The sequence below is a fragment of the Magnetovibrio blakemorei genome (assembly GCF_001746755.1).
In the GTDB taxonomy this organism is placed as follows: domain Bacteria; phylum Pseudomonadota; class Alphaproteobacteria; order Rhodospirillales; family Magnetovibrionaceae; genus Magnetovibrio; species Magnetovibrio blakemorei.
Window position 1 is genome coordinate 1 of sequence record NZ_MCGG01000006.1, and the last position, 46,634, is coordinate 46,634.

Annotated in this window: 41 protein-coding genes; 29 read left to right on the top strand and 12 right to left on the bottom strand. The window is 54.7% G+C overall.

Annotated elements, in window-relative coordinates; translation table 11 throughout:
* Positions 1-294 precede the first annotated feature (294 nt).
* Entirely contained in the window at positions 295-786 is a 492-nt protein-coding gene (locus BEN30_RS01080; protein WP_069956494.1) for a TspO/MBR family protein, read from the top strand.
* Positions 787-859: 73 nt separating this feature from the next.
* On the opposite strand, the gene BEN30_RS01085 is transcribed toward BEN30_RS01080, so the two are convergent.
* Positions 860-1,318, bottom strand: coding sequence for a bacteriohemerythrin (locus BEN30_RS01085; RefSeq protein ID WP_170826921.1), 459 nt, complete (start codon positions 1,316-1,318; stop codon positions 860-862).
* Between the two features lie 81 nt (positions 1,319-1,399).
* Between BEN30_RS01085 and BEN30_RS01090 the strand changes: the two genes are divergently transcribed.
* Both BEN30_RS01090 and BEN30_RS01095 read left to right on the top strand, forming a co-directional pair.
* Complete coding sequence (locus tag BEN30_RS01090; RefSeq protein WP_069956496.1) at positions 1,400-3,637, top strand: ATP-binding protein; 2,238 nt, start codon at positions 1,400-1,402, stop codon at positions 3,635-3,637.
* Between the two features lie 92 nt (positions 3,638-3,729).
* The gene (locus BEN30_RS01095; protein WP_069956497.1) at positions 3,730-4,863 is read left to right on the top strand and encodes a THUMP domain-containing class I SAM-dependent RNA methyltransferase; all 1,134 of its coding nucleotides are present in this window, start codon (positions 3,730-3,732) and stop codon (positions 4,861-4,863) included.
* Here the strand turns inward: BEN30_RS01095 and BEN30_RS01100 are convergent.
* Together BEN30_RS01100 and BEN30_RS01105 are read right to left on the bottom strand one after the other, a co-directional pair.
* A complete protein-coding gene (locus BEN30_RS01100) occupies positions 4,814-7,960 on the bottom strand; it encodes an efflux RND transporter permease subunit (protein WP_069956498.1) in 3,147 nt (1,048 codons plus the stop codon). The genes BEN30_RS01095 and BEN30_RS01100 overlap by 50 nt on opposite strands.
* A gap of 6 nt (positions 7,961-7,966) precedes the next feature.
* Positions 7,967-9,142 (bottom strand): efflux RND transporter periplasmic adaptor subunit, encoded by a 1,176-nt coding sequence (locus BEN30_RS01105; RefSeq protein WP_069956499.1) that lies wholly within the window; start codon positions 9,140-9,142, stop codon positions 7,967-7,969.
* 731 nt (positions 9,143-9,873) lie between these two features.
* Between BEN30_RS01105 and urtA the strand changes: the two genes are divergently transcribed.
* The 15 genes from urtA (at position 9,874) to trxA (ending at position 24,352) form a co-directional block, all read left to right on the top strand.
* Positions 9,874-11,157 carry an urea ABC transporter substrate-binding protein gene (gene urtA, locus BEN30_RS01110; protein WP_069956500.1) on the top strand — a complete coding sequence of 428 codons (1,284 nt, stop codon included), beginning with the start codon at positions 9,874-9,876 and terminating at the stop codon, positions 11,155-11,157.
* A gap of 149 nt (positions 11,158-11,306) precedes the next feature.
* Positions 11,307-12,941 (top strand): urea ABC transporter permease subunit UrtB, encoded by a 1,635-nt coding sequence (urtB, locus tag BEN30_RS01115; RefSeq protein WP_245648952.1) that lies wholly within the window; start codon positions 11,307-11,309, stop codon positions 12,939-12,941.
* A gap of 3 nt (positions 12,942-12,944) precedes the next feature.
* Positions 12,945-14,108 (top strand): urea ABC transporter permease subunit UrtC, encoded by a 1,164-nt coding sequence (gene urtC / locus BEN30_RS01120; protein WP_069956502.1) that lies wholly within the window; start codon positions 12,945-12,947, stop codon positions 14,106-14,108.
* The gene (urtD, locus tag BEN30_RS01125; protein ID WP_069956503.1) at positions 14,105-14,860 is read left to right on the top strand and encodes an urea ABC transporter ATP-binding protein UrtD; all 756 of its coding nucleotides are present in this window, start codon (positions 14,105-14,107) and stop codon (positions 14,858-14,860) included. Before urtC ends, urtD begins: the two co-directional genes overlap by 4 nt.
* A 16-nt stretch (positions 14,861-14,876) precedes the next feature.
* Positions 14,877-15,572 carry an urea ABC transporter ATP-binding subunit UrtE gene (gene urtE, locus BEN30_RS01130; protein ID WP_069956504.1) on the top strand — a complete coding sequence of 232 codons (696 nt, stop codon included), beginning with the start codon at positions 14,877-14,879 and terminating at the stop codon, positions 15,570-15,572.
* The gene (locus tag BEN30_RS01135) at positions 15,547-16,452 is read left to right on the top strand and encodes an urease accessory protein UreD (RefSeq protein WP_139134787.1); all 906 of its coding nucleotides are present in this window, start codon (positions 15,547-15,549) and stop codon (positions 16,450-16,452) included. The genes urtE and BEN30_RS01135 overlap by 26 nt, the downstream gene beginning before the upstream one ends.
* 16 nt (positions 16,453-16,468) lie before the next feature.
* A complete protein-coding gene (locus BEN30_RS01140; protein WP_069956505.1) occupies positions 16,469-16,771 on the top strand; it encodes an urease subunit gamma in 303 nt (100 codons plus the stop codon).
* Positions 16,772-16,782: 11 nt separating this feature from the next.
* Positions 16,783-17,106, top strand: coding sequence for an urease subunit beta (locus tag BEN30_RS01145; protein WP_069956506.1), 324 nt, complete (start codon positions 16,783-16,785; stop codon positions 17,104-17,106).
* Positions 17,107-17,109: 3 nt separating this feature from the next.
* Positions 17,110-18,819 (top strand): urease subunit alpha, encoded by a 1,710-nt coding sequence (gene ureC / locus BEN30_RS01150; protein WP_069956507.1) that lies wholly within the window; start codon positions 17,110-17,112, stop codon positions 18,817-18,819.
* 9 nt (positions 18,820-18,828) lie between these two features.
* Positions 18,829-19,341, top strand: coding sequence for an urease accessory protein UreE (locus tag BEN30_RS01155; protein ID WP_069956508.1), 513 nt, complete (start codon positions 18,829-18,831; stop codon positions 19,339-19,341).
* Positions 19,295-20,020: an urease accessory protein UreF gene (locus BEN30_RS01160; RefSeq protein ID WP_069956509.1), complete on the top strand. Its 726-nt coding sequence runs from the start codon at positions 19,295-19,297 to the stop codon at positions 20,018-20,020. The genes BEN30_RS01155 and BEN30_RS01160 overlap by 47 nt, the downstream gene beginning before the upstream one ends.
* Positions 20,017-20,676, top strand: coding sequence for an urease accessory protein UreG (gene ureG, locus BEN30_RS01165; protein ID WP_069956510.1), 660 nt, complete (start codon positions 20,017-20,019; stop codon positions 20,674-20,676). The genes BEN30_RS01160 and ureG overlap by 4 nt, the downstream gene beginning before the upstream one ends.
* A 146-nt stretch (positions 20,677-20,822) precedes the next feature.
* Positions 20,823-21,152 (top strand): hypothetical protein, encoded by a 330-nt coding sequence (locus BEN30_RS01170; RefSeq protein WP_069956511.1) that lies wholly within the window; start codon positions 20,823-20,825, stop codon positions 21,150-21,152.
* A 338-nt stretch (positions 21,153-21,490) separates the two neighbouring features.
* Positions 21,491-23,812, top strand: coding sequence for a PAS domain-containing sensor histidine kinase (locus BEN30_RS01175; protein ID WP_069956512.1), 2,322 nt, complete (start codon positions 21,491-21,493; stop codon positions 23,810-23,812).
* 153 nt (positions 23,813-23,965) lie between these two features.
* A complete protein-coding gene (gene trxA / locus BEN30_RS01180) occupies positions 23,966-24,352 on the top strand; it encodes a thioredoxin (RefSeq protein WP_069956513.1) in 387 nt (128 codons plus the stop codon).
* Between the two features lie 26 nt (positions 24,353-24,378).
* Here the strand turns inward: trxA and BEN30_RS01185 are convergent, their stop codons facing one another.
* Positions 24,379-25,518, bottom strand: a complete 1,140-nt coding sequence (locus BEN30_RS01185) for an OmpA family protein (RefSeq protein ID WP_170826922.1) — start codon at positions 25,516-25,518, stop codon at positions 24,379-24,381.
* A 168-nt stretch (positions 25,519-25,686) separates the two neighbouring features.
* Here BEN30_RS01185 and BEN30_RS01190 point away from each other — a divergent pair, with 168 nt between their 5' ends.
* Positions 25,687-26,922, top strand: a complete 1,236-nt coding sequence (locus BEN30_RS01190) for an NnrS family protein (protein WP_069956531.1) — start codon at positions 25,687-25,689, stop codon at positions 26,920-26,922.
* Between the two features lie 19 nt (positions 26,923-26,941).
* Positions 26,942-27,211 (top strand): hypothetical protein, encoded by a 270-nt coding sequence (locus BEN30_RS01195; protein ID WP_069956515.1) that lies wholly within the window; start codon positions 26,942-26,944, stop codon positions 27,209-27,211.
* Positions 27,212-27,271: 60 nt separating this feature from the next.
* On the opposite strand, the gene BEN30_RS01200 is transcribed toward BEN30_RS01195, so the two are convergent.
* Positions 27,272-27,637: a response regulator gene (locus tag BEN30_RS01200; protein ID WP_069956516.1), complete on the bottom strand. Its 366-nt coding sequence runs from the start codon at positions 27,635-27,637 to the stop codon at positions 27,272-27,274.
* Between the two features lie 79 nt (positions 27,638-27,716).
* On the opposite strand from BEN30_RS01200, the gene BEN30_RS01205 reads away from it, so the two are divergent.
* The 3 genes from BEN30_RS01205 (at position 27,717) to arfB (ending at position 28,899) form a co-directional block, all read left to right on the top strand.
* The gene (locus BEN30_RS01205; protein WP_069956517.1) at positions 27,717-28,148 is read left to right on the top strand and encodes a hypothetical protein; all 432 of its coding nucleotides are present in this window, start codon (positions 27,717-27,719) and stop codon (positions 28,146-28,148) included.
* A gap of 67 nt (positions 28,149-28,215) precedes the next feature.
* Positions 28,216-28,440, top strand: coding sequence for a DUF3126 family protein (locus tag BEN30_RS01210; protein ID WP_069956518.1), 225 nt, complete (start codon positions 28,216-28,218; stop codon positions 28,438-28,440).
* Between the two features lie 33 nt (positions 28,441-28,473).
* On the top strand, positions 28,474-28,899 hold the full coding sequence (gene arfB, locus BEN30_RS01215) for an alternative ribosome rescue aminoacyl-tRNA hydrolase ArfB (protein WP_069956519.1): 426 nt from the start codon (positions 28,474-28,476) through the stop codon (positions 28,897-28,899).
* Positions 28,900-28,946: 47 nt separating this feature from the next.
* Here arfB and BEN30_RS01220 read toward each other — a convergent pair whose 3' ends face one another.
* On the bottom strand, positions 28,947-29,294 hold the full coding sequence (locus BEN30_RS01220) for a DUF6489 family protein (protein WP_069956520.1): 348 nt from the start codon (positions 29,292-29,294) through the stop codon (positions 28,947-28,949).
* Positions 29,295-29,504: 210 nt separating this feature from the next.
* Between BEN30_RS01220 and BEN30_RS01225 the strand changes: the two genes are divergently transcribed.
* On the top strand, positions 29,505-30,314 hold the full coding sequence (locus tag BEN30_RS01225; RefSeq protein WP_084004889.1) for an EipB family protein: 810 nt from the start codon (positions 29,505-29,507) through the stop codon (positions 30,312-30,314).
* Between the two features lie 23 nt (positions 30,315-30,337).
* Here the strand turns inward: BEN30_RS01225 and BEN30_RS01230 are convergent, their stop codons facing one another.
* The 3 genes from BEN30_RS01230 to BEN30_RS01240 all read right to left on the bottom strand — a co-directional run bounded on the left by BEN30_RS01230 (position 30,338) and on the right by BEN30_RS01240 (position 33,306).
* Complete coding sequence (locus BEN30_RS01230; protein ID WP_170826923.1) at positions 30,338-31,084, bottom strand: DsbA family protein; 747 nt, start codon at positions 31,082-31,084, stop codon at positions 30,338-30,340.
* A gap of 72 nt (positions 31,085-31,156) precedes the next feature.
* Complete coding sequence (locus BEN30_RS01235; protein ID WP_069956523.1) at positions 31,157-31,873, bottom strand: DUF3047 domain-containing protein; 717 nt, start codon at positions 31,871-31,873, stop codon at positions 31,157-31,159.
* Between the two features lie 35 nt (positions 31,874-31,908).
* Entirely contained in the window at positions 31,909-33,306 is a 1,398-nt protein-coding gene (locus BEN30_RS01240; RefSeq protein WP_170826924.1) for a M48 family metalloprotease, read from the bottom strand.
* Between BEN30_RS01240 and BEN30_RS01245 the strand changes: the two genes are divergently transcribed.
* Together BEN30_RS01245 and BEN30_RS01250 are read left to right on the top strand one after the other, a co-directional pair.
* Positions 33,287-34,996, top strand: a complete 1,710-nt coding sequence (locus BEN30_RS01245; RefSeq protein ID WP_139134788.1) for a gamma-glutamyltransferase — start codon at positions 33,287-33,289, stop codon at positions 34,994-34,996. The two genes, BEN30_RS01240 and BEN30_RS01245, sit on opposite strands and share 20 nt — an antisense overlap.
* Before the next feature lie 23 nt (positions 34,997-35,019).
* On the top strand, positions 35,020-36,174 hold the full coding sequence (locus BEN30_RS01250; RefSeq protein WP_069956526.1) for a pyridoxal phosphate-dependent aminotransferase: 1,155 nt from the start codon (positions 35,020-35,022) through the stop codon (positions 36,172-36,174).
* Between the two features lie 68 nt (positions 36,175-36,242).
* Here BEN30_RS01250 and BEN30_RS01255 read toward each other — a convergent pair whose 3' ends face one another.
* Positions 36,243-38,930 carry an Rne/Rng family ribonuclease gene (locus tag BEN30_RS01255; RefSeq protein ID WP_069956527.1) on the bottom strand — a complete coding sequence of 896 codons (2,688 nt, stop codon included), beginning with the start codon at positions 38,928-38,930 and terminating at the stop codon, positions 36,243-36,245.
* 524 nt (positions 38,931-39,454) lie between these two features.
* Between BEN30_RS01255 and BEN30_RS01260 the strand changes: the two genes are divergently transcribed.
* From BEN30_RS01260 to BEN30_RS01270, 3 genes are all read left to right on the top strand, one after another.
* Complete coding sequence (locus tag BEN30_RS01260; protein WP_139134789.1) at positions 39,455-40,822, top strand: N-acetylmuramoyl-L-alanine amidase; 1,368 nt, start codon at positions 39,455-39,457, stop codon at positions 40,820-40,822.
* A gap of 137 nt (positions 40,823-40,959) precedes the next feature.
* Positions 40,960-43,476: a penicillin-binding protein 1A gene (locus BEN30_RS01265; protein ID WP_139134790.1), complete on the top strand. Its 2,517-nt coding sequence runs from the start codon at positions 40,960-40,962 to the stop codon at positions 43,474-43,476.
* Between the two features lie 357 nt (positions 43,477-43,833).
* Positions 43,834-44,469: a response regulator gene (locus BEN30_RS01270; RefSeq protein ID WP_069956528.1), complete on the top strand. Its 636-nt coding sequence runs from the start codon at positions 43,834-43,836 to the stop codon at positions 44,467-44,469.
* 26 nt (positions 44,470-44,495) lie between these two features.
* On the opposite strand, the gene BEN30_RS01275 is transcribed toward BEN30_RS01270, so the two are convergent.
* Positions 44,496-45,332 carry an ATP-binding protein gene (locus BEN30_RS01275; RefSeq protein ID WP_069956529.1) on the bottom strand — a complete coding sequence of 279 codons (837 nt, stop codon included), beginning with the start codon at positions 45,330-45,332 and terminating at the stop codon, positions 44,496-44,498.
* Positions 45,333-45,507: 175 nt separating this feature from the next.
* Entirely contained in the window at positions 45,508-46,551 is a 1,044-nt protein-coding gene (locus tag BEN30_RS01280) for an IS5 family transposase (RefSeq protein ID WP_069956534.1), read from the bottom strand.
* Positions 46,552-46,634: the final 83 nt, after the last annotated feature.

The following is a 46,634-nucleotide window of genomic DNA, read 5'->3' on the forward strand; positions in this document are numbered from 1 at the left end:
TGACAATGTTCTTCGTGGTCGTTATTCCGGCCGTGACATGACTGCGTTTTTCGCCCGCCATGGCCGTATCGATGAGGCGGAGATTAACTTTTTCATCCAGCTGTTTATGCGGCTTTCGCCGATGGCCGACAAACGCTGATCTCTTGTCCACAAATTTATGCAGGGGTGTCGACCAGGCCTATGAAGCGGAAGCGGCATGTGCCCGGCGACTTTGGCGTTAAAAGAAAACCTGACCTGAAGGGGTAATGCATCTAAAGTGCATATCCAAACCTCTCCCCAAGAAGGCAAGGGCATATGGAAAACAATCTTAGCCGCCGCCGGGACATTCTTGGTCTCGTTGCATTCATCATCGGGTGCCTCGTGGTCTCGGGCATCGGTGGAATCATCACAGCCACAAGTGTTGGTTCTTGGTATCTGTCGCTTGAAAAGCCCCCTTTCAATCCGCCCAATTGGGTGTTCGCACCGGTGTGGACCACCATTTATGTCTTCATGGCGGTTGCGGGTTGGCGTGTTTGGCGGAGGAACCATGTTACACGGCATCGGGCGCTCATGGTGTTTGGGGTTCAGCTTGGCTTAAACCTGACTTGGTCTTTTTTATTTTTCGGACTTCAACGCATTGATCTGGCTATGATTGAAATTTTCGTACTTCTCATTGCCATTGTCACCTCGACGGTGCTTTTTTGGAGAATAGATCGATTAGCGGGTACTCTTTTTGTGCCCTACGTTCTGTGGGTCTCTTTCGCTACGCTGCTCAATGGATCTCTTTGGGTTTTGAACATCACCTGACCACTGAACCTCTCGATAACGTCGAGAGGAAGGACTGGTCTGTCCTGCAAAGTGATGGAAGAGCGGTTCGGCGTTATTGTGTTCTCCCGCCCGTCAAATATGGTTTGAGTTTCATGTCTTCTTTGACAACATGATCAATGAGCCACGATCTCAGGAAGCTGGAGAGTTCTTCTATATTGATCTTCTCATGGTTCTCAATCTGCTTGTGTTTGGCTTCGACGGCTTGAAGCAGCGCCTTGTGTGCCTCTCGATGAGAATTCCGGTGGGGATAGTGGACAGCTTGTTGGATTTTTTCTTCGCGTTCAAAATGTTCGTGGGCATACTTTTCCAGCGCCGTAAAGGCGAGGCCCAGAACTTTCAAATTGTTTTCTGATACGGCCTTTTCATAGGCATTGATCAATTTGACAAGGTGTTTGTGGTCCTCATCAATCGCTTCATTACCGACAGAAAGTTTGTCGTTCCATTCAATTGTCATTTTGTGTCCCCCAAGTTTGTTTGAACTCAATACCTTGAGCAATTCATGGCCGTCCATTTGTGTGCGCATTTATTTTATGGACGTTTGTTTTACTCAGGTCCAATATTAATATGACAAAACGATTTAAAAGAGAATTATATGCCGGTTGCTCAATTTTTTCGCCAGTGGCTGTTGTTGGTTGGTGCTTTACTGATATTGGGAGGCACCGTTGGGTGGAAGTTGTTTTCAGAGTACGCTTTCATTGGTGAACAGCAGCAAGAACGGTTGATCACCCAGACTCAAGTCATTGATAAAAATCTTGAACTCCAGCTGACAGCGACCAACCATGCGATTGACTCGATTCGCCGCGATTTGCCGACTCTAAAGGCAGAGCAGGATGACCTCATACAGCTCAATCATCGCCTTGAGTTTATGCGGGGCTCCATGCCCACCACGCGGGCTATTACCATTTTCGATGCGGATGGCACCCTGATTGCCAGAAGCCCGCACGGGTTCGTTGGTCAAAACTTTAAGACCCGGGGATATTTTCAGGTCGCGCGCCAGGGCGGTGCCCCAGAACAACTTTACATCGCCCCTCCTTTTCTCGCCAAAACAGGGGAGTATGTTCTGAATGTGTCGAAAGTCTTGCTTGATGAAAGCGGAAAATTTGCTGGCGTCATCTTGGTCAGCTTGGGGCCGGAGTATTTCAAAACCTTGTTGACGTCCGTACTCTACGCGTCAGACATGCGTTCAACGCTGGTTCACGGTGATGGTAAAATAATTTTTAGCGCTCCTGAACGAGAGGGTGTCAGCGGTCAGGATATCAATACGGACCCCGGTCCCTTTTTTGCGCAACACGTGCAGAGCGGGCAAGAAACCAATATCTCAGAAAGTTATGGGCCTTTCTCTAGAGATGGTCACTTGACGGTTTGGCACACGATCCAGCCCGCAACGGTGCCCATGGACAAGTCACTGGTGATCGGTGTTCGTCGTGACGTTTCAATCCTTTTTGCACCTTGGCACAGAGATGTGATGGTCAACGGTGGATTGTTCTTCCTGCTGGTTTTTGTCAGCAGCTTGGGGTTGCTTTTTTCTCAAGGTCGGCAAAGAGCTTACAACCAACTTGTCGTCCTCCGGGAGGCGGAGCGCAGCAAAGCGGAAGCACAGCTGATCAAGGCCAAGGCCGAAGTCGAAGAGGTCAATATCGAACTTAAGTTTCTCAGTGAAGACCTTGAACAGCAGGTCAAAATGCGCACAGCTGAACTGGTCGAAACGTTAAAGGCGAGAAGTCAGTTAAGTCAATGCGTTGAGCAAAGCCCCAGTATGTTGTTCATCACCAATACCGAGGGCAACATCGAATACGCCAATGCAAAATTCTACGAAGTGACAGGGTATACCCCGCAAGAAATCATCGGACAGACCCCCCGTATTCTTAAATCTGGACGTACCCCGCCCTCTGTATATCAAGATTTATGGTCTACCATCCAATTGGGGAGCATCTGGCAGGGCGAACTCGAAGACCGGCGCAAAAATGGGCAGAGTTTTTGGGCCGATGTCACGATTACGCCGATACGTTCCGAAGACGGTACCATTACTCATTATTCCTCTTCGCACATCGATATTACTGAACGAAAAGAAGCTGAATTGAAGATGCGCGAAGCCCGTGATCAGGCAGTGGTCGCTTATCGTGCAAAATCGGACCTTATGGCCAATATGAGCCATGAACTGCGTACACCTCTCAATGCGATCATTGGCTTTTCCTCAACAATTTTGGAAGGCGTATTCGGTCCCATTGGTCATGAAAAATATCGCGAATACCTGGGTGACATCCACCAGTCTGGCGAACATCTGCTTGGTCTCATCAATGATATCCTCGACGTTTCTGCTATGGAAGCAGGGGCTGTTGAATTGTACGAAGAAAATGTCACGCTATCTGACGTCGTTGATACCTCGGTTCGCATCATAGGGCCTCGGGCGAGTACGGGGCAGGTATCTGTCATTTCTACAGTATCGTCAGAACTCCCACAGATTTATGTAGATGAGCGTCGATTGAAACAAATCTTGCTGAACCTGCTGAGCAATGCCGTCAAGTTCACCCACAGTGGCGGGGAAGTTTCGGTGAGTGCCGACTTGAGTGGCGACGGCTCACTCTCTTTTACGGTTACCGACAACGGAATAGGTATGGATGTGCAAGAAACCGAAAAAGCGATGAGTCCGTTCGGTCAGGTTGATAGTGGCCTGAACCGCAAGCACGAAGGCACAGGACTAGGGCTTCCCCTGACGGTTGGTTTGGTGGAACTGCATGGGGGAACGCTTCAGCTTAAGAGTGCCAAAGGTTCAGGCACAGAGGTCGCAATTACGATTCCCAAAGAACGGGTTATTCAGAACCCTCACTAAAGGACAAAGGCCGGCAACGTTTATATCCGCTTTAGACCGTAGACTTGAACAAAACTATCGACGTTCGCAGGCCTTAACGCTATGCATGCGCCATGAATGCAGACAAAAATCTTGAAATATTTCTCGTCACCGCGCCGGGCTTAGAATTGCTTTTGCGCGAAGAGGCGGTGGAGAAGGGGTTTCGCAAGCCCAAGGTTGCCGTGGGCGGCGTGACGGTCCAAGGCGATTGGGCGGCGGCCTTTCGCGCCAACTTAGATCTGCGCGGAGCCAGTAAGGTTCTGGTCCGCATCGCGAGCTTTAAGGTGACGCATTTGGCCCAGTTGGACAAACATTTGCGCGCGTTTGCCTGGGGCGAAATGTTGCGCCCGGATGTATCGGTGAGGGTTGAAGCTGCGTGTAAAAGCTCGCGCATCTATCATTCGGGTGCGGTGGTCGAGCGTCTGTCGAACGCCATCAAAGATCAATTGGGGGTGGAGGTTTCTCCTGACGGGGCGGTTTGCATCAAGGCGCGTATTCTCAACGACATCTGCACCATCAGCGTGGACACGTCGGGCGAACTGCTGCACAGGCGCAGTCACAAAGAAGCCGTCAGCAAAGCGCCCATGCGCGAAAACTTAGCCGCGCTCATGTTGCGCCAATGCGGCTATGGGGGAAAAGAGCCGGTCGTTGATCCCATGTGCGGATCGGGTACTTTCGTCATCGAAGCCGCGGAAATTGCTGCTGCCCTGTATCCCGGACGCTCACGTTCGTTTGCCTTTGAGCAACTGGTCCCTTTTGACGCCGAAAAATGGCAAGCGTTGTGTACGCGCGGAAACAATAAGACGGTCACGGCGCGGTTTTATGGCAGCGATCATGATGCCGGAGCAATCCGTATGAGCCGCGCAAACGCGGAACGCGCGGGGGTTACGCATTTGTGTGAATTTGTTCAGCGTCCCATCAGCGAGTTGGTGCCGCCGGATGGCCCACCTGGTTTGGTCATCGTGAACCCGCCGTACGGAACACGGATTGGTGAGATGAAACAGCTGAACGCCCTGTATCGTTCTCTGGGCCAAGTGCTGAAAGAACACTTCGCCGGTTGGCGTGTCGGTTTGATCACCAACACGCCATCGCTGGCCAAAAATACAGGCCTGCCGTTTGCCCATGAAAGCGATCAGATCGACCACGGCGGTCTGCGGGTTAAGGTGTATTCGACGGATCCTTTGCCGCGTTTTCTGCCGGGGCGTTGAGACTGTCCGTTCGTCTCTGAATCAAGATATACAGCATTGGCACAAAGAAGATCGCCAAGAAGGTTGCGGTGAGCATGCCGCCAATCACCGCGATGCCGATGGCGTTTTGCGCCGCCGACCCGGCGCCGTGGGCAATTGCCAGCGGTGTGACGCCCAGCATAAAGGCCAACGAGGTCATGAGGATGGGACGGAACCGCCGTTTGGCGGCCAGAAGCACGGCCTCCATAAGTCCCGCACCTTCGTCGTGTAGAGATTTGGCAAACTCGACAATCAAAATGGCGTTTTTGGCCGATAGTCCGATGGTGGTGAGCAACGCCACTTGGAAATAAATGTCGTTGTTCAAACCGCTCAACGTTGAAGCCGTTACGGCCCCGATCACGCCCACCGGCACCGCCAAGATGACGGCGAACGGCACCGTCCAGCTTTCGTACAAAGCCGCCAAGCTGAGGAAGACCACCAGCACGGACAGAGCATAGAGGGCAAGCGATTGCCCCCCGGTCGCCTTTTCTTCATAGGAAATGCCGGACCAGCCAAAGTCGAAACTGGGAGACAGGCTTCTGACCATGGATTCCATTTCCGCCATGGCTTCGCCAGAGCTTACACCGGGCGCTGCCGCACCTTGAATGTTCACGGAAGCAGCCCCGTTGAAGCGTTCCAGTTTGGGCGAGCCATAGGACCACTCGGCGGAAGTAAAGCTGCCGAAGGGCACCATTTTTCCGTCTTTGTTGCGCACGTACCAATGGTCCACATCAACCGGATTCATGCGATAGGGCGCGTCCGCTTGTAAAAAGACCTTCTTGATGCGCCCATCGTCCAAGAAGTCGTTGACGTACGATGAGCCCCAGGCCGTTTGCAGGGTTTGATTGATGTCGGCGATGGACAGCCCCATGGTGCTGGCTTTTTCATGATCGATGTTGATTTGGTATTGCGGCTCGTCAGACAGTCCGTTGGGACGCACGCCAACCAGTTTGGGATTTTTGGCGGCCATCCCCAGCAATTCACCGCGCGCCTTCATCAGGGCCTCATGGCCCAAATTCGCCCGGTCAATCAGTTGGAAATCAAAACCCGATGCATTGCCCAGCTCTCGAATGGGCGGGGGGAAGAAGGCAAACACCAGCGCGTCCTTGATGCGCGCAAATGCGCCCGATGCTCGTCCGACAATGGAGAATACGGTTTGATCGGCGCGGGTGCGTTGAGACCAGTCCTTCAAGGCGACAAAGCCCAGCGCAGCATTCTGGCTGCTGCCAGCAAAACTGAATCCCACCACGGTAAAGAGATGCTCAACGTTTTCCTTCTCGTTTTCCAAGAAGTAATCCTCGACCTGTTTGACGCTTTCCAAAGTGCGTTCCGCCGTAGATCCCGGAGGAGCGCTGACCATCAAAAACATGTTGCCCTGATCTTCGTTGGGCAAAAAGGATGTGGGCAAACGCATGAACAAGAAGATCAATCCACCAATCAGCAGACCATAAATCAAGACGAAGCGAAGCGTTCGCTTTGCGATATAACCGACGCCGTTTTGATAGCCGTCTCGGGTCGCATTGAAGTTGCGGTTGAACCATTGAAAAAACCGCCCGACATCATCCGTTTGACCTTTTTTAACGGGCTTCAATATGGTTGCACACAGTGAAGGGGTGAGGATGAACGCGACCAACACCGACAGCGACATGGCCGCCACGATGGTCACGGAAAACTGACGATAGATTGCACCCGATGCGCCACCGAAAAAGGCCATTGGCACAAAAACGGCCGACAGCACCAAGGCGATGCCGACCAGCGCACCGGAGATTTGGTCCATGGATAAGCGCGAAGCCTCTTTCGGCGACAGCCCATCTTCATGCATGACGCGCTCGACGTTTTCGACCACGACAATGGCATCATCAACCAACAACCCGATGGCCAAAACCATGGCGAACATGGTCAAGGTGTTGATGGAATAGTCAAAGGCGAAGAGGACGGCGAAGGTGCCCAAAACCACCACCGGCACGGTGATCGCGGGGATCAACGTGGCGCGGATGTTTTGCAGAAAAAGATACATCACAAGAAAGACCAAAACGGCGGCCTCAATCAGCGTATAGACCACCGATTCAATGGAAAGCTTCACGAACGGGGTGGTGTCGTAAGGATAAATGACGTCAACGCCAGAGGGCAAAAATGGTTTAAGCTCTTCAACTTTGGCCTTCACCCGTTCCGCCGTATCCAGGGCGTTCGCGCCCGATGCCATGCTGACGGCGATACCGGCCGCAGGATGGCGCTTATAGCGCGCAATGCGGTTGTAGCTTTGGGACCCCAACTCCACACGCGAAACGTCTTTTAAGCGCACCTGGGAGCCGTCGGTGTTGACGCGCAAAATGATGTCTTCGAAATCTTTGACGGTGCGCAGGCGCGACTGTGCCGTGATGGTCGAATTCAGCTGCTGTCCGTCGATGGCGGGTAATCCGCCGATTTGACCCGCGGACACATCGGCGTTTTGGGCCTGAATGGCTTGGCGCACATCGGTTGTCGTTAAGTTGAAGCTGTACAATTCATAGGGGTTGAGCCAGATGCGCATGGCGTGTTGTTCGCCAAACACCCGCACGTTGCCAACCCCGGCAATACGCGCGATGGGATCTTGAATTTTTGACGACAAAAAATCGCCCAATTCGCGCTGGCTGACGCTGTCGTCTTTGGAATAGAACCCAACCACCAGCAAGAAGCTGTCATTGGCCTTGGTGACGGTGACGCCCTGGTTTTGCACGTCTTGCGGCAACAGGGGCAGAGCCGCCTGAATTTTGTTTTGCACTTGAACCTGGGCGGTATCAGGGTCGGCATCGGGTTCAAAGGTCACCGTGATTTGCACGTTGCCGGACGACGCACTGTATGAAGAGAAATAGCGCAGATGATCGATCCCCGTCAGCTTTTGTTCGATGATCTGGGTGACGCTGTTTTCCAGCGTTTCAGCCGAAGCCCCTGGATAAGAGGTCTGAATGGAAACCGACGGCGGGGCGATGTTAGGGAATTGCTCGATGGGCAATTCGATAATGGACAGCGCCCCGGCCAGCATGATGACGATGGCGATGACCCAGGCGAAAATTGGCCTATCGATAAAAAAGCGGGGCATGTTCGGTTACTCCGCTTTGTCGGTTTTAGGGGAGGATGGCGATGACGCCATGACCGGTTTGACGGTCGCGCCGGGGCGGGTTTTCTGAAACCCTTTGGTCATGATCATGGTGCCGTCCTCAAGGCCGTTTTGGACCAGCCAGCCATTGTTCGTGGCCTGCTGGGCTTCAATCGGTTGGGCTTGAACCTTGCCGTCGGCGTCGATCACCCACACCGACAAATTGCCATCGGAACCGCGTTGGGCGGCGGCTTGCGGCACAACTATGGCTTGGACGGGCTGTAAGTGGATGCGGGCGCGAATGAACATGCCGGGCAGCAATGTCCGGTCTGGGTTGGGAAACAGCGCGCGCAACAAGACGGTGCCGGTGGTTTGGTCCACGGTGACTTCTGAAAACTGAAGCTCACCTTCTTGGGTGTAAGCAGGCTGGCCTTCTTCGTTATCAAGACTGACCTTCAGCTTTTGCGCATTGTCAAACTGTGGGCGCAAACGGATCAAATCCCGGCTGGGCATGATCAGGTCCACGTATATGGGATCAAGTTGTGTAATGGTCGCCAATGCCGTCGTTTGATTGGCCGTAACCAAAGCGCCCGCCGTTATGGATGACTTGCCAATGCGTCCCGAAATGGGGGCGTTCACTTGGGTGTAATTCAGGCTGACCTCAGCTGCCGACACAGCCGCTTGGGCGACGGCGACATCTGCAACGGCTTGATCACGCGCCGCAACGACATCTTCATAGGCTTGTTGGCTGATGGTTTTCGACTTGACCAGCGAGGTGTAGCGCACCGCTTTGGCTTCAGCCAGTTTGGCATTGGTTTTAGCCCGGTTGAGGTCGGCAATCGTGCGATCAAAATCGGCTTTATAGGGGGCTGGGTCAATTTGATAGAGAAGCTGACCTTGGGTGACCGTGGCCCCTTCTTCAAACAGTCTTTCCGTGATGATGCCGCTCGCCTGGGGGCGAATGTCTGCAACTTTATAGGCCGTCGTGCGGCTGGGCAGCTCCTTGTAGAGCGGAACCTCTTCCCTGTGCAGCGTCACGGCTTCAACTTCCGTCGCAGCCGATGCGCTTGCCTCTGGTGCAGCGTCTGAACGAAATGCGTCGTAGGCCCAATAGGCAATCGCCGCGATGCTGATGAGCAGTGCAGCCTTGAGAAGATATTTCTGGGAAGCCTGTTGGGTCTGCATGACTGGATACGTCCTCATCTGACGGTGAAAGCTGTCGTTCTATATATCTTACCGATATATATCTCGTCGATATATATATCTTAGGATGTCTCAACTTGTTTAGAAAAATGACGCTGGTGCAGCAATTTTTCAATGGTCAGAATTGAAGGGATTTTGAACCTGGGGCGTTTGTATGTCCATTTTCAAAATATAATCCATTGATATTAGATGTATTTTGCTTCTTTAGACCACGCGTGCACATAATTTAATCACCATTGACTTATGTGCTTAAAAATTATGCTTAAATTAACAGCGTGCCACGTTCGCCCGGATTCATCTCCCAAAAAAACTTAATGCGGGTGGCTTCGGGGGTGCGTTTCGGAGCAAAAACGAAGAACCCCCGCAGATTCTCATCTGCGGGGGCGAGGGCTGTTTGGTGCAACAACGCCTCTCAGAAGAGAGATTAAATCTCACACTCTGTGGCTCAAGTATGGCCTCCGCACCGTGTCAGGTCAATTGATCTAGTGCGTTGAAATAAAGAATAAAAATACCATTGTGCTCAAACGGCGGGCAGTTGAGACGGGAGATGGGGTGAACAAAATATCCGCCTTACCCTGAGTGAGAGAACGTCAACTGTCTGAAATCCAACACGAAAAAGTCTCTAAAGTCAGGTTTATGACAATCTGGCCCGGTTCTTGCCTTTGAGAGGGCGGTGCAACAACACAACTCTCATTATGAGGAGGAGCTTTCGAATGAAAAAAACCATGAAAATCCTGGCAGGTGCGGGCGCGATTGCCGCTTCGGTATTGACCGCCACCGCCGCACAGGCTGCCGACACCATCAAGGTTGGTGTTCTGCATTCCCTGTCTGGGACCATGGCCATTTCCGAGACCACGTTGAAGGACACGGTCTTGATGATGATCGATGAACAAAACAAGAAGGGCGGCCTGTTGGGCAAGAAGCTCGAAGCTGTGGTCGTTGATCCGGCATCGAACTGGCCGCTGTTTGCTGAAAAAACCCGTGAGCTGATCGAAAAAAACAACGTTGACGTGATCTTCGGTTGCTGGACTTCGGTTTCGCGCAAATCGGTTCTGCCGGTCATCGAAGAGCTGAATGGCATGCTGTTCTACCCGGTTCAATATGAAGGCGAAGAAAGTTCGCGAAACGTGTTCTACACGGGCGCTGCGCCGAACCAACAAGCCATTCCGGCTGTGGATTATTTGCTCAGCAAAGATGGTGGCGAAGCCAAGCGCATCGTGTTGCTGGGTACCGACTACGTTTACCCGCGCACGACCAACAAAATCCTGCGCTCTTACCTGCATTCCAAAGGCATCATGGATGCCGACATTATGGAGAACTACACACCGTTCGGTCACTCTGACTGGCAGACCATTGTCGCGGACGTAAAGAAATTTGCATCTGCTGGCAAAAAGACCGCCGTTGTGTCCACCATCAACGGTGACGCCAACGTGCCGTTCTACAAAGAACTCGGCAACCAAGGCATCAAAGCGGAAGACATCCCTGTGGTGGCCTTCTCGGTCGGTGAAGAAGAACTCGCCGGTCTGGACACCAAACCGTTGGTCGGCCACTTGGCGGCTTGGAACTACTTCATGAGCGTTGATGCACCGGCGAACGCCAGCTTCATCAAAACCTGGAAGACGTTTATCAAAGACGACAAGCGCGTCACCAACGATCCGATGGAAGCCACCTATATCGGCTTCAAAATGTGGACCCAAGCCGTTGAACAGGCAGGTTCCACCGACGTGGACGCTGTGCGTCAAGCCATGTACGGCCAGACGGTTAAAAACCTGACCGGCGGTACGGCTGTCATGAACACCAACCATCACCTGTCCAAGCCGGTTCTCATCGGCGAAATCCAGGACGATGGTCAGTTCGATATCGTTTGGAAAACGGATGGTGAAGTGGTCGGCGACGCATGGTCCGACTTCTTGCCCGAAAGTGCCAAATTGACCGCCGATTGGACCTTCCCTTGGGTCTGCGGCAACTGCGAAAAGCCTCTTTACGCAGCTCAGTAAATTGAAGATCTCTCTGTCTTAAGACCTTGTGCCGGGGCGGGCTCGCCTGTCAAAACTGACTGCTGTCAAAACTGACTGTCGATCTTGCCCCGGTTCCCTTTTTGAACATGACAATTTGTTATTCAATATTCGGGCGATGTGGGGAACAGATGCTTTCGAAGACATTGGCAATGCGTTGGTTGGTGGTGCTGTCCGTTTTCATCGGGTTGGGTTTTGGGTCTTCAACCCCCGCCCATGCAGATGAATTTTCAGACGCGGTGCAAGCGCTGAACGCCGACAACAACACGGACAAAGCTGCTGCTATTGAAGCGCTCAGCGCCACAGGTGATGAGCGCGCCGCCACCGTGTTGTCAGCCCTGTTGAACGGCACACTTTTTTATCGTCAATCAGACGGTCTTGTGGTGTTGTCCAAGGAGTCAGGCAACGTCACCATTCTCATTGATCCTTCGACGATGAATGAGGTGGCGGATGTGAGCGGTTCTGAAGCCAAAAAAATTCGCATCAACAACAAACTGCGCGGCCAGCTCAAAGGTGTGCTCGGCGCGTTGACGTTGTTGAGCAAAGATGCCGATAAACGTCAAAACGCGGCGGACGAAGTGTTTAAAGCCAACGATCCGTCCATGTTGCCGGTGTTGCAAAAAGCCATTGCCCGTGAATCTGATCCAGACGTCAAGGGGCGCATGCTGCGCGCTCAAGCAGCCATTATTTTAGAATACAGCGAAGACACGGCGGCGCGCCTCAAAGCGGCACAAACGCTGGGTGAATTCACCGATCCCGATATTTCTGCGTTGTTGGGCAAAATAGCCAATACGTCTACAGACCCAGAGGTTAAAAAACTCGCCAAGGACATGCAAGACAGCGTTGAAGGCCGTCTCGCCGCGTGGTCCTTCTTAGGCAATCTGTTTCAAGGCGTGTCGTTGGGGTCCGTGCTGCTGCTGGCCGCCGTGGGGCTGGCCATTACGTTCGGCGTGATGGGCGTGATCAATATGGCGCACGGCGAAATGGTGATGTTGGGCGCGTACACCACGTTCATGGTGCAAGATGTCATTCGCACCCATTTTCCGGCCGCCTTTGACTGGTCCCTGGCCATCGCCGTTCCAGCCGCATTTTTGGTCACGGGTGCGGTTGGCATCTTGGTCGAGCGGGGCATCATTCGCTGGCTCTATGGCCGTCCCTTGGAAACGCTGTTGGCGACCTGGGGGCTGAGTTTGATGTTGCAGCAATTGATCCGCACCCTGTTCGGTCCCACCAACCAAGAAGTCGGCAACCCCAGTTGGATGTCCGGTGCGATTGAGACCTCAACGGGCTTGGTGCTGACCTACAACCGCATTTGGATCATCGTGTTTTCTTTGGCGGTGTTAGGCATGTTGGCGTTGGTCACGCGCAAGACCATGTTCGGCCTGCAAATGCGCGCGGTGACGCAAAACCGCGCCATGGCCAATTCCATGGGCATTCGTTCGGGCTGGGTCGATGCGTTGACCTTCGCTTTGGGTTCCGGCATTGCCGGTATGGCGGGCGTGGCGCTCAGCCAAATCGACAACGTTTCGCCCAACTTGGGCCAAACCTATATCATCGACAGTTTTATGGTGGTGGTGTTCGGCGGCGTCGGCAACTTGTGGGGCACCCTGGTGGGCGCGTTCTCGCTGGGCATCGTCAACAAGTTCTTGGAACCTTATGCAGGCGCCGTGCTGGGCAAAATCTTTGTCTTGGTGGGGATCATCTTGTTCATTCAAAAACGTCCACGGGGGCTGTTCGCCCTCAAAGGCCGCTCGGTGGAGGGTTAAGAAATGACACATCAACCTCTGTTGCTGCGGATTGTCAAAGAACCTATGGCGGTGTCTTTGTTAAGTGTGCTCATCCTGGCGGCCTTTTTGGTGCCGATGCTGAACTTGATGCTTCCCTCAGACAGCGCCTTTCATGTGCCGAGCTATGTGGTGACGTTGTTGGGCAAGTACCTGACCTATGCCCTGTTGGCGCTGAGCGTTGATTTGGTGTGGGGTTACTGTGGTATTTTGAGCCTCGGCCACGGTGCGTTTTTTGCGCTCGGCGGCTACGCCATGGGCATGTACATGATGCGCCAAATCGGTGATCGCGGCGTTTACGGCAATGCCGAGCTGCCCGATTTTATGGTGTTTCTCAATTGGCAGGAACTGCCTTGGTATTGGTATGGCTTTGACAGCTTTGGCTTTGCCATGTTGATGGTGGTGTTGGTGCCGGGGTTGCTGGCGTTTGTGTTTGGCTGGTTTGCGTTTCGCTCTCGGGTGACGGGGGTGTATCTGTCCATTATCACCCAGGCCATGACTTATGCTTTGTTGTTGGCATTTTTCCGCAACGACATGGGTTTTGGCGGCAACAACGGTCTGACGGACTTTAAAGATATTTTGGGCTTTGGTCTGCAAACGGATGGCATGCGCGCAACGCTGTTTTTCTTGTCTGCCATGGCGGTGGTGACGGGCTATTTGGTCTGTCGCTTTATAGTCGACTCACGCCTCGGCCGGGTCATTGTCGCCATTCGCGACGCTGAAAGCCGGACCCGCTTTTTGGGCTACCGGGTTGAATATTACAAGCTGTTCGTGTTCACCGTATCGGCCGTCTTGGCGGGGATTGCCGGTGCGCTTTATGTGCCCCAGGTCGGCATCATCAACCCGTCTGAATTTTCACCGGCCAACTCCATCGAAATCGTGATTTGGGTGGCCTTGGGGGGGCGTGGATCGTTGACCGGGCCGATCATCGGGGCGTTGGTGGTCAACTACGCCAAAAGCTATTTCACGGGCGCGCTGCCGGAAGTGTGGCTGTTCATGTTGGGCGGCCTGTTTATCTTTTCCACGCTGTTTTTGCCCAAAGGCCTCGTTGGCACCAAAGCCATTTCCGACGCGTTTGAAGAACAACGTTTGCGCTTGGCCAAGTTCTTAAGACCCTACGACTACGCAGAGGGGGGAGAAGGACGATGAACAAACCCCATGCCAGCAACACCATTTTGTATCTCGACGGTGTATCGGTCAGCTTTGATGGCTTTAAGGCGCTCAACGACTTAAGCCTCTATGTCGAAGAGGGCGAATTGCGCGCCATCATCGGTCCCAACGGCGCGGGCAAAACCACCATGATGGATGTCATCACCGGAAAAACCCGCCCCGACAAAGGTGATGTTATTTTTAACGGTGGCGTCGATTTGACCCAACTGGACGAAGCCGCCATCGCCAATTTAGGCATTGGGCGCAAGTTTCAAAAACCGACTGTGTTTGAAAACCACACAGTATTTGACAATCTGGAACTGGCGCTCAAAGGCCATCGCCGTCCCCAAAGCAGCTTGTTCTTTCGTTTGAGTGGGGAACAGCAATACCGCATCAACGAGGTGCTGGGTATCATCGCGCTCACCGACGTACATATGATGCAGGCGGGTTCACTTTCGCACGGTCAAAAGCAATGGTTGGAAATCGGTATGCTGTTGATGCAAGACCCGGATCTGTTGTTGGTTGATGAGCCGGTCGCCGGCATGACCGATGCGGAAACCGAAGCGACCGCGGTGTTGCTCAAAGATATTGCAAAAACCCGTTCGGTGGTGGTGGTCGAACACGACATGGTTTTCGTCAAGTCGCTTGATTGTCGCGTCAATGTGTTGCACGAAGGTTCTGTGCTGGCCGAAGGCAGCTTGGACGTGGTGCAACAAAACGAACAAGTCATCGAAGTGTACTTAGGTCGATGAAGGGGAAGGGTTCGCCATGTTAAATGTACAAGACATCGATCTTCACTATGGCGCGTCGCAGGCGTTGCGCGGTGTGGACTTAAGCGCCGCCACCGGCCAAGTCACCTGCGTGATGGGTCGCAATGGCGTCGGTAAGACGTCTTTGATGCGCGCCATTGTCGGTCAACAAGGCACCAGTGCTGGCAAGGTGATGTGGGAAGACGACGACATCACCAAGCTGAGCCCCCATGAACGTGCCCGGCGCGGCATTGCGTTTGTCCCTCAGGGCCGGGAAATTTTTCCGTTGATGAGCGTCGAAGAAAACTTGCGCACCGGATTTGCCGCAGTTCCGCGCAGCCTGCGTCATGTGCAAGACGAAATCTTCGATCTGTTTCCGGTGTTGAAAGATATGCTGCACCGTCGCGGCGGTGATTTGTCGGGCGGTCAGCAACAGCAACTGGCCATCGCCCGTGCGCTGGTCACGCGCCCGCGTTTGTTGGTTCTGGATGAACCGACCGAAGGCATTCAGCCGTCCATCATCAAAGACATCGAACGTGTGATCCGTTTGCTGGCGTCTCGCGGTGACATGGGGGTCTTGCTGGTGGAACAATACTTTGAATTCGCCCGCGATCTGGCCGACACGTTTTGTGTGATGGACCGTGGTGAAGTGGTTCTGGCGGGCACAAAAGCGGAAATGGTGGAGGAAGATGTACGCCGTCACCTCACCGTCTAAGGCTCCCATCGAGGACAAAGTTCAAAGCGATACGTCGCCGTGTCCAGGCATGCACGGGCGTGTCGAAATGTCTTTTCAGGTGAGCGAACGGGGCCCGGGTCTTAAAAAGACGTGTCTTAAAGACCTGTATCAAACCTCTCCGTTTCGGGTGCTGTTCCCAACCTTGCCCAAGGCTGAGCTAACCAGTGCCGTTTTGGTCACCACCTCGGGTGGATTGGTCGGTGGCGATCGTTTGGATGTCAGTGTTGAAATCGAAGCTGGTGCGCGCGTTCAAGTGATGGGCCAAGCGGCGGAAAAGGTTTATCGGTCCAACGGACCCGATACGCATTTTAACGTGGATTTGAGTGTTGAGGCGGACGCTTATCTGGAATGGTTGCCCCAAGAAACCATTGTTTTTGACCAAGCCCGCCTGCGCCGCACGACGATGGTCGATGTCGTGGAGGGCGGTGAATTTTCCGGGGCCGAGATGTTGGTGTTTGGTCGCGTCGCCATGGGCGAAACGGTCTTGAGCGGGTTGATCCGCGACATTTGGGATGTGCGCAAAGACGGCAAACGGGTGTGGGCGGATGCGCTGCATTTGGACGGCGATATTGACGCAAAGGTGTCTCATCCGGCAGGATTTGACGGGGCTAAGGCGGTGGCGACGTTTGTTCATGTTTCGCCGCGTGCAGGGGAACGTTTAGAGATTGCCCGCACGTTGTTGGGCGAAGACCGTGAAGGTCTGCGAACGGGCGCGACCATGGTAAACTCCATTTTGGTGGTGCGCTGGTTGGCCGATGACGCGCAGAAGATGCGCGGGGCCTTTGCTGATTTTTGGGCCGCGTTTCGCGCCCACACACAGAATTTACCGGGCACCATGCCCCGGCTTTGGCATGTCTAAGAGGGAGACCTAAGCGGTGAAACTGACACCCCGGGAAAAAGATAAACTGCTGGTCGCCATGGCGGCCAACGTGGCGCGCCGTCGTTTGGAACGGGGCGTGAAGTTGAACCATCCCGAAGCCATTGCGCTGATCACGGATTTTGTCGTCGAAGGTGCCCGCGATGGCACCTCCGTCGCCCAGCTGATGCAAGACGGCGCCAAGGTCTTGCGGCGCGACCAAGTGATGGATGGTATCGCGGAAATGATCCTCGACATTCAAGTCGAAGCGACCTTTCCCGACGGCACCAAGCTCGTCACCGTCCATGAACCCATTCGTTGAAGGAAGCCGTTATGATCCCCGGAGAAATCATCACCGCGTCGGATGACATCGTTTTGAACGCGGGCCTTGAAACCTTAACCATCAGCGTCGCCAACACCGGCGACCGCCCGGTGCAAGTGGGCAGTCATTATCATTTTTACGAAGTCAACGAAGCCCTGGACTTTGACCGGGAAGCAGCGCGGGGTTTTCGCCTCGACATTCCGGCGGGCACGGCGGTGCGCTTTGAACCCGGTCAAACCCGCGACGTTCAATTGGTGGCCTTGGCCGGCAACCGTATTGCCATTGGGTTCAACGCTAAAGTTGACGGCCCAATAGATGACAAGTTGGAGGTCTAAGAGATGGCTTATACAATCGATCGCACGTCCTATGCCTCCATGTTCGGACCGACCACGGGCGACAAGGTGCGGTTGGCCGATACCGAACTGTTCATCGAAGTGGAAAAGGACTTAACCACCTACGGCGAAGAAGTGAAATTCGGCGGCGGCAAGGTGATCCGCGACGGCATGGGCCAATCGCAAATGTCGCGCGCCGAAGGGGCCGTGGACACCGTCATCACCAACGCCTTGATCGTCGATCACTGGGGCATCATCAAGGCCGATATCGGCATCAGGGGTGGGCGCATCGTCGCCATCGGCAAAGCGGGCAACCCCGATACCCAGCCGAATGTGGACATCATCATCGGGCCGGGTACCGAAGCCATTGCTGGTGAAGGGCGCATTGTGACGCCGGGCGGCATCGACGCGCACATCCATTGGATTTGCCCGCAACAAGTTGAAGACGCGCTTTATTCGGGCATCACCACCATGTTGGGCGGCGGCACCGGACCGGCGGAAGGCACCAACGCCACCACCTGTACGCCGGGGCCGTGGCACATGGAAAAAATGATTCAGGCCGCTGACGCCTTGCCCATGAACTTGGCGTTTTTTGGAAAAGGCAATGCGTCGCGCCCCGAGGCCTTGATGGAACAAGTGCGCGCGGGTGCATGCGGGTTGAAGCTGCACGAAGACTGGGGCACCACGCCCAGCGCCATCGACACGTGTTTGACCGTTGCCGAAGACACCGACGTCGCGGTCGCCATTCACACCGACACGCTGAACGAATCCGGCTTTGTCGAAAACACCATCGCCGCGTTTAAAGGCCGCACCATTCATGCGTTCCATACCGAAGGGGCGGGCGGTGGTCACGCGCCGGACATCATTCGTGTGTGCGGCGAACAAAACGTTTTGCCGTCGTCCACCAACCCGACCCGGCCTTATACCGTCAACACCATTGACGAACATTTGGACATGTTGATGGTATGTCACCACTTGGACAACCGCATTCCCGAAGACGTGGCCTTTGCCGAAAGCCGCATCCGCAAGGAAACCATCGCGGCGGAAGACATCTTGCACGACTTGGGCGCGTTTTCCATGATCGCGTCCGACAGTCAGGCCATGGGCCGGGTCGGTGAAGTCATTATCCGCACCTGGCAGACGGCGGACAAAATGAAGCGCCAGCGCGGTCGCTTAACGGAGGAAACTGGCGACAACGATAACTTCCGGGTTAAACGCTACATCGCCAAATACACCATCAACCCGGCCCTGACTCACGGCATCGCGTCCCATGTGGGTTCCATTGCCGTGGGCAAGCTGGCGGATTTGATTTTGTGGAAGCCTGCGTTTTTTGGCGTGAAGCCCGATATCATTGTGAAGGGCGGAGCGATTGCCGCCGCCGCCATGGGCGATCCCAATGCCTCTATCCCCACCCCACAACCGGTTCACTATCGTCCCATGTTTGGGGCCTTGGGCCGGGCCAGGACGCAAACTTCGGTCACGTTTGTTAGCCAACTGGCGGTGTCTGAAAACATCGCCAAGCTGTATGGCGTCGACAAACCCCTGGTGGCGGTGGAAGGGTGTCGCACCGTCAAAAAGGCCGACATGGTTTTGAACAACTTAACGCCCAACATCGAAGTCGATACGGAAACCTATGAAGTGCGCGCCGATGGGGTGTTGTTGACCTGTGAACCCGCTGACGTGTTGCCCATGGCGCAACGCTACTTCTTGTTTTAGGACCTGCATATGCGCCGCGCCACCCATGTTATCCGCAAATCAGATTGGGCCTCGAGTGAGGCGCTGGGCACCGTGACGCTCAGCTTTGAAGACCGTTTTCGTCGTCGGGTGCGCCTGATGGATGACGCGGGTGAACCGTTCCTTTTGGACTTGGTCCAGGCACAACGGTTTGAAGACGGCGACGGTTTGGTCCTGGATGGCGGGGGCATCCTCTTGGTGAAGGCCGCCTTGGAAGATGTGTTGGATGTGTCGGGGTTAGACACCCAACACAGCGCCCGCTTGGCGTGGCACATCGGCAATCGACACACCCCAGTGGAGGTCTTGCCCAGCGGTCAATTGCGCATTCAATACGACCATGTCTTGATGCATATGCTGGAAGGCTTAGGGGGGGCAATGCAACGCCTGAACGCGCCGTTTGTCCCGGAACCGGGAGCCTATGACACACCCGCAAAAACGCCAGCAGAGGGAGAGGCCCATGATCACACCCATCATCACAGCCACGCCCATACCCCTCACGGATAACGGTCTGCTGCGTCTGATGACGTGGTTGTCGCCGTCCTTTCCGGTCGGTGCATACGCCTATAGCCATGGTGCGGAAGCGGCTGTGGAGATGGGCCGGGTCAAGGACTGGCAGACGGCTGCGGCGTGGGTTGGCTTTGTTTTGGAATTTGGTTCTGGGCGGGTGGACGCAGACCTCTTTGTCGCCGCATATCTGGCGGCAGACGAAAACAATGCGCAGAAATTTGTCCACGTTGCAGGCTCTGCCGACGCCCTCAAAGGCACGGCGGAACTGGGCTTGGAATCGCGTTCTCAGGGCCAAGCCTTTGTGGATGCGGTTGAGGGGGCTTGGCCGGATAAAAAGTTTTCCAAGTTCGTCCAAGCCCTCACCGATGCCGAGGTTTTGCCATCGTATGCGGTTGTCGTTGCCGCTGCGGCCGCATTTGCCCAAGTCGGTCTGCAAGCGGCGCTGGGGGCGTATCTGCACGGTTTTGGTGCCAATATGGCCAGCGCCATTGTGCGCTTGATTCCGTTGGGCCAAACGGACGGGCAAAAAATTATTGCGGCGTTGGAACCTGTCGTACAGCGCGCGATGGGGCACGCGTTGGAGCGTGACCCAAATGACTTGGGCAGTGCCGCGCTGAGTGTGGACTGGTTGTCCATGAAACACGAAACCCAGTATTCGAGGTTGTTCAGATCATGACGCAAAATTCGCCAAGCAATCCCCCAAGCAACCCCCTGCGTGTGGGCATCGGGGGTCCGGTGGGGTCGGGTAAGACCGCGCTGTTGAAATCCTTGTGTCAGCGCATGCGCGATGTCTATGACATCGCCGCCATCACCAACGACATCTACACCCGCGAAGATGCAGAGTTTTTGACCCGCGAAGGGGCGTTGGATGCCGAGCGCATTGCCGGGGTGGAAACTGGCGGTTGTCCGCACACCGCGATCCGCGAAGATGCCTCCATGAATTTGGCGGCGGTGCGCGATATGACGCTGAAATTCAAGGGCCTGGAAGTTGTATTTGTGGAATCGGGCGGCGACAATCTGTCGGCGACGTTCTCCCCGGAGCTGGCGGATATTACGGTCTATGTGATTGACGTGTGCGCGGGTGATAAAATTCCCAGAAAGGGCGGTCCAGGTATCACCCGGTCCGATTTGCTGGTGATCAACAAAATTGAATTAGCTCCCTTGGTCGGGGCGGATTTGGGGGTGATGGATCGCGATGCCAAAAAAATGCGTGGGGAGCGCCCGTTTGTCTTTGCCAACGTGCAAAAAGGCGATGGTGTGACCGAAATTTTGGACTTCATCATCTCGGCAGGTGGGCTTGAATGCCGTGCAATTAAACACCAAATTGCCTGATATGGTTGTTTTTGTTGCTCGCGCCCAAGCTTTATATTACCATATTTTAATGTACTAAACATTGAGGGCGGAGATGGTCTGCGCCCCGATTTGGACCGACTGCCGGACACCTTGGAGCGTTGCCGGCGCGGGAGGGAGTTTTAGACATGAACAAGATTTCAATTGTACTCGCGTCGGCACTGGTCGTTGTTTTTACGCTGGTGGCCATGCCCACAACGTCCGAGGCTTGGTCCTGGCCTTGGAATTGGGGTGATGACAACTGGGGCGGCGGCCCATGGAATAATGGCCCTTGGGGCGGATATGGTTATCCCTATGGCGGCGGCTATCCCGGTGGCTATTATCCCAATGGTGGCTATGGTTACCCCTATGGCGGCTACGGGTATCCGGCTTATGGTTATGGATATGCACCCTATGGTGCGCCATATGCGGCCCAACCCCAGCCCCAGGCCCAGCCTCAGGCACAGCCGACAAGATAGACTGTTGGCATCAATTTTTGTGCAAAACCCCGCTCATTGAAGCGGGGTTTTCTTATGCCAGCACAACATAAAATCGTGTGTTGGTGTCGGACGGTAATATGTTAGAGAAGATGGATGAAAATACCATATGTCTACAGTGGGTGATAAGTGCCCATGCGGGTTGCGCAAAGGGGAAACTGTGTTATTCTGAGCGCTCATTGTCGCACCTAAATAATAGTCTATTAGCAGAAGCTTGGGCCACAACCGGTGTGCAGTATTGGGGATGTAAACGAGGCGTTGACGCCTCGTTTCTTAAATGGGGGGAGCCGATTTTTTTATCGGCTATATCGACTTAAGCAATGTATCGCTTAGTCCGTAATTTTTCACTCGCCAGCGCTTTGTCCATCGCGATTGTGAGCGCGGTGCTCGGGCTCGTCTTGCACGGCAAGATGACGGATGAGATGGTCGTCGACACAGAGAGGCGTAATGCCTCTTTGTCGCGTTCGTTCGTCAACACACTGGGTATGAGCCTGCAGGCTTTTCTGGATCATGCAAAAAGTTGGCCCGTGGATAAACTTGCCGATAGCGAACAATTTGCCAAATTTGACAGCTATTTCCGCAATGCTACGGCCGGTTTAAACATTCTTATGGTTAAGGTTTATGAGCTTGACGGGACGACGGTGTATTCCACCAATCACGCCCAGGTGGGGGAAAGGAAAGACCTCGATCTCGGCTTTCAAACAGCAAAGTCAGGTCATATTGTCAGCAAGTTGTTGTTTCGCTCCCAATTCAATACCTTCGACGGCCTGGTGGCCGATCGCGACTTGGTGTCGAGTTATGTTCCCGTGCGTATTGATGGTGAAATCATTGCGGTGTTGGACGTTTATTCCGATGTGACTCCAACGGTGTTGCGGATCAGGCAGGCCAGTCTGGAATTGGTGGCGCTTTTGGTCGCTTTGTTCGGTGGCTTGTTTTTGATTTTGTATTTTTTTGCCCGTCACGCCGAGGGGATAATCAAAAAGCAATATGACGAAAAACAGCACGAAATTGAAGAACGTCGTCAAGCCGAAGCGGCTTTGATGGCCAGTGAAAATCGCTTGCAGGATTTTTTGGATGCGGCTTCAGAATGGCTTTGGGAAAGTGATGTGGACCATAAGTTGGTTTTTCTCAGCCGCCGCTTTGAAGACGTTCTGGATTTGAAGATTGAAGATTACTTGGGTAAATCACGAATCAATTACAGTGATGAAACCATAGAAACAAATACGCTAAAGTGGCAGCGTCACGTCGAAGATTTGGAAGCTCATCGGTCCTTTCGTGATTTTGTCTATGCCCTGAATGGGCGGGATAAGAAGGTCTTTATACGGATCAACGGGATGCCTGTTTTTGATGCCAACGGAACCTTTAAGGGCTACCGTGGCACAGGCACCAATGTCACCGAACACATTTTGTTGGAACAAGAACGCCAACGTTCCGAACAACAGTCCGCATTGGCGTTTCGGGCCAGTCCGGCACTTGTTGCCGTGTCGGGCCTCAAAAGCGGTATCCATCATGACGTAAACGAAAAATGGTTGACGACGCTTGGTTTCAAACGAGAAGAAGTGATCGGCAAAAGTGCTGTCGAGCTTGGGGTGTGGGCCGAACCAAGTGACCGCCAACGTCTGATCGGTGAAATTACGGATCATGGCCGTATTGATTCTTTCGAAGCGAAATTGAAATTAAAATCCGGGGAAATCAGAGACTTTTTGATCAATGGGGAAGTGATTGCTTTTGACGGTGAAGATCGTTTGATGCTGGTCGCCCAAGATATCACCGCGCGCAAATATGAAGAGCTGATGCTGCAAGCTTCGCACGACATTTTGGAAAACCGCGTCCGCGAACGCACCCAGGCCTTGTATGAAGCAAAGGAAGGTGCGGAGATGGCAAGCCGCGCCAAATCCGAATTTTTAGCCAATATGTCTCATGAATTGCGCACGCCTTTGAACGCAATCATTGGCTTTTCGGACATCATTCAATTGCAAATGTTTGGCGCGGTCGGAGAGTCTCTGTATGTGGATTACGCCGGACACATCAAAGATTCCGGCGAACATTTGCTGACCCTGATTAACGACATCTTGGACGTATCGGCCATTGAAGCGGGTAAGTTTGAACTGCGCGAGGAAGAGGTCAATATCGACGAATGTGTGCAGTCCTGTTTGCGTCTGGTCAATGAGCGGGCGGGGCAAAAAAGTTTGACCATAAAGCGCGATATCGATGCCAACTTGCCCCACATGTTTGGTGACGAGCGGCGCGTGAAACAGATCGTCATCAACCTGCTCTCCAACTCCGTGAAGTTTACGCCTCGGGGTGGGGATATTTTGATCCGGGCTCATGTGGATGGCCGGGGGGGCCTGATTTTGTCCGTTAAGGACAACGGCATTGGGATTGCCAAAGAAGATATCCCCAAGGTCCTCAGCCCCTTTGGTCAGGTCGACAGCTCGTTGGCGCGTGAATACGAAGGGACGGGTTTGGGGCTGCACTTGGTGCGCCAATTTGTCGAATTGCACGGCGGCAAGTTGGTTATTGTCAGCGAAGTCGGTAAAGGCACGGAAGTGAGCGCTCATTTCCCGCCCGGTCGCATGACCTATGAGAGCGCTCCCTTTTCCCCTCATGACCGTAGTAAAACGCGCAACGGTATTGCGTAAGTCCAGCTTCTCCCATTGGAGGGCATAAGGGGTGGTAATTGTGCTCAGGGGTGGGTATATTCGCTAAAGCTTAAGTATGGCGGATCCGGTGTTGGCGCAAAGCCACGGTGGTAAGGCCTAGACGTCACTGTGAATTGTTATAAGGAGCCGGACATGGCCACCATCGCGTTGACCGCCGACAATCTCGAAGCCACAATCGAGAATAATGATATTGTTTTGATCGATTTTTGGGCTGACTGGTGCGGCCCCTGTAAAATGTTTGGTCCGATTTTCGAAGCCGCATCCGAAGTCCACCCCGACGTTACGTTCGCCAAATGCGACACAGAGTCCGAACAGGTCGTCGCGGCGCAATTTGGCATCCAGTCCATCCCCACCGTTGCTGCGTTTCGCGAGCAGATCTTGGTCTTCTCCCAACCCGGTGCGTTACCCGAAGACGCTTTGGCCCAACTGTTGACCCAGCTCAAAGCGTTGGATATGGACGATGTGCGCAAAAAGATCGCCGAAGCGCAGGCCCAGGCCGAACTTCACGGCGACGACTGAGCCACAGTTTTCCGTTTATCATAAAGCTATAGATGATCTAGGCGCGTGACCTGAACGCGGCGATTGACTTCGCCATCGGGATGATCCCAGTCCAAGAGTTGACTTTCGCCAAAGCCCACGGCCTCAAGGCGTGCTGGGTCAATGGCAAATGTCGTGACCAAATAGTTTGATACCGCTTGGGCGCGTTGGCTCGACAATTTCAAGTTATAGTCATCTAAGCCCACCGCATCGGTATGTCCGGCAATTTGAAAACGGTAGTTGTTCAATTCACCATAGGTCAGCGCTTCACCCAACGTGTTCAAAGTGTCCATGGTTTCGGGCTTCAAGGTGGCACTGTCGAATTCAAAATAGACTTTGATGTTGACCGATGGCGGCGGAGCATCTGGCGTGATGGCGGCCAATGTTTCGACCATGGCGGAAGGTGGGATTTGGGGCGTTTGAGGGCCAGAGGTGCACGAGCCTTGTTGGTCTGTAGCGGTGAGACCCGCCGCTAAAATGAGGCTGTCGCCTTGTTTGAGATAATCGGTTGAACACGTTGCACACAAATCACGCGCTCGGGTAAAGAGCCTTAAATTTCGGTTGATAAGGTCCGTGTGCTGACCAAAGTGAAGCGCATCTTTTAGGGTCAGAACGGCTTGATCCAGGCGTCCCGATAGTCCTTGGGAAACCCCCAAGTTGTTCAAAATGCCGGCATCGTTCGGGCAAAGTTCCAAGGCTTTTCGGTAAGCGATCTCAGCATCGCCGTAGCGGTTCATAGTGTCGTTGGCGATGCCGATGGCCGAATACAAGCGCCAGTCGCCGGTTGTGCCTTGGGTGGCGCGTTCCAATTGTGCCAGCCCTTGCAAGCTGTTGCCTTGGAGCAAGGACAACTTGCCCCGTTCTGCCCAAAATTTGGTATCGTTGGCGAAAGCAGTGGGGGGTGTGTCGAGCACCTGGGCGGCGTCTTCAATACGCCCCGCCCAGCGTAAGGTGCGCGCCAAATTCAAGCGGGCTTCACGATCATTGGGCTTGTCACGAAGCCGCTTTTCAGCATCCTCGATGGCCTCATGGAAGGCCGTGCTGTATTCTGGTGATGTCTGCGCCAGGGGCTTTGGCGTTTCAGACGTGATGCACGCGCTGAGCCAGAAGGTTGCGGACAATACCAAAATACGGCGCGGGATGCTCATGTTCATTTCCGTTTCCAATTGTTTTGGGGTAACAAGCGGTATAGCCGCACCCGGGCGTATGCAACAGTGATGGGCGTCACAAAAAAAGTTGAATATCCCTACACATTGGTGGGTGTTACACGCTTTTCCCTGTGTCAGAATGCGTGCCTGGAAACAGGAGCCACTCACATGAGCATTTCACCGTCAATCCGCATTGAAGATCCCACCGCTCAAAAGCCAGAAGTCCCTTCCGGGTTTGCCTTGTTTAATTACGGCTTTCGCCCGTTTTTTTTCTTGGCCGGGCTGTTTGCGGTGGTGAGCGTTTTGGTGTGGGTTGGGCTTTATGCGGGCCATGTTGAATTGAATTTGGTTGCGTCGCCGGCTTTGTGGCATGGCCATGAAATGGTGTTTGGCTACACCACCGCCGCGATTGCCGGATTTTTTCTCACAGTGGTACCCAATTGGACCAAGGTGAAGGCGCGCAAGGGAAACATTTTGATTGTGCTGAGCGCGTTGTGGCTGTTGGGTCGGGTGGCATTTTGGGCGCAGGGCTATATCCCTTATGCGCTGGTGTTTGTCGCAGATATGTTATTTTTGCTCACGTTCACCGCTCAGGTTATTTCGCCCCTGATTGATCCCCAACATCGTCGCCAATTTATGTTCGTGCCTATCCTTGTTGCGATGATTGCGGCCAATGCCATGACCCATTTGGGCATACTGGGTTTTGAGGCCTTTGGTTTGGATTGGGGTACCCACGGCATTACTTTGGGCTTGGACACCGTCATCGTGCTGATCGTCATTATGGGGGGGCGGGTCACGCCAAGTTTTACGTCCAGCTATTTGGGCCACGGCAATCCGGCCATTAAAGTTCACCAACGTCCCAAATTGGATCGCTTCGTTTTGGGGGCGACGTGGGCGTTGCTGGTGGTCGATCAGGTGATGCCCGCCAGTCCCGTTGCGGGCGTGGTGGCGTTGGTGGCGGCGGTATTGCATGGTGCGCGCCTGTCGGGCTGGCAAGGGTTGCGCACACTGTCCAATCCGATTTTATGGGTGTTGCACTTAGGCTATTTGTGGCTGGTGGTGGGCTTGGTATTGCGCGGGCTCAGCGATTTTGGTCTGGTCGTGGCGGTGGATGCCGTACATGCGCTGACCATCGGTGCCATCGGTACCATTACGTTGGGGGTGATGACGCGCGCCGCGTTGGGCCATACGGGGCGCGCTGTGAAAGCGGCTCCATCCATTGTGGGGGCGTACGTGCTGGTCTCTGTCGCGGCGCTCAGTCGTTTGGCGGTGATCGTCTGGCCTGACCTTACGGCGGTCTTGGTGATGGTTTCCGGGGCCGCGTGGAGCGCCGCGTTCATCATTTTTGTCGGTGTCTATCTGCCGATCCTTTTGCGCCCCCGTATTGACGGGCGACCGGGTTAGCGGCGAAGATTGATGCACGATGAGCTTTTTACCCAACGACAGGCCACAAACGTGGTTCGATGAATTTCTGAGCGAAGTGGCGAGCGACCATCGTCAACTGTTGGCGTGCCGTGAAGCACGTCAAGGGCGCAGCGATTGGTCGTTCGAACACGCCGTCAAGCGCACCCAGAGCTTTTATGACGAGCGTTTTAACGGCTATCATAAAGTCGGCTCAATTACGGGCGCGCAATTGGATAGATTGCTGGTGCTGGTTGAGGCTTTGGGGCGCGATGATTTCCCGGAAGTCTGAAGCGCACTTTCTGCTGGCGCCCAGGGCAATTTTGCCCGCTCCGACATGTTCAATCTGTTTTTAAGCGGGCAATAGGGTTTTGACCGTGTTGAGAAAGACTTCAATATCAACCGGCTTGGAGATGTAGGCGTTGCAGCCCAGGCTGTACATGTCATCACGCAAGTCCGAAGTGCCCATGGCCGACAAGGCAATCACAGGGGTTTTTGCCGTTTGTGTCATTTTGCGCAAAGATTTTAAGACAACGGTGCCGTCCATGATGGGCATTTTGATGTCGAGGATGATCAGGTCTGGGTTTGCCGCTTGTGCTTGCTTAAGCCCTTCTTGACCGTCATGAGCCTCCAAGGCTTTATGTCCGCCATGTTTGATATACACCGACAACAGGGCGCAAATATCAAGATCGTCATCGATGATAAGGATAGTGCTCATGGTTGGCTCGTATATTTGTTAAAAAGTCTGTATATCGTATCCGTAATTTTAGACCAAATGATCCAAAGGAAAAGTAAATATGGCCTCATTGAACGCCAACACCACAGGGCTGGGCGCTTTGTTGCGCGGGGAAATGAGCTTAAAACGTGCATTTTGGCTGTGGGGGGGCGTCGGGTGCGTCGGTCAGCTGGTGGCGATTTCAACTGTTATGTTGGCCCTGTCCGATGCCGTTGACGACTTTGTCGGGTGGGCGATTCTCGCCTGGATTGGGTTTCTTTATTTTTATTTCATCGTTGTGCTGGTGGGCATTTGGCGGGTTTCCGGGCGGATTTTGGCCAGCCATAAACAGGCCGAACTTCAGGGCGAACAACAGGGCGAACATCTGGTGGATAGCGCCCCGCGTGAGCAAAAGTCAGCTGCCCGTGCCGCACGCGTGATGGTTCTTCTGGGCGCTTTGACGATGGTGGCGGTAACCGTTCAAGTCTTGTTTATAGGCGGATCGCCTCATTAATTATGACGTCGGACGTGCGGCTGTGCTAAAAGTTGTGACCCTAATTTAAAGAGTTGATGAGAACCCTATGAGAACCACAGAAATTGCCCGCGTGCAGGCCTACCTGCGCCAAGCCTTCAGCAACAACCGCATCACCGTGCCGCCCGTCATGAAAGCGGATGCGCCGATTGAGGTTTATATCGGTGATGAATTTATCGGCGTTTTGCACCGTGACGAAGATGAGGGCGAAGTGTCGTACTCCTTGGTCATGACCATTTTGGATATGGACCTGCCGCCGCTGCCTGAACTTTAGGGCGAAGTGGCCGTCGGGCCGTGAGTGATTCGCATGATCCGCGTCACCAACACCATTGTTCTGTCTGACGACGAAATTGAAGAGCGCTTCGTGCGCGCTCCCGGTCCGGGCGGTCAAAACGTCAACAAGCTCGAAACGGCGGTTCAGCTGCGCTTTGATGCGGCGCGCTCTGATGCGATCAGTGCCGGTGTTTTTGTCCGCCTCAAAGGTTTGGCGGGGCGGCGTATGACCCAGGACGGTGTGGTGGTGATCGCGGCCAGACGCTTTCGCACCCGGGAACGCAATCGTGCCGATGCCTTGGAACGGTTGGTGGCGCTCATTCGTGAAGCGGCTACGCCGCCTCGGCCTCGCCATGCAACGCGTCCAACGCTGGCATCTAAACATCGCCGCCTTGAAGGCAAGCAAAAGCGCGCAAGCGTGAAAAAGGCGCGTGGCCGGGTTCGCGATATCGATGCCTGAGCGCGGAGAACTGAGCGCGGAGAACTGAGCATGGAGAACTGGGCGCGTCAGTCCTTGGTTTTTTTGGATTTCGTTTTTTGCCCTGTCGCCATGTTGGTGGCAGCCGTCATGTTGTCGCTGGCAGCGGCCATGGAATCCCAAAACATTTTTTGAAATTGATCCAGCCCCGGCATGGCGTTTGGCATTGCGCTAGCCATTGCACCGGGCACAGAACCCGTCATCGCGTTGGGGAGCCACATTTTCATCAGGCTTTCCATGTCCATGGACGACATTCCGGCTTCCATGCGCTTTTGCATTTCGGCCATCATCGCTTCTTGAAGTGGCTTCACGTCAGGCAGACCAAAAAAAGCACGGGCTTCTTCGGGGGGGCATTCAACGTTGATGGTGACCTTCATGGCGTTCTCCTTGCGGTATCAGGGCGGTTGTCAGGGCCGTTGTTCGGGCCCGTATCAGCAAACGTCTCCGTAGGGTATTAAAGTAGGCGCGTGCACGGAAATACGCAATCAACGGATTTGCGAGGGATGTTTTTTGCTGGTCGTTAACCTTGTCATTTAGGGTGTCCCCGGCGTAAGCTACAAAATCCCAAACAGTTAGGCCCTTGTCTGATGGCTCTCTTTTCTAAAGTTGTTTTTGTGTCTTTCGCCGTAACTCTGTTCGTGTGTGGATTGGGGGGCATCGCCACCGCTGCGGACATGGTGTCTTACCGTGCCGTGTATGACATTCGTTTGGATTCGGCAAAAAACGGTGCCAACATTTCAGGTGTTACCGGGCAACTGGCTTATGGGACGAAAGACACCTGTACGTCTTGGTTGGTTAACCAATCGGGCACCATGTATTTTGAAACATCATCCGGCGACGTTATTCCGCAACCCCTTGGATTTTCTTCTTGGGAGTCCAGCGACGGTACGCAATTTCGCTTCACCAGTTTAGGCGAAGGCGGCGACAACGCAATCTTGGGCGGGGCGAAAAAAGGAAAAGACGGCGGGGCAGGCGAAGCGCAGTTTTCAAAACCCGAAGCGGCAACGTTTCCCCTTCCCGCAGGCACCTTGTTCCCCGCCGAACACACGGCGTTTATCCTGCAACAAGCCTTGGCGGGAAAGACTCAGTTTGAAAATACGGTGTTCGAAGGCGTTGAAGTCGAAGGCGCAAAGTTGTTGGTGACGTTCGTCAACCCGCTTTCTGAACGTGCCCGTAAATTGGCGGCAGGGTTTAAAATTGAGGCCATGACCAATCCCGGATGGAACTTTCGTTTGGCGTATTTTGATCCCGCCAGCCGCACCGGAGAGCCCATCTTAGAGATTGAGGCCGATTACCTGGATAATGGTATTCCGGTGCGCTGGATCGTGGATTATGGCGATTTTATCGTAGAGATGAGCATGTCGAAAATCGAGATACTCCCCAAGCCGGGTTGTTGACCAAGCAAATTTTTTGAAGAGCTCTATTTTTTGCGGGCAGCCGCGACCAATTGTTTCATGACATCAAGACCAATCGCGCCGGGCACGATGGTTTCCCCAACGATAAACGCAGGCGTTCCGGTCACATCCAGTGTCTGAGCCTGATTGTGCGTGGCGGCGAAGGTTTTTCCGATTTCGGGATCGTCCATTTGTCCGCTCAACGCGGCCACATCAACACCAGATGCTTTTGCCAGTTCCAGAACCTTGTCCATGCCAAGTGCGCCTTTGTTGCGCATCATGGCCGCGTGAAAAGCCTTGTACTTGTCGGGCTGGTGCAGCCAAACCGCCATCGCCGCGCGCGATGCGTTGACGCTATCCTCACCGAGGATGGGGAATTCTTTGAGCACAACGCGAATATGACCGTCTTCTTTGATCAAAGTTTGCACATCGTCAAAGACCTTTTTGCAAAAGCCGCACCGGTAATCGAAGAATTCGACCATCGTGACGTCGCCTTGCGCATTGCCCATAACCGGGTCCGAGGGGTTGGAGGTCAATTCCGTCGCCATCGCGGCCATTGCCGCGCGTTGGTGTTCAGCACCGGCGACTTCGTTCCGGCGCTTCAATTCGTTGATCGCCTCGACAATGACTTCGGGGTTCTTCAACAGGTATTCACGCACCACTTGCTGCACTTCGGTTTTCTGCGCAGCGCTCAACGTGTCTGCGTGAACGGCTGCATTCGGCCAGCTGAACATCAAAGCGGCGACAGCAATAAAGATCTTTGTGGACGACATGATAACTCCCGGTTTTGGTTTTGCCCCGTTATGAGGCTGGTGTTGAAACATTGGTATAGACGGATTGTGGCGTCAACGTGTCAATGAAATTCCTGATATTCGACCACGTACGACGGTCTGGGTCGGTGCGGCGGCAAGACCGACAAAGGTGATGCGCACATGTCGGAAGTCGTCCAAGGGCCATGCCTTGGCGTAAAGATCGGACAGATCAACGGTCTCAAACCACCACTTGCGGGTATTTTCCCGACCACCGCGGAGTGTGTAGACGGGAACTTCGAGTGGTCGATCCGGGGGCGGTAAGCTTAAGGCGCCGCGTTTGAGCGCAGTGTCGCCCCACACCAAGGCCAAGGCGCGGTCATGGGGGGGGATGTTGTTTCCTTGTCCCCCCGTTTGAGTGTCTGCAGGGGCACCGCCATAAAAACCAACCACCAAGCGGACCGGGTGAATGCCGGCACCGTGATTGCTGAGATTCCACGACCAACTGAGAAACGGCGTCGCCAGCATCATGGCGTTCACTTGGCGCACCGCGATCACGCGGTGTGGGCCGCTTTTGATTTCCAAGGCCTGGACACCATCTTGGGTGACCGTGGTGATGGACGGGATGGCGTCATCTTCGCCACCGGATATGATCCAATCGGCGGGCGGGGCATCTAAATTGAACCTTTGCCCCGGCGCCATGATGGTCAAATGACCTTCCGGACCGGGCTGACTGGGAACGACGGTTCTCGGTGTTTGGGCGCAGGCGGTAAGGCTCAAGGCAAGCCCGCATAAGGCGGCTAAATTGCGCATGATTGGAAGTTCCACGATTTTCACAGGGCCTTACTTTACTTTACTTTTTTGCGTGCTTGGGCGGTTTTGATGGCCTCAAGAATATCTTGGGCGTGAAGATGGGCGGGTGAGCCGACCTTTAACAGGGACACAGCGCGTCCGGCATGAAATTCGGCGCTGGAAAGCTGTCCAGTACGCAATTCCGATTCCGCCAACGCCATTGAACTCATGGCGACGTCGCCTTTGCGTCCATAGGCGATGCCCAATTGCTGCCACGAAAAGGCATTGCCCGCACCTTGGCGGTGGGCGATGGTGTAGTGCTCAATGGATTTGTCCAGCATCTCATCGGAGCCGATTTCCAATTCGACGCGCGCCAACTCCATCAAGATGAGCGGCTCTTTGGGGGCAAGTTCGTAGGACTGGGTATAAGCTTCAAAGGCTTCGCGCGCACGTGCATGCTCAAATAGCATTTGGCCTTTGAGCTCCCATAAATATGGATTTGTCGGCTTTTCTTTGATCAGCTCGTCCAACAGCGGCAAGGCGCTTTTGATGTCTGGCTTGCGATAGTATGCGATCACCCGGGCATACCGTGCCGGGAAGCTTTGGTCCGATTCTGGGTACGTGCGCATGGTGGAGATGAATGGATTGATGAACGCGTACAGCTTCGCCACCATAATGGCATGGGCCATGACGTCTTCGCTCGATGGGGGGGTGTCGGAATACGGAGAGGTCTTGATGAAGGCCCGCAAAGTGTCGACGCGTTCGCGGCTCAAAGGGTGGGTTTGTGCATACGGATCTTGAAGGCGCGAGCTGAGAACTTCTTGATCGCCCAACTGGCTGAGAAACCCTTCCAAGCCCTTAGCGGATCGATGGGTGGCATCCAACAGACGCATGGCGGCTTGGTCGGCGGCCGATTCCTGGGTCTGGGAATATTTCAAAAATACCCGCTGGCCCGCGCTTTGACTGCCCAAAATAACCGCCTGACCGACGTCTGAGCGGCCACTGCCAATCGCTGCTGCAGCTCCAAGCAAGGTGCCGAGCAATTGCACCATGGAGGCATCTTCAACGGCTGAGCGGGTGCGGCTCAGATGGCCGCCTTCAATGTGTCCGGTTTCGTGGGCGATCACGCCGATCAGGGCATTGGGGTCTTTGCTCTCGAGCAACAATCCGGTGTGGATAAAGATATTTTGACCGCCCGCCACAAAGGCGTTGAGGGTGCTGTCTTGAATCAGGCGAATTTGCACGTCTTCGGGATTCAAGCCCGCCTCGACGAACAGTGGTGCAGAGAACGCGTGGATGATACCTTCAATTTCAGCATCGCGAATAATGCTCCGTCCCCCTTGCGCAAAGGCGGGCGCATTGGGCATCATACTGATCAAAATCGTGACCAAACCCAGCCGTGCCGTTCGGCGGATCTGAATAGAGGATATCGAAGTGAGCAACCGCTTCAGCATTGATAAAGCCATTTATAAAGTTACGCAGGGTGCGTGTGTTGTGCAGACTAAGGCCCCCAAGCAGAACCGTCAATTGACCGCGCGTGCTGTCTTGATCGCGACGACGCTGGCGGTGTCGGCCTGTGGCACCAGTGAGCCCGCCCTGCCGAAAGGCTCAATTGGCTTTATAGGGGGTTTTTTGGGCGGAGTTGTGGCAGATGAGCCACGGGCTGCCTTAATTGGTCGCGATGTGCTGTCGAGTGGCGGCACGGCGGCGGATGCGGTGTCGGCGATGTATTTCACCATGGCTGTGACTTTGCCATCGCGGGCTGGTTTGGGTGGCGGCGGTATGTGCGTGGCTTTTGATCAAAAATCCGGCAAGACGGAAGTTCTCGATTTTGTGTCCGATGCGCCGACGTCCATTTCTCCAACAGCCGATCGGCCTAGCGCCATTCCCGGCAATCCCCGTGGTTTTTTTGCCCTGCAAGCCCGTTATGGTAAGCTGTTGTGGCGTCAAGTGATTGCTCCGGCTGAACAATTGGCGCGCTTTGGCCATCCGGCATCACGCGCCTTTGCGCAGGATTTGGCGGATATCGGCCCTGCCATACTGGGTGATCCGGGGGCGCGGACCGTGTTCGCGGCGAAGTCGGGCATCGATGTGGCGCGCGAAGGCGACAGCCTTGTGCAGCTGGAGTTGGCCTCAACTCTTGGGTTGCTGCGCGCACGCGGTGTAGGACCGTTTTACACGGGACCTTTTGCCTCCAATTTCGTTGAAGGCGTTCAGAAAGCCGGGGGCTCGTTGACGGTTGAGGAACTGCGCCGTTTCACCCCTCAATGGCGCGATTCGGTACGGGTTGAGGTGGACAATTCCGTTGCTCATTTTGCGCCGCCGCCCGCCAGTGCCTCAACCCAGACCGCGGTGATGTTGGCGATGATCAACGAAAACGGTCGATTTGAAGACGTGGATGAAGGCGAGCGCGCGCATTTGATGGCCGAAACGGGGCTGTTGGCCTTTGCGGACCGGGAAACGTGGATGAACGCTCAAGGTCAGGGGCCAAAGGATGCCAGCGGCTTGGTTGATGCCAATCGCATTGAAACGCTTGCCCAGGGCTTAGGCGTACAAACCAAAAGCGACCCCATGAAATTTGCCCCGCGCCCGCAAAACCGTCATGAAAGCCCAAACACGACCACATTTATGGCCGCTGATCCCGGCGGCAACGCGGTGGCGTGCGCGGTGAGCATGAACGCCAGCTTTGGCACCGGGCGAATTGTTGCGGGTTCGGGTGTTTTGCTGGCCGCGGCACCCGGCATAGGAGGACGGGGGCCGATTGGTTTGGCCCCGATGCTGATGGTAAACGAAAATTCCAAAGAATTTCGCATCGCCGCCGGAGCCAATGGCGGCGTGGCTGCTCCTTCGGCGTTGGTCAATGTTCTGGCCCGCATCACGCGGATGGATCAATCGGCGAAAGACGCCGTCGGTGCGCCCAGGGTGCATCATGGCGGTGATCCGGATGTCACGTATTATGAACCGGGCTTGAGTGCTGAGGCGCTTGCGCACCTCTCGCAAAGTGGTCACCGCACCGCCGCGACGCCGGTTTTGGGGACTGTGAATGTGCTGTATTGCCCAGGTGGCCTTCCCACCAAACCGGCGACGTGCCAGATGGTCGCAGACCCGCGTGGCTTGGGGCTGGCTGCTGGTTCAATGCAGTAGCTGCAGCGGAACGGGAACAAGCCATGACGCTCAAAGTCTCCAAACGTGGTGCTATTTCGCCCTTTATTGTGATGGACGTGATGCGCGCCGCCAATGCACGCCAAGTCGCCGGGCATGATGTGTTGCATATGGAGGTGGGCCAACCGTCCACATCCGCCCCCGCCCAAGTTCTCGCCCGTGCGCGGGAAGCCTTGGACCAAGAGCTGTTGGGTTACACCGATGCGTTTGGTGTGCCGGCTCTGAAAACGCGCATTGTGGCGCATTACCAAAAGGCTTATGGGGTGAGCTTGGACCCGGCCCGCATTGCGGTGACCACCGGCTCGTCGGGTGGTTTTCTTTTGGCGTTTTTGTCGGCATTCGATGCGGGTGATCGGGTGGCGCTGGTGAGCCCCGGTTATCCGGCGTACCGCAACATATTGACGGCGTTGGATATCGAGGTGGTGGACATTCTCACCGGGCCGGAAACGGACTACCAGCCGACACCTGCCCTGTTGGATCAAATCGAAGGTCGGTTGGATGGCCTGATTATCGCCTCGCCATCTAACCCCACCGGAACCATGATTGATCGCGACGGTTTGGCTGCTTTGGCAGTGTACTGCCGCGCGCGCGGTGTGCGGGTGGTGTCGGATGAAATTTATCACGGCATTACCTTTGAAGAACCCGCGCACACCTTTGGCGAATTTGAAACAGAGTGTTTTATCGTCAACAGTTTTTCAAAATACTACTCCATGACCGGGTGGCGGTTGGGATGGTTGGTGTTTCCCGAAAGTTTGTCCAGATCTGTCGAATGTCTGGCGCAGAACCTGTTCATTTCTGCGCCGACTTTGTCACAAATTGCCGCCGTCGCCGCGTTTGATTGTCAAGACGAACTGGACGCCAATGTCGTGCGCTACAAAGCCAACCGCGATGTGTTGCTGGCAGAGCTGCCCAAAGCGGGTTTTGATCGCTTAAGCCATGCCCAAGGGGCTTTTTATGTATATGCCGACGTTGCGCATTTAACCGATGACAGCCAGGTTTTTTGTCAGAAAATTCTGGCTGAAACCGGCGTTGCGGTGACGCCCGGCGTAGACTTTGATCCCCAGCGTGGTCATTCAGCCATTCGCTTTTCCTTCGCCGGGTCGACCGCCGACATGATCGAAGCGGCCCGGCGCTTGAAGGTCTTTCACCAATCTGTTTAGGATTGAGCACAAACAAAAAGGCGCGGACCGAAGTCCGCGCCTTTTTTTATGGATAGACGGCGTTTCGCTTAGCCGCCGAGATTCCACCAGCCCTTACGCTTTGGCTTTTCAGGGGTTTCACCCACGATCACCGTATTGATGGCCGGGTGTGAAGCCGGGGCCGCTTCAGGAGCCGGGGTCGGCTCAGGGGCAGCCAGTGCCGGGGTCGGCTCAGGGGCAGCGAGTGCCGGGATCGGTTCAGGAGCAGCGAGTGCCGGAGCGGCTTTTGGCGTCGGCGCAGCTTGAGCTTCCTTAGAGGCTTTTACAGCGACTTCAGCATCGTCCGGCTTTTTGCGGGCCCGGCTGCGGCGCGGTTTCGGCTTCACGTCATCTGCGCTTTCTTCAGTCGTTTCAGCACTGGCGGCGACGGCGACATCTGCGTCTTCACCGTCAGTTGCTTCCACCTTGCGGCGCGGGCGGCGACGACGTTTGGGCTTTTCGTCGTCATCGGCTTGTGACGTTGTGGCCTCTGTGGCTTCTGCTGAATCGGCAGCGTCTGCGTCCAAACCGTCTGTAGTGGCTTCAGCGCTGGCGTCGCTTTCGATGGGCTTGCGGCGACGGCGCGAACGACGGCGCTTGGGCTTTTCAACGCCATCTGCACTTTCTTCAATCCCTTCGCCCAGATTGGCCTCGCCCAGATTGGCTTCGCCATCTGCGGACACGGCTTCAGTCACAACGGCTTCTTCGCCATCCGTGTTTTCGGCTGGAGCTTCTTCACCAACGGCTTCGGCGTTGGCTTCAACGACCCCATCAATGGATTTCCGACGACGACGACCACCCCGGCGGGACCGACGGCGACGCTTGCTTTTGCCGTCTTCGCCAACTTCGCCCTGGGTATTTGTTGCGGTGGGGGCCGCACTTTTTTCTGCGGCTTCGACGATCTCTTCTTCTTCATCGTCGAGATCCGCATCCCCTGCATCCGCGGCGTCATAAGGCAATTCCATGCCCTCGTCGTCACGTTTGCGGCCACGGCGGCGACGGCGGCGTTTGCGGCTGGCTTCGTCGGCGGGGTCAGGTCGGGTATTGGCGACCATTTCGGAAATGGTTTCGCCTTCGACGTTTTTCGTGCGTTCCAAACGCAAGTCGGGCGGGATCAGGGAATCGTCATTGGTCAGCAAGACTTGCATGCCATGCTTGGCTTCCAACTCGTTCAGCCCGTCGCGTTTGTGGTTCAAGATGTACAAGGCCACCGAGGTCGGCACGTGTACGGTCAGCTCTGCGGCGCGACGGTTTCCACCTTCTTCATCAATGGCGCGCAGCACCACCAAGGCGGTGCTTTCGGTGGAGCGGCGAATGCCGGTGCCACCGCAGTGGGGGCAGGGTTCCGACGACGTTTCAATCAGGCTGGGGCGCAAACGTTGACGCGACATTTCCAGCAAACCAAAGGGGCTGATGCGGCCCACCTGGATGCGGGCGCGGTCATGTTTGAGCGCTTCTTTCATGCGCCGTTCAACTTGGCTGTTGTTGCGGTTCACATCCATATCGATGAAATCGATCACCACCAAGCCAGCCAAATCGCGCAAGCGCAGCTGACGGGCCACTTCGTCGGCGGCTTCCAAGTTGGTCTTAACAGCTGTTTCTTCGATGTTGCGTTCTTTGGTCGAGCGACCCGAGTTGACGTCGATGGACACCAACGCTTCGGTCGGGTTGATCACCAAATAACCGCCTGAGGGCAGGTGCACGATCGGGTTGTGGATGGCGTCGAGTTGGTTTTCGACCCCAGCACTGCGAAACAGCGGAATGCCGGTTTCTTTATACTGTTTGACCTTGCGCGCGTGGCTGGGGATCAACAGTTTCATGAATTCTTTGGCGGCCTTATAGGCTTCATCGCCTTCGACCTGGATTTCTTCGATGTCGCGCGAATACAAATCGCGGATCGAACGGCGCACGATGTCGCCTTCTTCATGGACAACGGACGGGGCGGTGGATTTTAAGGTCAAATCCCGCACGTTGGTCCACAAACGAACCAAGTATTCGAAATCGCGTTTGATTTCGGCTTTGGTCCGTCCGATCCCGGCGGTGCGGAGAATAACCGCCATGCCGTGGGGAACTTCAAGACTTCCCAAAATTTCTTTCAGCGCTTTGCGGTCAACGGAATTGGTGATTTTACGTGAAATGCCGCCACCGCGCGCGGTGTTGGGCATCAGCACACAATAGCGTCCCGCCAGCGACATATAGGTGGTCAGTGCCGCACCCTTGTTGCCGCGTTCTTCTTTGACGACCTGAATCAGCAAAACCTGACGGCGCTTGATCACTTCTTGAATTTTGTATTGGCGGACGTTGGGGCTGCGGCGTTGATGCGTTTCTTCGACTTCATCGCGTTCGTCGCCACCGACCGTTTCAACCGTTTCACCGTTTTCGCCTTCACTGTGGCTGTCGGGGTGATGGGCATCTGCCGCCGCGTCCGATTCAGACGCATCGTGTTCGTCGATGTCGTGAGGGACGTCGTCGTGTACTTCCCGATCTGAGACGGGGATTTGATAATAGTCGGGGTGAATTTCGCTAAAGGCCAGGAAACCGTGACGGTTTCCACCGTAATCGACAAAAGCCGCTTGGAGCGATGGCTCCACACGAACGACTTTGGCCAAGTAGATGTTGCCTTTTAACTGCTTGCGAGAAGAGACTTCGACATCGAAATTTTCAAGCTGGTTGCCGTCTACGATTGCAACCCGGGTCTCTTCCGGGTGGGTCGCATCGATTAGCATGCGTATGGTCATTGAAATTGAAACTCCAGTGGCGCCTAAAATCGCACGGACCTAAGTCGGTGCGATGCTGAGGGGCACTATTTTGATTGCTGCCAGGCGCGCATGCAAACACGCCAACCGTTTCAGAAACGGTCGGGGGATGTGTCAATGCGGCTTGCGCGCTGCTGGCAAGCATAGGGTTGAAACCTTCACTCAATCGCAAGCGCGGTCTGCGGGGTATTCCTGAAACCAGGGGTTCTCAGACAAAATGCCTCAAGACCCTCTGGCGGAACCTCATGGCGGCGCAAAAGTGTAGACTATCGCCGCCTTCCGCTTTCCGCGCTGGCGGAAAACTCTCTAAAACCTCATATCAACAGGTAAGCTACCCATATAATATTGGTCCCGGTTAAGATAACGGTAGGAAATTGATTAGACAATCATCTAATTGATTTATCTTTTTGCCTTAGAATATCCATTCAGATGTATTTTTGGCACAGATTTAAGACGAGCGCAGTCGCGCTGAGACTGCGGGCTCAACACAGGAACCGGTTGCGTTGATGACACTTCTTGCACCAAAAAACGGCTTAAAACGGCGCTTTTTGCCCTGGCTGACGTCAGGTGTGGCGTCGACGTTGGTGCTGTTCGCGGTGGGGCTGGGGGCGACATTTGGATCCGTTTCGGTGGCCGAAGGGGCGTCGGCACAAAACCAAATTCAACGCGAAGCGGAAATTTCTGACGTGCGAATTGGTCAACATGGCCAGCGCACCCGCGTTGTTTTGGATGTGGATCGGGAATTAAAGTTCGAAATATTCACTTTGCCGGACCCGTATCGGGTGGTGGTGAATCTGCCCGAAGTGCTGTGGAAACTGGATGATGCGGCGGTGCCGGAAAACAAGGGACTTTTGAGCCGCATGCGCTATGGGCTCTTCGCGCCGGGCACGTCGCGTATGGTTTTGGACGTGAAAGGCCCCGTAAACGTGGCCAACAGCTTCATGCTGAAACCTGTTAATGGGGGGCGCTGGCGGTTTGTTATGGATTTGGCTCCGACTTCGGAGACCGAATTTCTCGAAGCCCTGGCCCAGCAGCGCGCCAAAGCCCGCCAAAGCCTTGACGAATTGGTTGCCAAAGTCACCCCCGACAGCCCACCCGTGCTGGCGACGCCGACACTGTCTAAAGATCAGCGCGCAACCTCTGTCGCCGTTATCGCGCCGCGCAGACCCAGTGTTTCCGGCAAGCGCATCATCGCCATTGACGCGGGCCACGGCGGCGTTGACCCCGGAACCATCGGTGTGGGCAAAACCTATGAAAAGAATGTCACCTTGGCGATGGCGCGCGATTTGCGCACCGCGTTGGAAGCCACCGGACGTTACAAGGTCGTGCTGACGCGTGACCGGGATATTTTCTTGCGTTTGCGAGACCGTGTTCAGGTGGCGCGCGATGCCAATGCGGATCTGTTTATTTCGATCCATGCGGATTCCGTGCCCAATCGCAAAACCCGCGGCTTGTCGATATACACGTTATCGGAACGCGCCTCGGATAAAGAAGCCGCGAAGCTGGCGGCCAAGGAAAACAAATCCGATTTGATCGCCGGTATTGATTTGTCTTCGGAAAGCAAAGACGTCACCAACATCTTGTTGGACTTGGCGCAGCGCGAAACCATGAATCAATCCGCGCGTCTGGCGCAAGAACTGGTAGGGGAACTGCGCCGCCAAGTGATGCTGTTGCCCAATTCACACCGATTTGCAGGATTTGCGGTGTTGAAAGCGCCCGATATGCCCTCGGTCTTGGTTGAGGCTGGCTTTTTGTCCAATCGTCAAGATGAGCGCAATCTGCTCAACAGTGGCTATCGTCAAAGTATGGCGGGTGCCATGGTGAAAGGTATCGATCAGCACTTCATTGGCACCGAAGAAGCGCGGATACACTGATTTTCCCCCACTTAAGGCTTTCACCTTTCTTCCAAACCCGTCATGGTCGTCACACGAGGACCATATTTTTTGCGTATTGATGAGAGTTTGCAGATTGACGAATATAGATCCACTCGTTTTTTTATAAGTCTGAGACGATGAAGAGCTTTATTAAAATCCTCCTGGTATTGTTCGGTTTGGTCCTGTTCGGCGGTTTTGCTGCGGCCGGGGCGGGCGTGTATGTGTTTTGGCATTTCGGTAAAGGTCTGCCCGATTACGCGCAACTGGCGCACTACGAACCTCCTGTGATGACGCGTGTGCATGCTGGCGATGGTCGGTTGTTGGCCGAATACGCCACGGAAAAGCGTGTGTTTGTGCCCATTCGCGCCATGCCTCTGCGCATCATTCATGCGGTTTTGGCGGCGGAAGATAAGCACTTTTATACCCACCCAGGTATCGATCTCATCGGTCTGACGCGTGCGGTGTTGACCAATATAAAGAACTACGGTTCGGGACGGCGCCCGGTGGGGGCATCGACCATCACCCAACAGGTGGCCAAGAACTTTCTGCTCACCAACGAAGTTTCGTATAAACGTAAAATCAAAGAAGCCATTTTGGCCTTTCGCATCGAACGCGCGTTTACCAAGGACCGTATTTTAGAGCTGTATTTGAACGAGGTTTATCTCGGCTCGGGCTCCTATGGGATTGCGGCGGCGGCGTTGAATTATTTCAACAAGTCGCTCAACGAGCTGACAATCGCCGAATCCGCCTATTTGGCTGCGTTGCTGAAAGCGCCTAGCAATTATCACCCGGTGCGTAAAAAAGTCGCTGCCTTGGAACGTCGCGATTGGGTCATCGGACGCATGGCGGAAGACGGCTACATCACAACGACTGAGGCACGGATGGCCCAGGCCGACGATCTGGTGGTGGAAAACCGCGCTGATGCCGAATTCGTTACCGCCAACTATTTTGCCGAAGAAGTGCGCCGCGATCTGTATGACCGTTATGGCGAACAGATGCTCTACGCCGGCGGCTTAAGCGTTCATGCAACGCTGGACCCGCAATTGCAGGGTATCGCGGAACGGACCCTGCGCGAAGGCCTGATCGATTACGACCGCCGCCACGGCTGGCGCGGGCCAATTGCGCATTTCGACACAACAGAGCCCCTTTCTTATGCCCAACAGCTGGACGCCCTAACGCCGCCTAAGGGATTGGGGACCTGGAGGCTTGCCGTTGTCACCGCCCTTGACGAGCAAAGCGCCACCATCCTCGTGCAAAGTCTTCCAGAGGACCAAAGTCGCCCTGAGGGCGCGAGCGCGCCTGCGGCTCCTCTGCAAGCCACGATCCCCATGCGGGAAATGAAGTGGGCGCGCAAATGGCTGAAGGGTGAGTACCTTGACGCCGTGGTGCACAAGCCCGCTGACGTATTGGCCATTGGTGACGTGGTTGGCGTTGAATTGGTGCTCAGCTACGTTCAGGCCAAAAGCAAAGGCAAAGACGAACAAACCATCGAATATCCGGCAGAGACGTATGGACTGCGTCAAATCCCTGAAATTCAAGGTTCGATTGTTGCGCTCGACCCGCATTCAGGGCGCGTTTTGGCGATGTCGGGCGGGTATGATTATAATGCCAGCGAGTTTAATCGCGCCACCCAGGCCAAGCGCCAACCGGGGTCTGCGTTTAAACCGTTTGTGTATTTGGCAGCCCTTGATTCCGGCTTTACGCCATCGACGCTTATCTTGGATGCGCCGTTTGTGATTGACCAGGGCCCCGGTCTGCCCAAATGGCGGCCTGCAAACTATACCAACAAATTCTATGGTCCTTCGACCATGCGCCTGGGCATTGAAAAATCGCGCAACTTGATGACGGTGCGTTTGGCGCAAAGTGTCGGCATGGAAAAAATTTCTGAATACGCCGCACGCTTCGGTATCATTAAGGACTTGCCCGAACAGTTATCCATGGCGCTGGGGGCGGGGGAAACCACGTTGCTGGATCTGACGGCGGCTTATGCCATGTTGGTGAACGGCGGCAAGCAAATCCGCCCGACCTTCATCGATCGCATTCAAGACCGCAATGGTCACACGGTGTATCGACACGACAAGCGCCCCTGCGTTCAATGCGAGGCCGTGGCCTGGACCGGGCAAGAGGTGCCAAACGTGCCCGATCAACGTGAACAATTGACCGATCCCACCAGTGCCTATCAAATTGTTTCCATGCTTGAAGGGGTCGTGCAGCGCGGTACCGGCACGCGGGTCAAGGCCGTGGGCAAGCCCTTGGGCGGTAAAACCGGCACCACCAACGATTCTCGGGATGCTTGGTTTATCGGCTTTTCTCCTGATTTGACGGTGGGTGTCTTTACAGGTTTTGACGAGCCTAGATCGTTAGGCCCACGCGAACAAGGCGCCTCGGTCGCATCGCCGATTTTTCGCGATTTCATGAAAGAGGCTCTTGAAGGCCACCCTCCGGTGCCGTTCCGTATCCCACCCGGTATCCACTTGGTGCGCGTTAATGCCGTTACGGGTCTGCCAGCCCACAGCGGTGATCGGGATGTTATCTTGGAAGCTTTCAAACCCGGCACCGTGCCCACCAGCAATTCCCTGGTTTTGGAGGGAGATGGCGACAGTGAAGAAGGCGATGGCGCGATGCCAGCAGCGGGAACGGGCGGTTTGTACTGAGCGGAACCGTTGCGGAACGGACACGGGACATTCGGGTCATTTTACCAAAAAAGACGCCGGCGAGGGAAACCCTCTCCGGCGTAAGATAGTGACCCCTAACTCTCCAAATTGGAGAGCGCATGGATGCGCGAATGGGATACGCATCACATGAACACACATCTACATTCTACTTATCGGACAAATGTGGTACATTCCACGGAAAGATGAAGGGGGTAATCTGTTTGAGTTATTCCTGCCCGTCTTATTTTTGTGTTTCAAACAAGGTTCTTTTTAGAAACGGTCAATTTAGATAGTGAACGATTTTGCGGTGATGGATAAACCTCACACCTGCGGTGCAAATCATTTAGAGGAACAGGCATGAAAATTCTTTTGGTCGATGATCATAAGTTGGTGCGCGCAGGGCTTGTGTTGGTGCTGAAGCAGATGCAAGACGGTATTGAACTGTTAGAAGCGGGTTCGGGACGCGAGGCCATTGAACTGGCCCTGGCGACCCCTGACCTCGATCTGGTTCTGATGGATTTGGATCTGCCGGAAGGCAGCGGATTGGATGCGCTGACGGCCATTCATGCGAAGAATAAGGACATGGCAGTGGTGATTTTGTCCGCCATGGAAGATCAAGCCATGGTCTCGCGCGCCATGGCGTTGGGTGCCCGGGGCTTTATCCCCAAGTCGGCCAGCGGTGAAGTGATGATCAACTCCCTGCGCTTGGTGCTATCGGGCGGGATTTGCCTGCCGCCGGGGTATGGAGACGGCGCGCGTGGGGATCGGGCAGAGTTGCCCAATTTGACCCAACGTCAACTCGAAGTCTTGCGTTTGATGGCGCAAGGCAGTTCGAATAAAGAAATTGCCCGTGATTTGGGGATCTCTGAAAATACCGTTCGGGTTCATATTTCAGCCATCATCAGCGCGCTCGATGCCACCAATCGGACCGAAGCGGCCTATTCCGCCATGCGCTTGGGGTTGATTCCTCGGGTCATGATGAGCATGGCTTAATTCCAGCCCCAGCCCCAGCCCAGCCTTCACGGATAGGACTTGGGCTCGGTTGACAGGGTTTGGCGCACCATGGCCATCAATTTTTCGGGTTGAACCGGCTTGTGAAGGATCGGCAGACCGCTTCGTTTGGCTTCCCTCAACCGCTCAGGTGCGGTGTCGCCGGTGATGATGAAGGCGGGAATGGGGGTGGCGAGGGTTTTGCGGATCATTTCAATGGCATCGCGCCCCGTCAGTTCGGCATCCAAACGATAATCGGCGATGATCAGATCGGGTATTTTGGCAGCGCCAATGAAAGCACCGCGAAGGGTGTTGGTCTGGGCCGTGTGAAAGGTCTGGGTGGTGTAGCCCGCACTTTCCAAAAGAGATTTCAATCCCAGCAGAACCTGTTCGTCATCTTCAATAATAACGATGTGTTCATTGCCGCGATTGAGCGTGATGGGCTGAAGGGTTTCACGAGTTTCAAGCTCCTTGGCAGAGCGGGGAACCTCAATCCAAAACATGGATCCATGGCCCAGCTTTGAATCGCAACCCATTGTGCAGTTCAGCAAATTGGACATGCGCCGGACAATGGAAAGCCCCAGACCTAAGCCTTGAGAGCGCTGACGTGCTTCGTTGTTGACTTGATAAAAGTCTTGAAAAATCAAATCGCGTTTTTCGCGGGCGATGCCGAGACCGGTGTCATACACTTCGATGCGAAGTTTATCGTCACGGTGACGACAGCCGATCAGGACCTTTCCGCGATCGGTGTACTTGATGGCGTTATCAACCAGATTGCGGATAATGGTTTCCAAGAGGGAAGGGTCGCTATGCACCCAGGTGGTGCAGTTGACCGCGCGCAGTTCTAAGTCGTTGGCCCAAGCCACCGCCGTCAGTTCGCTTTTGATCCGGGGGCACCTCGAATAATGCCCTGTTGAGCCAAAGTTAGGCCATTTTAGGCCTGCCGGGAAGATGTTTGACGATAATTCCCAGGGTTTTCACTACCTCGCGGGGCAATTGTTCTGTGACCCTTCCGCCTCAGGCGGGGTCACCCCTGAATCCTTAAGGAGATGCGGTCGCCAGACGCTCCAACTGAACCAAACGGCGCATGTTGTAGCTCAGGTTTTTGAGGCCTATCCGCGCCTTAGCGCGAACCAGTCCAATGCTGCGCACCAGCGTTCCGCCCATATCGTTGCTTTGTGCGCCAAAGATGTGTTCCACGCGCACCCGAACTTTTGAGCGGGTATTGTTACCTTGCTCCTCCCGCTTGGTCAGTGGCTTATTGCGGCGGCCCTTGCGATGGATACGGCTCGTCAGACCCTTACCCGCCAGCATATCTTCAATTTTTGCCGAGCGATAAGCGCTGTCTGCCCATACGTCGGACGCGGTGTTGTTCGCGTCGAGAATGACCTCAACGACTTGGCTGTCATGCACCGAAGCATCCGTCACATGGTAACGACGCACCAGCTTGTACCGACGGTCCACATTGATGTGGTTCTTGTACCCATAATGGCTTTTGCCATGTTTTTTGGTCCACCGCGCCTCCACATCTTTCTGGCAGCGTTTGGCGGGTTTGCTGGCCCAATCTTCTGGTATCTCTCCAGCTTTGATCGTTGTATTTTCATCCCGGCTGTTGTGCTGGGTCGGAACGGAGACGATGGAGGCGTCAATGATTTGACCGCCCATCGCCAGATAGCCATGGTTCTTCAAATAGTCATCAAAGTCTGCGAACAAGGTCTCGATCACGCCGACCTCGGCAAGTTGATCTCGGTACAGCCACACCGTCTTGGCGTCAGGGACCTTGCCCTCAAGACCTAAGCCTAAAAACCGCATGAACGAGAGACGGTCGCGGATTTGGTATTCGACCTGATCGTCGGACAAATTGTAAAGCGAACACAGCACGATTGCCTTAAACATCATCACCGCATCCAAGGGTTTGCGACCTGCAGATGATTTGCGGGCCTCGGGTGGCTTGCGCCATGCAGCTTCAAGGCGTGGACGGAAATTCTCCCACGGAACCACGGCGTCGATTTTGACAAGGGGGTCGTTCTTGGCATCCAATCCAGCATACCGATTAGCAATGTCAAAAAATCCCAGTTGGCTCATGCTCATCATCCTTAACCCCGAAAATCACGCTGAAAAGATTCTAACAGACCTTGTCAGATGAGGGGGTATTTATAGAGGTGCCC

Bases quoted from the DNA above. Each gene is read 5' to 3' on its own strand.
- BEN30_RS01160 (WP_069956509.1), top strand. From the start codon at position 19,295: ATGATCACACCCATCATCACAGCCACGCCCATACCCCTCACGGATAAC.
- BEN30_RS01195 (WP_069956515.1), top strand. From the start codon at position 26,942: ATGAGCTTTTTACCCAACGACAGGCCACAAACGTGGTTCGATGAATTT.
- BEN30_RS01080 (WP_069956494.1), top strand. From the start codon at position 295: ATGGAAAACAATCTTAGCCGCCGCCGGGACATTCTTGGTCTCGTTGCA.
- BEN30_RS01220 (WP_069956520.1), bottom strand. From the start codon at position 29,294: ATGAAGGTCACCATCAACGTTGAATGCCCCCCCGAAGAAGCCCGTGCT.
- BEN30_RS01270 (WP_069956528.1), top strand. From the start codon at position 43,834: ATGAAAATTCTTTTGGTCGATGATCATAAGTTGGTGCGCGCAGGGCTT.
- BEN30_RS01235 (WP_069956523.1), bottom strand. From the start codon at position 31,873: ATGCGCAATTTAGCCGCCTTATGCGGGCTTGCCTTGAGCCTTACCGCC.
- urtC (WP_069956502.1), top strand. From the start codon at position 12,945: ATGACACATCAACCTCTGTTGCTGCGGATTGTCAAAGAACCTATGGCG.
- BEN30_RS01105 (WP_069956499.1), bottom strand. From the start codon at position 9,142: ATGCAGACCCAACAGGCTTCCCAGAAATATCTTCTCAAGGCTGCACTG.
- BEN30_RS01205 (WP_069956517.1), top strand. From the start codon at position 27,717: ATGGCCTCATTGAACGCCAACACCACAGGGCTGGGCGCTTTGTTGCGC.
- BEN30_RS01255 (WP_069956527.1), bottom strand. From the start codon at position 38,930: ATGACCATACGCATGCTAATCGATGCGACCCACCCGGAAGAGACCCGG.
- BEN30_RS01185 (WP_170826922.1), bottom strand. From the start codon at position 25,518: ATGAGCATCCCGCGCCGTATTTTGGTATTGTCCGCAACCTTCTGGCTC.
- trxA (WP_069956513.1), top strand. From the start codon at position 23,966: ATGGCCACCATCGCGTTGACCGCCGACAATCTCGAAGCCACAATCGAG.
- urtB (WP_245648952.1), top strand. From the start codon at position 11,307: ATGCTTTCGAAGACATTGGCAATGCGTTGGTTGGTGGTGCTGTCCGTT.
- ureC (WP_069956507.1), top strand. From the start codon at position 17,110: ATGGCTTATACAATCGATCGCACGTCCTATGCCTCCATGTTCGGACCG.
- BEN30_RS01240 (WP_170826924.1), bottom strand. From the start codon at position 33,306: ATGCTGAAGCGGTTGCTCACTTCGATATCCTCTATTCAGATCCGCCGA.
- BEN30_RS01210 (WP_069956518.1), top strand. From the start codon at position 28,216: ATGAGAACCACAGAAATTGCCCGCGTGCAGGCCTACCTGCGCCAAGCC.
- BEN30_RS01095 (WP_069956497.1), top strand. From the start codon at position 3,730: ATGAATGCAGACAAAAATCTTGAAATATTTCTCGTCACCGCGCCGGGC.
- urtE (WP_069956504.1), top strand. From the start codon at position 14,877: ATGTTAAATGTACAAGACATCGATCTTCACTATGGCGCGTCGCAGGCG.
- BEN30_RS01280 (WP_069956534.1), bottom strand. From the start codon at position 46,551: ATGAGCCAACTGGGATTTTTTGACATTGCTAATCGGTATGCTGGATTG.
- BEN30_RS01175 (WP_069956512.1), top strand. From the start codon at position 21,491: ATGTATCGCTTAGTCCGTAATTTTTCACTCGCCAGCGCTTTGTCCATC.
- urtD (WP_069956503.1), top strand. From the start codon at position 14,105: ATGAACAAACCCCATGCCAGCAACACCATTTTGTATCTCGACGGTGTA.
- BEN30_RS01100 (WP_069956498.1), bottom strand. From the start codon at position 7,960: ATGCCCCGCTTTTTTATCGATAGGCCAATTTTCGCCTGGGTCATCGCC.
- BEN30_RS01200 (WP_069956516.1), bottom strand. From the start codon at position 27,637: ATGAGCACTATCCTTATCATCGATGACGATCTTGATATTTGCGCCCTG.
- ureG (WP_069956510.1), top strand. From the start codon at position 20,017: ATGACGCAAAATTCGCCAAGCAATCCCCCAAGCAACCCCCTGCGTGTG.
- BEN30_RS01170 (WP_069956511.1), top strand. From the start codon at position 20,823: ATGAACAAGATTTCAATTGTACTCGCGTCGGCACTGGTCGTTGTTTTT.
- BEN30_RS01090 (WP_069956496.1), top strand. From the start codon at position 1,400: ATGCCGGTTGCTCAATTTTTTCGCCAGTGGCTGTTGTTGGTTGGTGCT.
- BEN30_RS01190 (WP_069956531.1), top strand. From the start codon at position 25,687: ATGAGCATTTCACCGTCAATCCGCATTGAAGATCCCACCGCTCAAAAG.
- BEN30_RS01260 (WP_139134789.1), top strand. From the start codon at position 39,455: ATGACACTTCTTGCACCAAAAAACGGCTTAAAACGGCGCTTTTTGCCC.
- BEN30_RS01250 (WP_069956526.1), top strand. From the start codon at position 35,020: ATGACGCTCAAAGTCTCCAAACGTGGTGCTATTTCGCCCTTTATTGTG.
- BEN30_RS01225 (WP_084004889.1), top strand. From the start codon at position 29,505: ATGGCTCTCTTTTCTAAAGTTGTTTTTGTGTCTTTCGCCGTAACTCTG.
- BEN30_RS01145 (WP_069956506.1), top strand. From the start codon at position 16,783: ATGATCCCCGGAGAAATCATCACCGCGTCGGATGACATCGTTTTGAAC.
- urtA (WP_069956500.1), top strand. From the start codon at position 9,874: ATGAAAAAAACCATGAAAATCCTGGCAGGTGCGGGCGCGATTGCCGCT.
- BEN30_RS01230 (WP_170826923.1), bottom strand. From the start codon at position 31,084: ATGTCGTCCACAAAGATCTTTATTGCTGTCGCCGCTTTGATGTTCAGC.
- BEN30_RS01085 (WP_170826921.1), bottom strand. From the start codon at position 1,318: ATGGACGGCCATGAATTGCTCAAGGTATTGAGTTCAAACAAACTTGGG.
- BEN30_RS01135 (WP_139134787.1), top strand. From the start codon at position 15,547: ATGTACGCCGTCACCTCACCGTCTAAGGCTCCCATCGAGGACAAAGTT.
- BEN30_RS01155 (WP_069956508.1), top strand. From the start codon at position 18,829: ATGCGCCGCGCCACCCATGTTATCCGCAAATCAGATTGGGCCTCGAGT.
- BEN30_RS01265 (WP_139134790.1), top strand. From the start codon at position 40,960: ATGAAGAGCTTTATTAAAATCCTCCTGGTATTGTTCGGTTTGGTCCTG.
- arfB (WP_069956519.1), top strand. From the start codon at position 28,474: ATGATCCGCGTCACCAACACCATTGTTCTGTCTGACGACGAAATTGAA.